The following is a 57,671-nucleotide window of genomic DNA, read 5'->3' on the forward strand; positions in this document are numbered from 1 at the left end:
GCGGGCGACGGCGCCCACGAGCACCCAACGCAGGCCCTCCTCGACGCGCTGACCATCCGCCGACACAAGGGCCGCATTTCCGGCCTCACCGTCGCCATCTGCGGCGACATCGCCAATTCGCGCGTCGCCCGCTCCAATCTCCTGCTGCTCGGCGCGCTTCACGTCCGCACCCGCGTCATCGCCCCGCGCAACCTTCTGCCGCCGGGCATCGAACACCTCGCGACGGAAGTCTTCACCGACATGGAAGAAGGCCTCAAAGGCGTCGACGTCGTCATGATGCTGCGCCTCCAGCACGAGCGCGCCAGCGGCAAGATGATCCCCTCGGTCCGCGAATATTACCGCTTCTACGGCCTCGATGCCGAAAAGCTCGCCTTCGCCAATCCCGACGCCATCGTCATGCATCCCGGCCCCATGAACCGCGGCGTCGAGATCGATCCCGCCATCGCCGACGGTTCTCGTTCGGTCATCACCGACCAGGTCGAAATGGGCGTCGCTGTCCGCATGGCCGTCCTCGACGCGCTGCTCTCGGGAGATCAGGCATGACAAAACCCCTGCTCATCGAAAACGCCCGCATCGTCGATCCTGCCTCGGGCACCGACCAGCGCGGCGCCGTGCTCATCGAAAATGGCCGCATCGCCGACCTCGCTCTCGGCGGCCCCGTCGGCGTGCCCGACGACGCTGAAGTCATCAACGCCAATGGGCTGGTCCTCGCACCCGGCCTCATCGACATGCGCGTCTTCACCGGCGAACCCGGCTGGGAATATCGCGAAACCCTCGCCTCGGCCGGCGAAGCCGCCGCCGCCGGTGGTGTCACGTCCTTCGTGATGATGCCCGACACCATGCCGGCAGTAGACGATGGTGCCGTGGTGGATTTCCTCGTCCGCCGCGCCAAGGCTACCTCGAAGGTCAACGTCCTCCCCGCCGCCGGCATAACCAAGGGTCTTGCAGGCAAGGACCTCACCGAATTCGGCCTCATGCGCGAGGCCGGCGCCGTCTGCCTTTCCGATGGCCGCAATTCCATTCAGTCGACCGCGCTCCTGCGCACGGCCATGTCCTATGCCGCCAATTTCGACATGACCATCTTCCACCATACGGTAGACAACAGCCTTGCCGGCGAAGGCGTGATGAACGACGGCCTCTTCGCCACCGTGCTAGGCCTCAAGGGCATTGCCCGCGAAGCGGAAACCATTCCGCTCTCTCGCGACCTGCAGCTCGCCGCCCTTACCGGCGTCCGCTACCACGCCGCGCAAATCTCCACCGAAGGCTCGGTGGACATCGTCAAGGCGGCCAAATCGCGTAACCCACGCATTACCGCTGGCGTCTCGATCAACAATCTCTGCCTCAACGAAAACGACATCGGCCGCTACCGGACCTATTTCAAGCTCGGCACCCCGCTGCGCTCGGAAGACGACCGCCGCGCCGTCATCGAAGGCCTGCGTTCGGGCGTCATCGACACGATCCATTCCGATCACGATCCGCAGGATAGCGAAGTCAAACGCCAGCCCTTCGCCGAAGCCTCCACGGGCGCCATCGGCCTCGAAACCCTGCTCGCCGCCGCGCTCCGTCTCGTCCATTCCGACGACGTGCCGCTGCTGACTGTCCTCAAGGCAATGACCAGCCGCCCCGCTGAAATCCTCGGCCTCGAAGCCGGCCGCATCGCCAAGGGCGCCCCGGCCGACCTGATCCTCGTCGATCTCGACTACCCCTGGCAGGTCAACGAAAACGAACTTCGTTCCCGCTCGCGCAATACCAGTTTCGAAGGCGCCCGCCTCGCCGGCAAGGTGATGCGCACCATCGTCGGCGGCGAGACGGTATTTTTGCATCGGGACTAGCATACAAGCCCTTCCGGGGCGCACGCCAAGCACCTATCTTGCCGCACGGGAAGCACCCAGCTTCCCGTGCCCTTCTTTTCATGGTGTTCCCAATGACGCTGTCCATGTACTCGGCCTCGGTGCCGGTCTTTTCGCGCATGCTCAAAAACCTGCTGGCCGTTTTCGATAAGGCCGAAGCATTCGCCGCCGAGCACAACATCGACCTGCAAACCCTGGTCGAAACCCGCCTCGCGCCCGACATGATCCCGCTCAGCGGCCAGGTGCAGATCGCCACCGACGGCGCCAAGGGCGTCTCCTCGCGCCTCGCCCAAAAAGCTGTTCCAAGCTGGGCCGACGATGAAGTCACCTTCGCCGACCTCAAGGCGCGCCTCCAGAAGGGCATCGACTATCTCGCGACCTTCTCGCCAGAAGAATTCGTCGGCTCCGACGACCGCACCGTCACCATCAAGATCGGCGGCAATGACACCGAGCTCAGCGGCGAGACCTATCTCCTCAACCGTGGCCTCCCGAACTTCTATTTCCACGTGACGACGGCCTACGACATCCTCCGCCACAAAGGCGTGCCGATCGGCAAGAAGGACTATCTGGGCTGATCTGCCCCACGCACCAAGCCCCCTCGCCCCTTGCGGGAGAGGGACAGATTTTTCGCGTTCAGCGAAAAATCAGGGTGAGGGGTATTCTCTCCTCCGCAGACGGGCAGAGTGATAACACCGTAAGAACACCCCTCATCCCAACCGAAATTCGCAAATGCGAATTCGGTGACCCTTCGGGCACCTTCTCCCTCAAGGGGAGAAGGAAGGCCCGGACCGTAAATTCCCCAGGCGGAATCAGTCGCCTCCCCTTGCCCCATCCCCGCCCCAGCGCTACTCCTTCCGGTAATAAGGGAGAAACCATGCCGACTGATATCCTGCCGCTCATTCTGGCGCTCGTCCTCGGCTATCTCGCCGGCTCCATCCCCTTCGGCCTGATCCTCACCCAGGCCGCCGGCCTCGGCGATATCCGCAAGATCGGCTCGGGCAATATCGGCGCCACCAATGTGCTCCGCACAGGCAATCGGCCCGTTGCCGCGGCCACCCTCGTCCTCGACGCCCTCAAGGCCGCCATCCCCGTCCTCGTCGCGCGCTATTTCTGGGGCGAAGAGGCCGCCATGCTGGCCGCCGTCGGCGCCTTCCTCGGCCACTGTTTCCCCGTCTGGCTCGGTTTCAAGGGCGGCAAGGGCGTCGCCGTCATGATCGGCTCGCTCCTCTCCCTCGCCTGGCCCGTCGGCCTCATCTTTTGCGCGGTCTGGCTGCTCATCGCCTACACCCGCAAAATCTCGTCGCTGGCCGCGCTCACCGCCGCCGCCACCGCGCCGATCTTTGCCTATGTCGTCGTTGGCAGCACCAACCTCACCCTGACCGTCCTTGGCCTGGCGCTCCTCCTCTTCTTCCAGCACCGCGAAAACATCGCGCGCCTCCTCAACGGCACAGAGTCGACGATCGGCGGCGACAAGAAGGCGAGCTGACCATGCGGGCCAGCGTGACGCCAAAACTCACGCCGGCCCAACGCATCGCCTGGCTGCGTCTCGTGCGCAGCGACAATGTCGGCCCCGTCACCTTCCGCCAGCTCGTCAATCGCTTCGGCTCCGTCGACGCCTCCCTGGATGCCCTGCCCGCCCTGATGCGTGGTGCCGGCCGTCCGTTTCGGCTGACCTCCACCACTGAAGCCGAAGACGAAATCGCCGCGCTCGACCGCCTCGGCGCCCGTATCGTCGCCATGGGCGAAGCCGATTATCCGCCGCACCTGATCCATATTCCCGCGGCGCCACCAATCGTCACCATTGCCGGCGGCCAAAATCTCGACTGGCACCGCACAGTCGCCATCGTCGGCGCCCGCAATGCCTCGGCTGCTGGCGCGAAGATGACGCGGATGCTCACGACCGATCTCGGCGAAGCCGGCTATGTCGTCGTCTCGGGCCTCGCCCGCGGCATCGACACCGCCGCCCACCGCGCCAGCCTTACCACCGGCACCATCGCCGTCCTCGCCGGCGGCCTCGATTGCATCTATCCCGACGAAAACATTCCCCTCGCCAATGAAATCCTCGGCTATGGCGGCGCCCTCGTCACCGAAATGCCACTCGGCTGGGAGCCCCGCGCCCGCGATTTTCCAAGGCGTAACCGCCTGGTTTCCGGTCTCTCGCTCGGCACCGTCGTTGTCGAAGCCGCCAAACGCTCCGGCTCCCTCATCACCGCCCGCCTGGCGCTCGAACAAAACCGCGATGTTTTCGCCGTCCCCGGCTCACCGCTCGATCCGCGCGCCGAAGGCGGCAACGCCCTCATCCAGCAGGGCGCCAAGCTCATCACGTCGGCGGCCGACATTATCGACAGCATCGGTTCAGCCGATCCCCAGCGAAACATGCTGTTCGAAACCGAATGGCAGCCCGACATCGACGCCCTGCCCGATCATCCACCCGGCGCCGACGAGCGTTCGCGCCTCCTCACGGCGCTGTCCACAACGCCCACCGACATCGAAGAACTGCTCGCCCTGACGACGATCACGCCCCAGGCCATGCAGATTCTCCTCCTTGAACTCGACCTCGCCGGGCAGATCGAATGGTCCTCCGGCCAGCTCGTCGCATTGCGTGGCGGGTGAACAAAAACAGTCCCCGTTGACACCGCCCCCTCGGTTCACCATGTTGCGCGCTCTCAGTTACAGCGTTGCGGAACGGGTACTCCATGAAGGTCGTCGTCGTTGAAAGTCCGGCTAAAGCCAAGACAATCAACAAGTATTTGGGCAAGGACTATGAAGTCCTGGCTTCGTTCGGCCATATCCGCGATTTGCCCGCCAAGGACGGTTCGGTCCGTCCCGATGAAGATTTCGCCATGTCCTGGGAGGTCGACACGGCCTCCAAGAAGCGCGTTTCCGACATTGCCAATGCGCTCAAGGGCGCCGACGGCCTGATCCTCGCAACCGACCCCGATCGCGAAGGCGAGGCCATTTCCTGGCACATTCTCGACGTGCTCCGCCAAAAGAAGGCGCTGAAAAAAGACACGCCCGTGCAGCGCGTCGTCTTCAACGCTATCACCAAGGATGCCGTCACCACGGCCATGGCGAATCCGCGCGATGTCGACATGCCGCTGGTCGACGCCTATCTGGCGCGTCGCGCCCTCGACTATCTCGTCGGCTTCACCCTGTCGCCGATCCTCTGGCGCAAGCTGCCGGGCTCCCGCTCGGCCGGCCGCGTGCAGTCCGTGGCCCTGCGTCTCGTTTCCGACCGCGAAGCCGAGATCGAAAAGTTCAAGGCAGAGGAATATTGGTCCGTCGAAGCCGCGCTCTCGCAGAACGGCAAGGGCTTTGTCGCCCGCCTGTTCTCGGTCGACGGCAAGAAGACCGACAAGCTGGACATCAAGACCGGTGAAGACGCCGTCGCGCTCAAAAAGCTCATCGAAGCCGGCCAGTTCAACGTCTCCAACGTCGAAAAGAAGCCGACCAAGCGCAATCCCTATGCGCCCTTCACCACCTCTTCGCTGCAGCAGGACGCCTCCTCGCGCCTCGGCCTGTCGCCCAGCCGCACCATGCAGATCGCCCAGCGCCTCTACGAAGACGGCCTCATCACCTATATGCGTACCGACGCCGTGCAGATGGCGCCGGAAGGCATTGCCATGGCCCGTTCGGTGATCGGCAAATATTACGGCGCCGAATTCCTGCCCGAGAAGGCCAGGGTCTATCAATCCAAGGCCAAGAACGCTCAGGAAGCGCACGAAGCGATCCGTCCCACGGACATGTTCAAGCGCCCCGAAGACCTGCACCTCGATGCCGACCAGCAGAAACTCTACGGCCTCATCTGGCGCCGCACCGTCGCCTCGCAGATGGCCTCCGCCGAGATCGACCGCACCACTGTCGACATCGCCGTAAACGTCCCCGGCCGCGCCGTAACCCTGCGCGCCGTCGGCTCCGTCGTCACCTTCCCGGGTTTTTTGAAACTCTACGGCGTCGAAGCCAAAAGCGACGAGGACACGGAAGACGAAGACAGCCGCGAACTGCCCCCGCTCAAGGTCGGCGATAAGCCGAGCCTCGAAAAGGTCGACATCGAGCAGCATTTCACCCAGCCGCCGAGCCGCTATACCGAAGCGAGCCTGATCAAGAAGATGGAAGAGCTCGGCATCGGCCGTCCTTCCACCTATGCCGCGACGCTCTCGACCCTCAAGGACCGCGACTATGTCCGCCTCGAGGGCAAGGCGCTGCACCCCGAAGATCGCGGCCGCATCGTCACCGCCTTCCTCGAAAGCTTCTTCACCCGCTATGTCGAATACGGTTTTACGGCCGGCCTCGAAGAAAAACTCGACGAGATTTCCGACGGCAAGCTCGACTACAAGGAAGTGCTACGCGAGTTCTGGACGGATTTTACGGGCAATGTCGAGGAGATTAAGGATCTCCGCGTCTCCGAAGTCCTCGACGCGCTCAACGACCTCCTCGCGAGCCGCATCTTCCCACCCAAGGAAGATGGGTCCGACCCGCGCCGCTGCCCCACCTGTGGCACCGGCACGCTATCGCTGAAACTCGGCAAATTCGGCGCCTTCATCGGCTGTTCGAACTATCCCGAGTGCAAGCACACCATGCAGCTCTCCGACGCGGCCTCCGGCCAGTCTTCGGAAGCCGCTGCCGGTGACGGCGTCCTCGGCACCGATCCGGAATCGGGCGAGGAAGTGCACCTCAAATCCGGCCGCTTCGGCCCCTATGTCCAGCTCGGCGAAGGCAAGGAACCCAAGCGCTCGTCGCTACCCAAGGGCTGGGAACCGGGCTCACTCACCCTCGAAAAGGCGCTGCAACTCCTTTCGCTGCCGCGCGAAGTCGGCCTCCACCCCGAATCTGGCCTCCCCGTCTCCGCCGGCCTCGGCCGCTATGGCCCCTTCATCCTGCACGACGGCAAATATGCCAACCTGCCGGACGTGGAAGAAGTCTTCACCGTCGGCCTAAACCGCGCCGTCGACCTCCTCGCCCAGAAAGCCGCGGGCGGCTTCAAGCGCGGCGGCGGCACCACGATCGCCGCCATCCAGACGTTCGAGCACGACAATGGCCCCATCACCGTCCGCGCCGGTCGCTATGGCCCATACGTCAATCAAGGCAAGGTCAATGCGACCATCCCCAAGGACGTAAAGCCGGAGGACGTCACGGTCGAACAGGCCGTGCAGTGGATCGCCGCCCGCGCCGAAGCCACCGGCACCAAGGTGAAAAAGGCTCCGGCGAAGAAGGCCGCTGCCAAGAAGCCGGCAGCCAAGGCGACTGCCGAAAAGAAGCCGGCTGCCAAGAAGGCACCGGCAAAGAAGGCGGCCAAGGCCACCGTAACAGAAGAAGACCCGCCGTTCTGACGCGAACACCAGCCTGCCATCCTCCCCCGCCTGCGGGGGAGGGGGACTACGCGCCGCGTGGTGGAGGGGGGTGCCACACGTGCCGACTCAGATTAGGTCCACCCGCCTCCACTCCCGCTTCACCCCTCTCCACCGCCTATCGGCGGTCCCCCTCTCCCGCAAGCGAGAGAGGCAAGAGCGCAGCTAGCCGCCCCTACCCCATCGTCCTCCCCACCAGCCCCAGCCAATTCTCCAGCGCAATCTTGCGCACCAGCGTTTCGCCATAGCCCTTGTCCAGCAGCGCCTGCAGGAGCTTCGGCACGCCGGTGACATCCTTGATCGGCGCCGGCATCACCGCCCCGTCAAAATCGCTCCCCAGCGCCACGCCGTCCTCACCCAGCGCCTCCACCAGCGCATCGACATGGCGAACCATCAGTTCAATTTCCATGTCCGGCTCCATCTTGCCATCGGGCCGCAAAAACCCCGTCGCATAGTTGAGCCCAACGACACCCCGGCTCTCGCGGATCGCCGCCAGTTGCCAATCCGTCAGGTTGCGCGTCGAAGGACAGATCGCAAAAACATTGGAATGCGTCGCCACCAGCGGCTTCGTCGAAATCGCAGCCACATCCCGGAAACCAGCAGCATTGAGGTGCGAGAGATCAATCATGATCCCCATTCGGTCGCACACGCGTACCAGTTCCTTGCCGGCATCGCTCAGCCCCGGCCCGATATCTGGATCGGCATTGTGCTTGAACGGCACGCCCGTCCCAAAGGCATTCGCCCGGCTCCAGGTGATCCCCAGCGAGCGGAACCCCGCCGCATAGAGGACCTCCAGCGCATAAAAATCGGTGTCGATCGCCTCGGCACCCTCATGGTGATAAATCGCCGCCAGCTTTCCCGCTGATATCGCCGCCCGCAGTTCCGCCTCGGTCCGACATACGGCCAGCGCCCCGGCATTTTCCAGCCGGAACATCAGCGCCGCCATGGCATTGGTCGAGCGCTGCGCCTCGGCGATATCCAGCTCCGGCGGCAATTGTCCGCCAGACGTCGTCGGACTCGCCGCCACGGCATTGAGATTCGTCTTCAGCGGCGGCGGGAACATCGCGAAGAACCCGCCCGCCATCCCGGCTTCCCTGGCCCGCGGCAGATCAATCTGCGCCTCGGCCATGCCGTTCGTGAACAAGTCCACCTTGTTCCGCCGCGGGTCATCCAGCAGCCGCAACAGCGTGTCATTGTGTCCGTCGAAGAATGGAATCGTCATGGAATCGCCTTGGGTTGAAGTGGTTATTCAAGGGGGTTTGGTCGTCTGAGGCAAGCACCGCACCTCCCCTCGCCCCTTGCGGGAGAGGGACAGATTTTCTGCGTTCAGCAGAAAATCAGGGTGAGGGGTATTCTGTCCTCCGCAGAGGAGCGACAGAGGGTAATGCAGGAATACCCCTCATCCCGACCGAATTCGCGAATTCGGTGACCCTTCGGGCACCTTCTCCCGCAAGGGGAGAAGGGAAGCCGGTGCTAGAGAACGGAATTTGGCAAACCGTCGCCAATCCCCTACATATCGGGCAACATGACCACCAAAAAACCAAAACCAAAAAATACCTCGGGCCCCAAGCGCAGCGTTCAACAGCGCGCCGGTGAATTGCCCACGCGCGAACAACTACTGGAGGCCCTCAAGCAAGACGCCGACATCAAGGGCAAACGCGACCTCGCAAAAGTCTTCGGCATTCGCGGCGATATGCGCCGCCCCTTCAAAGCCATGCTGGCCGAGCTTGAAGGCGAAGGCGTCATCACACGCACTCGCAAGGCGCTGCGCCGCACCGCCGCCCTGCCCCATGTGACCGTTCTCGATATTCCGTCCGACGCCGATCCCGACGCGCTCCATGCCTTCCCGGCCCAGTGGAACCCGGAAGAAGGCGAAAAACCCCGCGTCGAAGTGCTTGTCAGCAAGGATTCCCGCGTCGTCCCGGCTCCGGGCGATCGCATCCTCGCCCGCATCGATGCCGGCGACGGAGAAATTCCCTTCTACACCGCCAAGCCGATGAAGGTGCTGGACAAGCCCCGTCGCGGCCAGATCGGCATCGTCCGCATGGACGAGGAAGGCGCCCGCCTCATCCCGGTCGATCGCAAGCAGAAGGAAATGCGCATTCCGCTGGGCGATCTCGGCGAAGCCCAGGACGGCGATCTCGTCGAAGTGGAAGTAAAGCTTTCCGGCCGCCTGATGATTCCGCGCGCCCGCGTCACCTCCGTCATCGGCAACCCCGCCTCCGAAGGCGCGGTGTCGATGATCGCGATCCACAATCTCGAAATTCCCTACAAATTCCCGACCAGCGTCATCCGCGAAGCCGAAGAGGCCAAGGAAGCGACGTTGAAAGGCCGCGAAGACTGGCGCGACCTGCCGCTCGTCACCATCGACCCGCCCGACGCCAAGGACCATGACGACGCCGTCCACGCCGCGCCCGACGATGATCCGAAGAACGCCGGCGGCCATGTGGTCACTGTGGCCATCGCCGACGTCGCCGCCTATGTCCGCCCCGGCACATCGCTCGATCGCGAAGCCTATCTCCGCGGCAATTCGGTCTATTTCCCAGACCGCGTCGTGCCCATGCTCCCCGAGCGCATTTCCAACGAACTGTGCTCGCTCAAGGAAGGCGAGCCCCGAGCCGCCCTCGCCGTGCGCATGGTGCTCAATGCCGACGGCCACAAGATCAGCCACACCTTCCATCGCATCCTGATGCGCTCGGCAGCCAAGCTCAGCTACCAGCAGGCCCAGGCCGCCATCGACGGCAATGCCGACGACAAGACCGGTCCACTGCTCGAACCCATCCTGCGCCCCCTCTGGGCAGCCTATGACGCCATGGCAGGCGCCCGCGACAAGCGCGGCCCGCTCGATCTCGATCTGCCGGAGCGAAAAATCATCCTCGACGACAAGGGCATGGTCGCCGATATCCGCATTCCCGAGCGGCTCGAAGCCCATCGCCTCATCGAAGAGATGATGATCGCCGCCAACGTCGCCGCCGCCGAAACGCTCGAACAAAAGCGCAGTGAACTGCTCTATCGTGTCCACGACGAGCCAAGTTCGGAAAAGCTGCAAAGCCTGCGCGATTTCCTCGGCAGCCTCGATATCGCGGTCAAAAAGTCCGATTCCGTCCGTGCATCCGATTTCAACGGCATCCTCGGTCAGGCCCGCAAGGCCGGCAATGTGGAGCAGGTCAGCGAAATGGTGCTGCGCAGCCAGGCGCAGGCCGAATATTCCGCCGAGAATTATGGCCATTTCGGTCTGAACCTTGACCGCTACGCGCACTTCACCTCGCCCATCCGCCGCTATGCCGACCTCATCGTGCACCGCGCGCTGGTGCGAGCGCTCGGCCTTGGCGACGATGGTCTGACCGAACAGGAAGCGACGAAGCTTCAGGGCATCGCCCAGCACATCTCGGCCACCGAACGCCGTGCCATGGTGGCCGAGCGCGAGACCTCGGATCGCCTCTTGGCCCAGTTCCTGGCACAAAAAATCGGCGCGCGCTTCGAAGGCCGCATTTCCGGCGTCACCCGCTCCGGCCTCTTCATCCGCCTCCTCGAGACCGGCGCCGACGGCTTCATTCCGGCCTCCACCCTCGGCGAGGACTACTATCGCTATGTCGAAGAGCGCCAGGCGATGATCGGGGAGCGTGGCGGCGAAACTTTTACGCTCGGCGACCGCGTCACCGTGCGTCTCCTCGAAGCAGCTCCCGTAGCCGGTGCGCTACGTTTCGAGCTTCTTTCCGAAGGCACCCGCGGCAATCCGCCATCTGGCAGACGCCTCAGAAAGGGGCCATCTAGGAGCTTCGGTCCCAAGGGCCGGAGAAAGAGGTAGTTCCATGACCGAGAACGCCACAACTCTCGAAAATCGCAGCGTCGCCCAGGCGATGTGGCGCGGCACGCTCTGCAGGTGCCCCCATTGCGGCAAGGGCAAGATGTTCCGCGCCTATCTGAAAGTCGTCGACCAGTGCGACGTCTGCGGCGAGGAGCTAAAGCACCATCGTGCCGATGACTTCCCGCCCTATATCGCCATCACCATCGTCGGCCACATCATCATCTTCCTGATGCTGCACATGGATATGACCTATCACGTCCAGCCGATCACCTATGTGATCACCATGATTCCCCTGGCCATTGTCCTTCCGCTCGCGATTCTGCCCTCTACCAAGGGCGCGATCGTCGGCCTGCAGTGGGCTACCCGCATGTATGGCTTCGGCACGGGCCAGCGGGACTAAACGCGCGCCTTGCACCCCGGCAATCCACGTCATCCCCGCGAAAGCGGGGATTTCTGTTTCTGACACCTGCCCTATCCCCTCCATCGTCACTACCGGGCTTGTCCCGGCAATCCACCTCCCCTCCGCCGGGGACTACCGGGACAAGCCCGGTAGTGACGGCCAATGAGAGATCGCGCCACAATGGTGGCTCAAGCAAACTGCGATCCCTCTTTCGCCTTCACCTTATCCCTCGGCCTGAACCGCAGCGCCGACCACTCCGCATCGAGCGCCACAGCCCGCACCGGACGCAGCCCCTTGGCCTCCAGCGGCTCCCAACCCATGTCCCGGGTCAAACCCGCCTCCTTGCCCGCCTCGCCCTTCTTGTAGGCCACCCAAAGCAGCCCGTCCGGCGGCAGCTCAGCCAGGATTCGTGGCACCATGGCCTCCACCTCCGCCGGCCCGGTGAAACAGGCCAAAACCCCGTCATAGTAGGAATCGCCATGCACCGGCTCCACCTCGGCACCGGCGGTGACTTCCTCGGCGATTTCCTGTGGTACATTGATCAGCCAGAGCTTGGTTCCAGCCTTGATCTGCAGCCGATGCAGCAATTCGGTCGGTGCGGTCATCTCGGTGTCTCCTTTCCCCTCTATATGCTTGACAACTTCCCGCAAATCCGTAGGTTGCGCCCAAATTCCGGCGCTGCCTTGGCTCGCGGCGCCTTTTCGTTTTGACAAGGACTACGAAAATGGCAAAAGCCGCCACCATCAAGATCAAGCTCGTGTCGACTGCCGATACCGGCTACTTCTACGTGACCAAGAAGAACGCCCGTACCCAGACCGAAAAGCTGGCCTTCAAGAAGTACGACCCGGTCGTTCGCAAGCACGTCGAATTCAAGGAAGCCAAGATCAAGTAATCTGATCTGACATCCTAAGCGTTTGAAAGGCCCTGCACATCGTGCGGGGCCTTTTCGCATTTGGACTAACCAAATCGGCGAAACGCTGATCTCGACGCTAACAGTCTGTCAGCATCGAGGAACATGTTCATAGCGATTTCAGGGAGTGAGAGTGGCTGGTCCGGAGCGGTACGTCGAAGAGGCCACTCTCACCGCATCCGGACCAACCGCCCTACGGGACTCAGGAGTTGCGGCGGACCTGAGAAAAGCCGTAGGGAGCTCGGAGGCATCGGTCGTTTGCGACCGTCGCCGTCTGAAAACCACCCTACAATGGACCGGAGGAAACTCAAGGAAATCCAGTCAAAAGCGACCGATAACCGTTTGTTAATTATAACAGATAACCCTAACAGGCGGCATTTTATCAAGCCGCGTCGAGGATTACCCGGTTACGTCCCTCACGCTTGGCGCGATAGAGCGCCAAGTCGGCCCGCTTGATCAGGCTTTCCGCAGTATCGGACAAGCTCTCGTTGAACGAGACACCAACGGATACGGTCACCGTAAGCAGCTTCTGACCATTGATTTCAAAGGTCTTTTCGCCGACGGCCTGCCGCACGCGCTCAGCCACCAGCTCGGCATTGCTGACATCGGTATCGGGCATCAGCACCACGAATTCCTCGCCGCCAAACCGGCAAGCCAGATCAACCCCGCGGATATTGCGTTTCATCCGCGCGGAAAATTCCTTGAGCACCACGTCGCCGACGTCGTGGCCATAGGTATCGTTCACTGACTTGAAGTGGTCGATATCAAGGATCATCACCGCCAGGTTGCGTTCCTGCTCCTGGGCCTTGCTCAGCAAGACATTGAGATGTCTGTCGAAATAGCGACGATTGTAGAGGCCGGTAAGGTCGTCCGTCACCGCCATGGCGATGGAATTGTTGACGCTTTCGCGCAGTTCCATTGCATAGCGGTGCCGCCGGACCTGCGTACGCACCCGAGCCTTAAGCTCGTTCCGCTCGATCGGCCGGCTGATGAAATCGTTGACCCCGAGATCAAGCGCGCGCATCACCCGCGGCTTGTCGCCGTCGTCGGCCATCAGGATGATCGGCAGGTGGCGCGAATGGTCCACAGTACGGATTTGCGAAGCCACCCGCAGCGGGTCAAAATCGTTGAGCGACATGCTCACCAGCGCCAATTCATATTGTGCGCCAGACACTTGGAACACCGCATCAGCCGGCTCAAGCAGGATGTCGACCTTGTGTTCCTCGGAGAGGTAGCCCTGGACGCGCTCGGCGTGGCGCTTGTCGGTGTCGATGATCAACACCTTGCCGCCCTGTGCCGAGATCGTGTCCATGGCCCGCATGGCGTCTTCGATCGCCAGTTGCTGACCGGTCAAGGCGCGAGCCCGCAATTCGTCCGTCAGGGACTTCAGCCGCGCCAGACTTTTGACGCGCGCCATGAGCTGCATGTCGTCAACAGGCTTGGTCAGAAAATCGTCCGCACCGGCCTCAAGGCCCTTCACGCGGTCGGAAGGCTGGTCGAGCGCCGTGATCATCAGCACCGGCACGTGATGCGTGCGCGGGTTGGATTTCAGGTGGCGGCAAACCTCAAAACCGTCCATCACCGGCATCATCACATCCAGGAGGATGATGTCGACGTCGGTTCCTTCAAGGATTTCAAGTGCTTCCGGCCCGGAATTGGCGGTGAGAACTTCGAAATATTCGGCGGTGAGCCGCGCTTCGAGCAGCCGAACATTCGTCGGAATGTCGTCGACAATCAGAACGCGCGCCGTCACCGCATATCCCCCAAGCAAACCAATTTATCCCGATGCCGCACCGGCCACCGGGAACGCACCGCCGAACCGCCTGATGCCTCCAGCGACGTCAGGCAGGTCCAATATATTGGGCAATGGTTTCCAGAAAGTGAGACACGGAGATAGGTTTCGAAATGTAACCCTCGCACCCGCCTTGCAAAATCCGCTCCTCGTCGCCCTTCATGGCAAAGGCCGTGACGGCGATGACGGGAATATGGGCGAGCTGCTCGTCGTCCTTGAGCCATTTGGTGACAACAAGGCCCGACACTTCCGGCAATTGGATATCCATGAGGATCAGGTCGGGCATATGCGCCCGCGCCAGATCCAGCGCTTCAAGGCCATTGCGGGTCTGAATGACCCTGTAGCCGCGCGATTCGAGCAGATCGTTGAAGAGCTTCATGTTGAGCTCGTTGTCTTCCACGATCATGACTGTCTTGGACATTGGTCCTCACTTGCGTGCCTGTGGCACCGGCAGTTTCCCCGGTCCCAGCACCACGGCCCTTCGCTTCCCCGTCGCCATGGGGTATCATTCAATCCGTTACAAAACCTCAAATGAGGCCAAGACTTGCCGCTCGCGAAACCGTCATCGTTGGACCTCGAAGAGGTCGCCGGGGCCTGCCTCGGTTACCTTGCCGAAAATCCCGATGAACTGCTGGCTTTCATGCAGCATGCCGGGCTCGATCCGCAATCTCTTCGTTCCGCAATCGGCACGAAGCGGCTGCAAACCGGGCTCGTCGACTATTTTGCCGCAAACGAACCGATTCTGCTCGCCCTCTGCGCGAATACCGGCATGAACCCGGAATCGTTCATGCGCCTCTGGTACAAGCTCAACCCCAACGGATGATCCGACGCGATGGATTGGCTGTGCCGCGACTGCCTCAGTTCCGGAACGGCGGCGGCCGGACCCCGTCGCTGTCCGCAATGCGGCTCGCCCAGAATCCGCAGCCATTCCGAGCTTTTTGCCCTCTCCATAGCCCATGTCGATTGCGACGCCTTTTACGCCTCAGTCGAAAAGCGCGATGACCCGAGCATGCGTGACCGCCCGCTGATCATCGGCGGCGGCGTGCGCGGCGTCGTTTCGACCTGCTGCTATATCGCCCGCCAATCCGGCGTTCGCTCGGCCATGCCCATGTATAAGGCGCGCGAACTCTGCCCCGATGCTGTGATCATCAAGCCCAACATGGCCAAGTACGTGGAGGTCAGCCGCCAGATCCGCCGCCATATGGATACGCTGACGCCGCTCGTCGAACCCCTTTCGATCGACGAAGCCTTCCTCGACCTCACCGGCACCGAGAAAGTCCACAAGGCGCCCCCTGCCCTGACCCTGGCTCGCTTCGCCCGTACCGTCGAGCAAGAGGTGGGCGTCACCATTTCGGTCGGCCTCAGCCACAACAAGTTCCTCGCCAAGGTCGCATCCGACCTCGACAAGCCGCGCGGATTTGCCGTCATCGGCACCGCGGAAACCCTGTCTTTCCTGGCACCCAAGCCGATCAGCCTGATCTTCGGCGTCGGCAAGGTTTTTTCCGAGACGTTGAAGAAGGACGGCTATCACACCATCGGCCAGTTGCAGGACGCTGATCCCATCCAGCTCATGCGTCTCTATGGCGAATCGGGCGCGCGCCTGGCGCGCCTTTCCCGCGGACAGGATAGTCGCCGGGTTTCCATCGATGGCGAGATGAAGACGGTTTCCTCGGAAACCACATTCAACACCGATCTCGCGACACTCGAAGAGCTCTCCACCGAACTGCTCCACTGCTGCGAACGCCTTTCCGAGCGCCTCAAATCCAAGAACATCGTCGGCGACACGGTGACGCTCAAGCTCAAGACAGCAGGATTTAAGTTGCGCACGCGCGCCCGACACCTGATGATGCCGACACAGCTCGCCAATGTGCTCTACGAGGCAGGACTAAACCTCCTGCAGCGCGAGGCCGATGGCACGCCGTTCCGCTTGATCGGCATCGGCATTTCGGGCATCGAAGCGGCCGACGGGTCCGATCCGACGGACCTGCTCGAGCCGCAGGTTGCCCGCAAGGCGGCGGCGGAACGGGCTATGGACCGTGTGCGCACCCGCTTTGGCCGCACTGCCGTCGTCCGCGGCAAACTCTACACCAACCGGGCCGAAGCCAGTTCGGCTCCGGCATCCGAAGAAGAAGCAGAAGACCTGGAAGGCAAGACCAGATGACCGATCCGATCCAAAAGCTCCGCGAATATGGCTACGAACTGCCCGCCCCCAAGGCGCCGGTCGCGAGCTATGTGCCCGTTACCCGCAGCGGCAATCTCCTTTACGTCTCGGGCCAGATTTCGACCGGCGAGAACGGCGTAGTGGGCGGTCGTCTCGGCGACACGATGAATGTGCAGCAGGGTGGCAACGCCGCCGAGCTCGCCATCCTCAACGTGCTCTCGCACATCGTCTATTCCGCCGGTATTCCGCTGCAGGACATCAAGAAAATCCTGAAGCTGACGGTTCTCGTCTGCTCCGACAGCGAATTCACCGAGCAGCATCTCGTCGCCAATGGCGCATCGAACCTGCTGGTCGGCATTCTGGGCGACAAGGGCAAGCATGCCCGCGCCGCTTTCGGCGTCACCTCCCTGCCCTTCGGCGCAGCGGTGGAAATCGACGCTGTCGTCGAAGTCTGACGCCTATCTGTAATTGCACTGTCACGGAGGCGTGCGAACCGGACGCCTCCGATTTCACGGCAGATTGTCATGACCGCACCGCTCTTTCCCCGCCCAGTTGCCCATCGTGGCCTGCACGACCGCGCTAATGGCGTGATCGAAAACAGCGCCAGCGCCTTTGCGGCCGCTATCGCGAGCAATTTCGCTATCGAATGTGATCTGCAGCTCACCAGCGACGGCCATGCGGTCGTCTTCCACGATGAGAAGCTCGAACGCCTCACCGGCGAAACCGGTCTCGTTAGCGACCTTACCCTCGCCGAGATGACGAGCCTGAAACTGCTCGACAGCGCCGCAGGCGATCGCCCGCAGACCTTTGACGCTTTCCTCGAACAGATTTCCGGCCGTGCTCTGCTCCAGGTCGAGCTCAAGCACCAACCGAGCCTCGAGGCCACGCGCCGCCTGGCCACTATCGCCGCCGAAGCGCTTGCCAAATATTCCGGCCCTACCACCGTCGAATCCTTCGATCCGCGCCTCATCACCCTCATCCGCGAATACGGTTTTGCCGGTCCGCGCGGCATCATCACCTATGACTACGAGGGCGAAGACTACCCGCCGGGGATCACCGAGGATGAGCGCTATACGATGCGCCACCTGCTGCACTGGCACGAAACCCAGTTCGACTTCATTTCCTGCGACAAGAGCGCCCTGACCTTGCCCGCGATCACTTTCTGGCGCGCCCTCGGCAAGCCGGTGACCGCCTGGACGATCCGGTCTAAGGTTGAAGCGGAGGCTGCGGCCCCCTACATCGACCAGATCGTGTTCGAAGGGTTCAACCCGGACAGTGTCTCCTAAAGAGCTTTCAGCAACCATCCATCCCTCCACGGCGTCTATATCGGCCGAGCAGTGGAACTCCCTTGTGCCGGGCACCAATGGCGTGCCCGACAATCCCTTCCTCGATCATGCCTTTTTCCTGGCGCTCGAAGAATCGGGCTGCGCCACTGGCCGCACCGGCTGGCAGCCCCAGCACATCCTCATGAAGGACGAGACAGGCAACGCTGTCGGTCTTCTGCCGCTGTTCCTCAAAACCCATTCCATGGGTGAATATGTCTTCGACCACGGCTGGGCCCAGGCGCTGGAGCGCGCCGGCGGGCACTATTATCCCAAGCTTCAGGGTTCCGTGCCTTTCACCCCCGTGACCGCGTCCAAGCTGCTGGTTCCGTCCGACAGCCTGCAGATTCGCGCCGCGCTGCTCTCGACCGCCGAAGAGCTGGCGCGCCAGCGCAATGCCTCCTCGGTGCATCTCACCTTCCTCCCCGACGAAGATGCCGCCACGGCCAATGCGGCGGACTGGCTGAGCCGGGTGGACACCCAGTTTCACTGGCACAACGAGGACTTTCCCAGCTTCGACGCCTTTCTCGAAACCCTCTCGTCGCGAAAGCGCAAGGTCATCCGCCGCGAGCGCCGCGATGCACTGGCCGATGGCATCACCATTCGCTGGCTCCGCGGCGGCGACATCAAAGAGCATCATTGGGATGCCTTCTTCGATTTCTACGAGGACACCGGCTCGCGGAAATGGGGCCAGCCCTATCTCAACCGGAAGTTCTTCTCGCTGCTCGGCCAATACATGGCCGACCGCGTGCTTCTGGTCTTCGCTTATGAGGGCGATGAGCCCATTGCTGGCGCCATCAATTTCATCGGCAAGGACCGACTCTATGGCCGCAATTGGGGCGCTACACGCGAAGTGCCGTTCCTCCATTTCGAGGTCTGCTACTACCAGGCCATCGACTATGCCATCGCCCACGGGCTCAGGGTTGTCGAAGCCGGCGCGCAGGGCGAACATAAGCTGGCGCGCGGCTATACGCCGGTAACGACGCATTCGGCTCACTGGATCGCTCATCCCGGCCTCCGGGATGCCGTAGCCGACTATCTCGAAGCCGAACGCCCCACGGTGGAACGAGAGCAGTCAGTCCTCGAAACCTTCTCGCCCTATCGGCGTGGCGAACGCACCGATCGCTGATCGCGACTAGCGATCGCTTGTCGCGACGCGGCGATCGCTGCATGCGGCGGCAAAGTATCTTTCCCTCCCCGGCGATCGAATCTAAAACCGTTTTATGTTTTGGGACGCTTTCATTTTTTTACTTCAAGCCGGACTGGCCTTCATCGTTTCGACGGCGCTTTTTGACGCGCTTCACTGGCTGCTGCACCGCTGGGAAAATTCGTCCAGTCCCCTGCTCCGGAAATTCTCTTCGTGGCACTGGGTCCACCACAAGTTCCTGGGCCTCGATATGCAGGTCAACCCGGCCTATGTCCGGGCCAATATCTGGTTCCACGTCCTGCCCGAATACATCACCGCAATGGTCGGCACGCTGTTGTTCCTGCTCATCTTTCCCTGGCCGCCGATTGCCCTCGTGGCCGTGGTGCGGACGATCATGCTGGGCCTGACGCTGCGGGAAGAAGGGCTGGATTTCAACCACATGTCGATGAACCGCGTGGGAGGCCAGCAAGGCCTTCTCTGGGTAAACAACAATTACCACGCGATGCATCACGTTTATCCGCACAACTTCTTCTCCTCCTTCACCAATGTCTTCGACCTCGTCGCGGGCACGACCTGTCAGATCGAAGGCCGGCGCTTTCTCGTCACCGGTTCCGGCGGCGCGTTTGGCTCCGCCATGGTCAAGGCTCTCCAAAAGCGCGGCGCCATTGTCGAAGTCGCCAAGTCAGGCGTCGATTTTTCTGCCGGCAACTATGCGGGGATGGAAGAAAAGCTCGCGCGCGCCGATGTCCTCGTGCTCTCCCACGGCGCCAGGACGGAAGATTGCTGGAACGCCAATTACGTCACTTTTCGCAATCTCATCGAGCGGTTCACCGCCATCGGTCAGGGTCGACTGACACCACCCGAGGTCTGGGCACTTGGCTCGGAAGTCGAGTTTCACGGCGATATGGGCCTAGATGAGCTCAAGGATTATTCCAGCTCCAAGCGCGCCTTCGCCGCGCGCGCCCGCCACTATTATCGCTCCGACGATCTCATCTACCGCCACATCGTGCCCTCATCCTTTACCTCCGCCATGGGCAAGGGCGCGATGTCGGCGGAAACGGCAGTCAACATCGCGCTGTTCCTCATCACGCGCGGCATAAAATATGTTCCGGTGACATTGACGGGCCTTGCCGTTCTCAACTTCTTCCGCTTCCGCTATGCCAACAATGCTGGCGACGAAGCGCTTTCGCCGGCCGAATGACTGCAAGGAGCCGAGGGGCCAGATGAGCTACGATCCAACCAATATCTTCGCCAAAATTCTCAGAGGCGAACTGCCTTGCCACAAGGTCTACGAAGACGATACAGCCCTGGTAATGATGGACATTTTCCCTCAGTCGAAGGGACACACGCTGGTCATCCCCAAGGCCGCATCGCGTAACCTTCTCGATGCCGATCCCGCGGCCCTGGCGGCGGTAATCCCCCTCGTGCAGCGCGTCGCGCGGGCCGTCCAGGCTGTGACCAAAGCCGACGGCCTGCGCCTCGCCCAGTTCAACGAAGCCCCGGCCGGCCAGACCGTCTTTCACCTGCACTTTCACATCATTCCCGCCTATGAAGGCGTCGCACTTGGCGCCCACGCGACCGGTCGCGCAGACGATAGTGAACTGGCCCAACTGGCCAAGGACATCGCCGCAGCCCTCTAGCAGCCCGAAAACACCAAAATCCCAAGACTCTTGCGGAACATAGGTGGAACACATATAGTCGTTCCGTCTATGTTCCGATTCTGGGGTAGCCGGGCAATGCTGACGCGCAAACAACACGAACTTCTCATGTTCATTCATGAACGCATGAAGGAAAGCGGCATTCCGCCGTCCTTCGACGAAATGAAGGACGCGCTCGATCTCGCCTCCAAGTCCGGCATTCACCGGCTGATCACCGCGCTCGAGGAGCGTGGCTTCATCCGCCGCCTGCCCAACCGAGCCCGCGCGCTGGAAGTGGTAAAGCTCCCCGACTCGATGAACCCATCGCTTGGCGGCCGCAAGGCACGCTTCGAACCCGCCGTCATCGAAGGCAATCTGGGCAAGGTCGCCTCGCCCCCCGCGCGCAGCACCGACGACTATGCCCGCCCGATTTCGATTCCGGTCATGGGCCGCATCGCCGCTGGTACGCCGATCGAGGCGATCCAGAGCCATTCCCATACCATCGCCGTTCCCCCGGAAATGCTCGGCGCTGGTGAACACTATGCGCTCGAAGTGCGCGGCGATTCGATGATCGAGGCCGGCATTTTTGACGGCGATACCGTGCTCATCAAGAAGCAGGACACGGCGTCCACGGGCGAGATCATCGTCGCGTTGGTTGATGATGAAGAAGCGACCCTCAAGCGCTTGCGCCGCAAGGGCAATACGGTCGCCCTCGAAGCCGCCAATCCCGCCTATGAAACCCGTATCTTCCCGCCGGACCGCGTAAAAGTTCAGGGTCGGCTCGTCGGTCTCCTGCGGAAATATTGATGAGCGAGGCCGCCACGCCTGAAGCGGTGATGGCGGCTTATGCCGAGCTGATCAATCGACACGATTTTGCGCTGCTGATCCCGCTGATCGATCCCAAAGCCAGTTTCTGGTTCAGCTCCGGCACTTACGAGGGCCATGAAGCGACGCGCGACGCCTTCGAGCGCACCTGGCAGCGTCTTGCCAACGAGACCTATTGGCTCGAAGACCTTCGCTGGATTGCCAGGAGTGCTGAAGCTGCCAGTTGCATTTACCGCTTCCACTGGCGTGCGACCATCGAGGGCCAAGTTGTAGAAGGCAAAGGCCGCGGAACGACGGTTCTCGCCAGGGGAGAGAGCGGCTGGCATATTGTGCATGAGCACCTGAGCGCTTTCCCGGAATGAACGAAAGCGCTCTATGCGGCTACGTTGCGCAATTGGGAGTAGTGCCGCGGCGGGCGTCGCATCCACCGCCGCGACGAGCATGCACGCGTCTGCCAGTGAGCCTATTGCTTCTAAATGTCGCGAGGCGAACTAAATAGCAAAATTTAAGCCGATTTTTAGCGCCGTCGCGCATCCTTTGGCCTGACTCTTGGCTGTCTAGTTGGACCGAGGACCGCGATGCGCATCAGCACGATCACCAATTGGGCCTATGCCTTGACTGTGGGACTGACCTTGTTGTCAGGCGGCTCCTTCATCATTGCAACGCATTACGCGGATCGCGAGCGCGATGCCCTTGATATCGCATGGAAGATCGATGAAGGCGTCGAAGTGCTGGCCCGGGCAGCCGAGCTAACCACTGAAGACGCTCGGCTTTTCGTTTTCACGGGCGAGCAGCGCTATCTGGAGGCGTTTCAGACGGCTCTTGCGGAAGAGCGGGAACGGGAACGCGCCATCCGCGTGCTGAGGGAAAAGGGGCTGCCCGAAGAGGAGGTGGCGGCGCTTCGAGCGGTCGAAGCGAATGCCGAAATTCTGGATGCGATCGAGGAACAGGCAGTCGCAGACTTCGCCAATGGCGCCGAGAATCAGGCCAAAGCGGCTCTTTTTTCTCCCGAGCACGAGGAGGCCCAGCTCGGCCTCCTGAACAGCGTTAGCCATTTTGTCGATCTCGTCGCGCTGCGAACCCGCGGGGAAGTGGAACAGGCAAGCGCACAGGCAGAGCTTTGGGGCACGATCGCCAAGTCGATGCTCGCGCTGACGGCCCTGGTGTTCCTCTGCGTGCTCTATTTCGTCCTGACACGACGCGTGACCCGGCCTTTGCTGCGCATGAGCGATGTCGTGCAGCGCCTCGCCCGGCAAGACTATGATGTTCAGCTTCTCTCGGATGGGCGTCGCGACGAAATTGGCGACATGAATGAGGCCATCCAGATATTTCGCGACAACGGCCTCGAGCGAGAGCGCCTCGATGCCGAGCGCCGCAAGGATCAGCAGACCAAGGATCAAATCCTTCAATTGATGCATCGGCTCCAGGCCTGCCGCCAGGAAGGAGAGCTGGCGCCCGTGGTGGCCTTGTTTGCTTCGCAGCTCTTTCCAGATCTGTCGGGCCATCTCTTCATCATGAACACCGGTCGGACGGCGCTGGTCGCCAAAAGCAGTTGGGGCACTCCTACCCTGTCGGGCGAGGAGTTTCCCGCCCTCGAATGCTGGGGCATTCGAAGAGGCCGTGCGCATCTCAGCGACGCGACAAATAGCGACGTCCGGTGCCTTCACCTTAGGGAACAAGAGTCGAGTTCCGCTCTTTGCGTCCCGCTCTCCGCTCGCGGAGACACTGTCGGAGCCCTCTATTTCGAAGAGGCCGAAGGTGGCGCCGCCCTGGACAATGCCCGAACATATGTCGAGCTGATCGCGGAGAATTTAGCTTTGGCGATTGCCAATCTGCAACTGCGGGATCGACTTGCCAATCTCGCTGTGAGGGACCCGCTGACAGGCCTGCTCAATCGGCGCTCGCTCGACGAAAATCTGGCGGATCTGATGCAGGAAGACAGGGACGATCCCACAGCCCTGATGATGATCGACATCGACCATTTCAAGCGCTTCAACGATCAATTTGGGCATGACGCCGGCGACTTCGTCATGAGCCAGGTTGCCACCATCATCACCAATGTCGCCGGGCATGGTGGAATAGCGCATCGCTATGGCGGCGAAGAGTTCGCCGTCATATTTCGCGAACACGACGGCGCCGCGGCGCTGCAGAAGGCGGAAGCCATCAGGCACGCCATCGAAACTGCGCCGATCGACTACCAAGGGCAGCCACTGGGAACCGTGACAGTTTCGGTCGGCGTGGCCACGACGGAAGACAACCGGCCCAAAGCGACACTGATGCAGCGGGCCGATGCGGCGCTTCTGCAGGCCAAGTCCAGCGGCCGAAATGTGGTCGTCTGCGATTGGTCTGGTCGCGCAAACAGGCGTCTTGCATAGCGAAGCTTTGCCCCCCGGCCGGGCCGGAGGGCATGCTTCGCGCTGCGTGCTCCGGGGACTAAGAGGCGTTCTGCCGCCCCAACCAGCCGAGAATGGCCTTATTTGTCTCTTCCGGCTTTTCCTGCTGGATCCAGTGGCCGCAATCGAGCGTGATCACGTCCACATTCGGAACGAAGGTGGCAAGCCTGGCGGAAGGTGGAATCAGGTCGCGCGCGCCATAGATCATGAGTGCCGGCTGCCGGATGATGGGGTCAGCATCCGCCAGCAAGTGCCAGTTCCGGTCGAGGTTCCGGTACCAATTGATACTGGCCGTGAACCCGGTCTTTTCGAAGGAGGAGACAAAAATGGCCAACTCGCTGTCGCTCATCACCGGCCCGCCGAGCGGCGCTTCTGCCTTGGCGAGATTGATCATGACCATCCCCGGTTCGGGCTCCTTGAGGGGCTCGTTTTTCCGGTAGAGGTTGCGAAGGAAGCGGGACGTATTCTCGTCCAGAATGGCATCCGCCACGCCCGGCTGCCGATTGAAATGCACGAAATAATGGTCGCCGCCAAATATCTGCTCCAGGAACTCGATCCAGGGTTGTTCCCCGCGCTCCTGATACGGCAGGCTCAGATTGATGATTTTGTTGACGCGGTTGGGGTGAAGCAAGGCCAGGCCCCAGACAACCATCGCGCCCCAGTCGTGGCCGACAAAGGTGGCGTCGTCGTAGCCAAAGTGATCCAGAAGCGCGACGAGATCACCCGACAGATGTTCAATGTCATAGGCAGTGACGTCGTCTGGGCGAGACGAGTTGCCATAGCCGCGCTGGTTCGGAACGATGACGTGGTAGCCCGCGGCGGCAAGGACCGGCATCTGACTGTGCCAGGCAAAGGCATGCTCCGGCCATCCATGACAGAGCACGATGGGGTTTCCCTTGTTTTCCCGCCCTGCCTCAAAGACTTCGAGGTCCACGCCATTGACTGAAATATGGGTGGGTTCGGGAAAATCGATCATATTGAGCATTGGTCATTCACCGTGCTGGTTGTTTACGACCGCTGCCTAAAAGTGAATGGTGCCAAAATTTGACGCCATTGAATGACACCGTCTCCCCATGAAAGCCCGTCTCCGACAAGACGCCATCGTGCGCAGCCTTCGCCGAAACGGCACTTCGACAATCGCGGACCTGGCAGAAAAGGTCGGTGCCTCGAGGCGCACCGTATTGCGTGATATCGGCGCGCTGCGCGACGAGGGATTCGTGATCCATTCAGAGCCCGGGCGCGGCGGCGGTCTGCAGCTTGACCCGCAGTCGGTTCAGACCACAGCGCGGCTATCGGTCGCCGAGGTCTTTGCTCTCCTCATCAGCGTCGCGTCCATGCGCGCGGCGGGAAACCTGCCATTTTCTGATCTCGCCGATGCCGGGCTTGCCAAGATCGAAGCGGCCCTGCCGTCCGACAAATTGCGCGACTTGCGCCGATTTCTCGACTGCTTGCATGTCGGGCAACTTGCGCCGCAAGTGGACATCTCGGACCTGCGGGCAATGGACCCTACGCTGCTGCCGGCGTTCGAAGCGGCTTTTCTCCAGCGGCGCCGCCTGCGCTTCCAATATCGCGACTCGAAAGGGGCGATCACCCACCGCAATGTTGAGCCGCAGGCCATGCTGATCCTGCCACCCCTTTGGTATTTGGTGGCATGGGACCCGGCGCGCGAGGCCTTCCGCCATTTTCGCATGGACCGGATCAGCGCGCCTGAAATAGACGACAGCGCAACGTTTCAAAGGCGTCATGTTCCCTTCGAGGATCACGTCCGGCCGGTTCGTGATCTGTCTCGTTGAACTCGGCACGTAGGCATATTCCCAAGTCCAAAACTCTCCCCGCGATCCGCTACCGCCAACGTCCCGCCGGCCAATGCCTTTCGCGGTCACCGCCAAACTTATCCCCGGGCCCTGCCCGCCGTGCCACTATCGCCCCGTTCCCACCGCAACACGCGGTACCGACGAAGTGCCGGGCGGGAAGACGGGCTGCTTGAGGTCGCTCAGGCGGATGCGTGGATGCCGACCACCGGTCAAGCGGCAGTGAGCCCCCGTTGCATCTTTGGATGCTTCCGACGGCAAGCTGGACCGTAAAACTCCAAAAGAGGGCCGCTCGAGGCGTGCGCAAAAAATCCCGATCGTGGGAAGCGGCTTTCGCCTCTTCTGTTTTACCAATTCTCTGGGCGAAAGCCGCTTTTCACCGTGTGCCCGAAGGGCGCCGGGACCGCACCGCCAACAAAAAGGCCGGGCGGCACTTGGTGCTGCCCGGCCTTTGGTCAAAGCGTGGTTACACCTCAAGCTTAGTGGTTATCGCGTGGCAGCCCTTCGGTCTGGGCGATGCGCTGATACTTTTCGGCAGGCTTGAGGATGGCGCCGTCGCCGAGCTGGCCGACGATGCCGCGCTGGATTTCCTGCCACGGCGTCTGGTGCTTGGGGAACTTGTAGCCGCCAGCGGCCTCAAGGGCAGCGCGACGGGTCGCGATTTCCTCGGCCGAGATCAGGATGTTGGCCTCGCCCTTGTTGAGATCGATGCGCACGCGGTCACCGGTCTTGAGGATGGCAAGATTGCCGCCGGCAGCGGCTTCCGGCGACGCATTGAGGATCGATGGGGACCCCGAAGTGCCCGACTGGCGGCCGTCACCGATACAGGCGAGCGAAGAGATGCCCTTCTTGATGAGATAGGCCGGCGGACGCATGTTGACCACTTCGGCAGCGCCCGGATAGCCGATCGGGCCGGCGCCGCGCATGAAGAGCAGCGTGTGTTCGTCGATGTCGAGCGAGGGATCGTCGATGCGGTGGTGGTAGTCTTCCGGACCATCGAAAACCACCGCCTTGCCTTCGAACATGCCGGGATGTTCCGGGTTGTTCAGGTAGCGTTCGCGGAACTCGGTCGAGATCACGCTGGTCTTCATGATGGCGGTATCGAAGAGATTGCCACGCAGCACGAGGAAGCCGGCATCGACCTTGAGCGGGTTGTCGAAGTGGCGGATGACCTTGTCGTCCTGGATCGTCGTATTACGGCAGTTCTCGCCAATGGTCTTGCCGTTGACGGTCGGTGCATTCTCGCGAATGAGGCCCTGGCTCATCAACTCGTTGACCACCGCCGGCACGCCGCCCGCGTGATAGTAGTCCTCGCCAAGATATTCACCGGCCGGCTGCAGGTTGACCAAGAGCGGCACCTTGTGGCCGTAGGTCTGGAAATCCTGCAGTTCCAGTTCCACGCCGATGTGCTTCGCAATGGCCTGGATATGGATCGGCGCATTGGTCGAGCCACCGATCGCCGAATTGACGACGATGGTGTTGATAAAGTTGTCCTTGGTGAGAATGTCCGAGGGCTTGAGGTCTTCGTGCACCATGTCGACGATGCGCTTGCCAGTGCGATAGGCCATTTCCTGGCGATCGCGATAGGGCGCCGGAATGGCGGCGGAACCCGGAAGCTGCATACCAAGCGACTCGGCCAGCGAATTCATCGTCGTCGCTGTGCCCATGGTGTTGCAGAAACCCGTCGACGGAGCAGACGAAGCGACGAGCTCGATAAACTGCGCATAGTCGATTTCGCCGGCCGCCATCATCTGGCGGGCCTTCCAGACGATCGTGCCCGAGCCGGTACGTTCGCCCTTGTGCCAGCCATTGAGCATCGGGCCGACCGAGAGAGCAATCGCCGGAATGTTCACGGTTGCCGCGCCCATCAGCATGGCCGGAGTGGTCTTGTCGCAGCCGATGGTCAGCACCACGCCATCAAGCGGGTAGCCATAGAGCACTTCGACGAGGCCGAGATAGGCAAGGTTGCGGTCAAGGCCGGCGGTCGGGCGCTTGCCGGTCTCCTGGATCGGATGGACCGGGAATTCGATGGCAATGCCGCCGGCTTCACGAATGCCCTCACGCACGCGTTCGGCCAGGACGATATGGTGACGATTGCAGGGACTGAGGTCGGAGCCGGTCTGCGCAATGCCGATGATCGGCTTGTTGGATTGCAGCTCTTCACGCGACACGCCGAAATTCATGTAGCGCTCGAGATAGAGCGCGGTCATGTCCGGGTTTTCGGGATTATCGAACCATGCACGCGAGCGCAGCTTCTTTTCGGCACCGGCGCCATTGTCAGTCGTCATCGTCAAATTCCTTTTCCGTCCGCCGCAGCGAACCGTGGGGCCTTGGTTGACCCCGTTCTATCACGGCGAACGCCGGTGTGAACGGCTTCAAACGAAAAAATCATACAATTGATTGCATGGATGCAACAGACCCCAGATGTGCCGAAACGCTCAGAAAATCTTACCGATGGAGGGGATCATCACCCGACGCTCGGGTAGCGCGTGCAGCGGAACGCCCTATTCAGAGCACGCGAAGCCCATTAGGGTCGCGCCGCATTCTGAAAGCGTTCGTCGAGGAGACTTTGGGTTGAGCGAATCTGTTGCGTGGATTGCTGTCGATTGGGGCACATCCAATCTCAGGGGCTGGACAATTGATGGGCAAGGAAACGTCCTCGCTTCCCGCAGTTCGCCCAAGGGGATGGGCAAGCTCGCCCGCGAAGAATTTCCTGCGGCACTGGCCGAACTCCTCTCCGGTGTCGACCTCACCGGCCCCACCGACGTTCTCGTCTGCGGCATGGCCGGCGCCCGTCAGGGCTGGCTCGAAGCGCCCTATCTCGAAGCGCCGACCGACCTGCGCGGCCTCCTCAAGGGCGCCGTTCACCCCGATAGCGGTTCGGACAAGCTGAAAGTGTCGATCCTGCCCGGCGTCTGCCAGAAGCAGGGTGCCGACAATGTCATGCGCGGCGAGGAAACCCAGCTTCTCGGCCTCGCCAGCACCCTGCCCGGTTATTCCGGTCTCGTCTGCATGCCCGGCACGCATTCGAAATGGGCACTGCTCGACGGCACCAAGATCGAGCATTTTACGACGGCCATGACCGGCGAGATGTTCGAGATTCTTTCCACGCATTCGGTGCTGCGCCATTCGCTCGGGGGCGACCTCGATACGCCTGAGCGCGCCGAAGGATTCGGCGCAGGCGCCAGGGATGGGCTTGAGCATCCCGCCGACCTTCTCGGCCAATTGTTCCGCGTCCGTGCCAGTGCCCTTGTCTCGGGCCGCCAGCCAGCCTGGTGCGCCGGCTATCTCTCGGGCCTGCTCATCGGCACCGAAATATCAGCCAATCGCCACCAGATAGGTAACGAACCCGTTCCACTGATCGGATCGCATGTGCTCTGCGCCCTCTATGGCCAGGTGCTGGAAATGGCCGGCGCTGCCGGCCGCCCCGTCGATGCTACTGCTGTCGTATTGGCCGGCCTCAAGGCCGCCCGCGACGCCGCCTAAGGAAACACGCCATGTCCCATCGCCACATCATCGCCATCCTGCGTGGCATCACCAATGACGAGGCCGTTCCGGTCTGCACGGCTCTCGTCGAAGCCGGCATCACGCTCATCGAAGTGCCGCTGAATTCGCCTAATGCGCTCGAAAGCATTTCGCGCGCTGTCAAGGCGCTGTCCGACCGTGCCGAGATCGGCGCCGGCACCGTTCTGACCGAGGAAAACGTGCGCGCCGTCGCTGCCGCCGGCGGCACTTTCATTGTCTCGCCCGATACCAATGCAGCCGTTATCGCCGAGACGGTGAAGCTCGGCCTCAAATCCTATCCGGGCGTGTTCTCGCCCAGCGATGCCTTCACGGCGATCCGCACTGGCGCGACCGGGCTGAAATTCTTCCCGGCAGAAGTGCTGGGTTCCAAGGGCATCAAGGCTATGAAAGCGGTGCTCCCGCCTGACCTCCCGCTCTATGCCGTCGGCGGGGCCAATCCCGACAATTTCGACGAGTTCTTCGCCGTCGGCTGCGCCGGCTTCGGCCTTGGCACCTACATTTACAAGCCGGGCATGAGCGTCACCGAAGTCGCCGAGCGCGCGGCCACCGCTGTTGCTGCCTATGACAAGGGAGCAAAGGCATGACCGATACGGCGCGTCTTCTGATCGACAGCAAATGCGAATTGGGCGAAGGCCCGATCTGGCATGCCGAGCGCCAGCAGCTCTTCTGGTTCGACATCAACGAGCAATCGCTGTTTGCCGCCAATGCGGATGGCGAAATCGAGGAAAGCTGGCTCTTCAACGAGACGGTTGCGGCCGCAGCGATCATTGACCGGGACCGGCTGGCCATCGCCAGCGAAAACGGCCTGATCGAGTTTGACCTGCGCGTCGGCGGCATGAACCGGCTGCTCGATATCGAGCGTGAAATTCCGACCAACCGCACCAATGACAGCCGCGTTCATCCGTCAGGCGCGTTCTGGATCGGTACGATGGTCAAGGAAGAAGGCCCGAAGGACGGCTCGGTCTACCACTATCGTGCTGGCGAGCTGACAAAGATCATCGAGAACGTCGCCATTCCCAATGCGACCTGTTTCTCGCCGGACGGCCGGATCGCCTATTTCACCGATACGCCGACCAAGAAAATCCTGAAATGCGCGACCGATCCCGAGACCGGGCTGCCGGTCGGCGAGTGGGAACTGTTTGCCGACGTATCGGACCACCGCGGCTGGCCCGACGGCGCCGTGGTCGATAGCGAAGGCTATCTCTGGAACGCTCGATGGGGCGGTAGCTGCGTCGTCCGCCATGCGCCCGACGGCTCGATCGATCGTGTCGTGGAAGTTCCCGTCAGCCAGGTTACCTGCCCCGCCTTTGGCGGCAAGGACCTCAAGACGCTGTTCATCACCACCGCCGCCAAGACGCTGACGGCCGGACAGCTCGCCGCAGAAAAAGTGGCCGGTGGCGTCTTTGCCATTGAGGTCGACGTTCCCGGCCTTCCTGAAACTCCCATAAAGCTCTGAGACTACAACATGTCCATCAGTCCCACCCTCGGCGTTTGCTACTATCCCGAACACTGGCCTGAAGAGTGGTGGGACAAGGACGCGGCCCGCATGGCCGAGGTCGGCATCAAGTATGTCCGCATCGGCGAATTCGCCTGGTCGCGGCTGGAGCCGACTCCGGGCGATCTGCAGCTCGACTGGATGATCCGGGCCATGGACGTGCTGGGCAGTCACGGCCTCAAGGTCATCGTCGGCACGCCGACCGCGACGCCGCCGCGCTGGATGGTCGACAAGCATCCCGACATGCTGGCCGTCGATGCCCGCGGTCAGCGCAAAGGCTTTGGCTCGCGCCGCCATTACGACTTCTCGCATCTGCCCTATCGCGAGGAATCCGCGCGCATTACGCAGATTCTCGCCGATGCGCTCAGCGATCATCCCGCGCTCGGCGGCTGGCAGACCGACAATGAATATGGCTGCCACGGCACGACCTATTCCTATTCGCCAGCCGCGCTCGAAGGCTTCCGCAAGTGGCTAGCTGCCCGTTACGGGTCGATCGAGGCACTGAACCAGGCCTGGGGCAATGTCTTCTGGTCGATGGAATACAATAGCTTCGAGCAGATCGAGCTGCCGAACCTCCTGGTTTGCGAGCCCAACCCGATCCACGACCTCGACTTCCGCCGCTATTCGTCCGATCAAGTCAGCGCCTTCAACAAGGTTCAGTACGATATCCTGAAGGCCAAGCGGCCGGACCTGCCGGTCATCCATAACTTCATGAGCCGCTATACCGAGTTCGACCATTACGACCTGGCCGAAACGCTCGATGTCGCGAGCTGGGATTCCTACCCCATTGGCCATCTCGCCGTGAGCGACGAGACCGAGGACATGAAGCGCCAATACATGCGCCAGGGCGATCCGGACAATGCGGCCTTCCACCACGATCTCTATCGCACCGTCGGCCACGGCCGCTGGTGGGTCATGGAACAGCAGCCCGGTCCAGTGAATTGGGCAAAGTTCAATCCCGATCCGCTACCGGGCATGGCCCGCCTCTGGGCCTGGGAAGCCTTCGCGCATGGCGCCGAAGTCGTCTCCTACTTCCGCTGGCGGCAGGCGCCGTTCGCGCAGGAGCAGATGCATGCCGGACTGCTGCGACCAGACAGCGAGCCGGCGCCGGCCTATGGCGAAGCAAGCCAGGTGGCGGAGGAACTCAAGCTCACCAGCCTCGATGGTCCCGTAGGCAAGGCACGCGTCGCTGTCGTTTTCGATTATGACAGCGAGTGGGCTTGGGAGGTGCAGCCACAAGCCCAAGGCTTCAAGCACGGCGCGCATGTGCGTGACATCTACGCTGCCTTCCGCAAGCACGGCGTCGATATCGATATCCTGTCGCCCAAGACCAAGAGCTTTGCCGGATACGACATCGTCGCTATCCCGGCTCTCTTTGCCTGGACCGACGAGCTGCGCGAGGCAGTAGCCAGCTTTGAAGGTCATCTGCTGATCGGACCGCGCTCGGGATCGAAGACGAAGAATTTCTCCATTCCCGCTCGCCTCGGCCCGGATCTGTCCCCCAACCTGCTCGATGCTCGCGTCACACGGGTGGACAGCATTCCCGCCCATGTTTCGGTCACCGTGAAGGGCGGCGGCTCGACGCGGCTGTGGCGTGAAAAGGTCGAGACGCGCGGCGAAGTGGTGATGGAAGACAATGAAGGCGTGCCGGTGCTGATCTCGCAGGGCAAGCTGTTCTATCTCACCGCGAGCGGTGACCGGGCGCTGATGCAGCGCATTGCGGACTATCTCATTGCCGAGGCAGACCTGCCGATCCTCAACCTGCCGGCCGGCGTCCGCGCCCGGAGCCGCGGCGGTTACCGCATCTATGTGAACTACTCAGCGAGCGCCGCCACACTGAGCCCGGCCGCAGACGAAAGCGGCTACGTTATCGGCGAAATGGAAGTGCCGGCCGCCGGCGTTACCGTGGCAAAACTCGCCACGGCCGGCTGAGCGTTTCAATGGCCGGGCGGATTTCGAACCGCCCGGCTGTTTTGTCCCAGCGGAGCCAATGGACACCGCCGCGCGCCAAGTCCTGCGCGGTGATGATCTGACCAGAAGCACCGCAGCCCTTGGGCGCCGAAATGCGCGTAATGATAAGGTTCTGACCGAAACAGTCCTCAGGAAATGCAGCAGCGTTGCGGATCACCGCGATGCTGAATTTTTCGGTGCTCACGATGCACCCGAGGCTGTCGCAATGGGCGCCCGAATGCGTCTGGGCGATCTCAGTTTGAAAATGCTGGCTCCAGACGTCGACGGCAAAGCTGCCCGTGCGGCCAGTGACGAGGCCCATGCCCGCGCCGTCACGGACGGCAACGGCCTGGGTCGTATCGGCAATGAGCACGTCCGGCCGAGGGGCAAAGCCGAAGAGCAGAATGGCTGGAAGCACTATGGCCGGAGCCAGGAGACGCCAGCGGCCTTCGATGAAGGCGAACCACGCTAGAGCGGCCAGGCCGGCTAGCAGCGTCCAACCGGCGAGAATTGGATTGCCGGTGAGGTTGGTGCTCCAGGCTGCGACCAATTCGGCGACATCCACCATACGATCGATGTTCCAACCCATCAGCTTGAGGAATGGGCCGTCGAGGCCGAATGGCGTGGCCAGAATGGCAAGCACGCCGAACCACATGATGAGGCTGACAAAAGGTAGCGCCAGCACATTGCCGAGGACGCCGAGGGGCGCTGTTTGCTGGAAGTGGTAAGCGGAGAAGAGCAGTGTCGCGGCGCCGGCGACGAAGCTGGTCCAGGCCGTTGCCGAAACGAAGCGTAACGCACGCTCGACGCTTCCGCCGGTTGCCGGGGGAGAGAGGCGCGGCAGCTCGTAAATGCCGATGAGCGCCACCACTGCGGCGAAGGAGAGCTGGAAACTGGCACGGAAGACGCTGGCCGGGTCGATGATGATGATCACCAGCGCAGCAATGGCGACATTGCGCATGGTCAGGGCGCGCCGCCCGGCGAGGACGGCGCCGAAGATCAGGGCCAGCATCAGGGTCGAGCGGAAGGCGGGCACATTGTCCATGCCGCCGGCGAGGAGCAGATAGCCGAAGGCGGCGGAGAGGCCGGCTATTGCAGCGATCTGCTTGTTGGGCCAGGTCAGCGCCATGGGCAAGCACGCGAGCGCCAGCCGCAACAGCCAGAAAATGCCACCGGCAACGATGGAGAGGTGAAGCCCCGAGATCGAGTAGACATGGGCAAGGCCGGAGGCGGCCATGACATCTCGGGTTTCGTCGCTGATGGCGCTCTGATCGCCCATCATCATGGCCCGACCAATCGCAGCGCTGGCGCCCTCAAGCGCGAGGTCGATCCGCTCACCAATATGATTGCGGAGCGCCTGTACACGTCGAGCGATGTCGCCATCATCGCCTTGATCCACGATTTCGACCGGACCGACGGCGTTGCCATAGGCACCGATGCCGGCGAAGTAGGCATGGAATTGTCCATCGAAGGCGCCGGGCAGAATTGGGCCGGGCACAGAGGCTAACCTTACCTGCGCCTCGATCCTGTCGCCGACTTCGACCTTTAGCTCGGATGGCAGGAGTACGCGCGCTCGCCGGATCGGCAGTTCGCGCGCCTCGTCGAGTGGGCGGATGGAGGAGACGATGGCGCGGATACCGTTTGCGTCAGCAGACAGAACCTCATCCACGCGGGCCGAATAGGTGCCGTAAGCGGGAACCGACAGCATGGGTGTGCCGAAGGCCAGGCCGTGCAGCGCGAGGAGACAAAAGCCGAGCCACGCCGCGGACAACTGGATTGCCACGCGAAGACCGGCAAGCGAGTGCGACAGCATCGCCAGCACCAGACATAGAGTAACGCCGAGCGAACCGATCACGAAGTGGAAGGCCGCAGGTTCGGCGGGCAGCAGCGCGTAGACGACAAGCCCAAAGATGAGGCTGAAGGGCAGAAGCACGAAGAGACGTCGTTGCTCGGCGGCACCTACGACGGCTGACCAGATGGACTGCCACGCAAGCGATGGAAATGCCTTAGTCTGCCAGCGGCGCGGGCGTGCGAGGGCCGGCACGCCCAGCACAATTTCCCCTCCACTGGCCCCCTGCCCCTGCACTGCGCACCCCTGCCCTTGCGCTCAAGCCCGCCTATGCTACACACGGCCCGAAATTCCCTCAATTCGTTCCGGTTATCATGTCCCAGGTTGTTACTCGTTTTGCTCCTTCCCCTACCGGGTACCTGCATATCGGCGGCGCCCGTACGGCCCTGTTCAGCTGGGCCTATGCTCAGAACAAGGGCGGCAAGATGCTGCTGCGCATTGAGGATACTGACCGCGAACGTTCGACCGAAGCTGCCGTCGTGGCCCTGATCGATGGTCTCAAGTGGCTTGGCCTCGACTGGGAAGGCGAGCCGATCAGCCAGTTTGCCCGCGCTTCGCGTCACGCCGAGGTTGCCCATGAGCTGGTGAAGATGGGCCATGCCTATTATTGCTACTGCTCGCCGGAAGAGCTGGACCAGATGCGCGAAGAAGCCCGCGCCGCCGGCAAGCCGCCGCGCTATAACGGCTATTGGCGCGATCGCGACCCGAAGGAAGCGCCGGCTGGCATTTCGCCTGTTATCCGCATCAAGGCGCCGCTGACGGGCGAGATCGTGGTCAATGATCACGTGCAGGGCAAGGTCGTGTTCAAGACCGAGAACCTCGACGACTTCATCATCCTGCGCTCGGACGGCACGCCGACCTATATGCATGCGGTGGTGGTCGACGATCATGATATGGGCGTCACCCACATCATCCGCGGCGACGACCACCTGACCAATGCCGCCCGCCAGATCATCATCTACAATGCCATGGGCTGGACCGTGCCGGAGATGGCGCATATCCCGCTGATCCATGGCCCGGATGGCGCCAAGCTTTCCAAGCGCCACGGTGCGCTGGGCGTCGAAGCCTATCGCCAGATGGGCTATCTGCCGGCAGCGCTGCGCAACTATCTCGCCCGCCTCGGCTGGAGCCATGGCGACGAGGAAATCTTCTCGACCGAGCAGATGGTGGAGTGGTTCAGCCTCGAAGCGCTCAACAAGGGCGCGGCGCGCTTCGACTTCGTCAAGCTCGAAAACATCAACGGCCACTATATCCGCGAGGCCGATCCGACCTATCTCTACAACGTCATGATCGACACGGCCAAGGAAGTCGGCCGCGAAGAGGATGCAAAGGGCCTGATGGCGAACCACAACACCGTGCTGGCCGCCCTGCCCGAGTTGCAGCCGCGCGCCAAGACCGTGCTGGAACTCATCGACCTCGCGCAGTTCATCTACGCCCTGCGCCCGATCACGCCAGACGCTGCCGCAGCAGCCCTGCTGACGCCGGAGGCCAAGGTGGTTCTCGCCGGTATTGCCGAAACGTTAGGGGGCCTTGCCGATTGGTCAGTGCCGGCCATTGATGCGGCCATGCGCGAACTGGCCGAAGCCAAGGGTCTCAAGCTCGGAAAGCTCGCCCAGCCGTTGCGCGCAGCCCTTACGGGGCGCACGGTTTCGCCGGGAATCTTCGAGGTCATGGTGCTTATCGGCCGCGAAGAATCGATGGCACGTTTGCATGACCAAATCGCTTAAGAAACGGGCTCGCAGAGGGTAACCTCTGCTTACCTATCGGTTGCCTCGGCGGGGCAAAAACTGATACCTCTGCGGGCAGCAATCGGCACCGCTGGAGGTGCTGCCCCGCTTCACCTTCCTTCCCTCGGAGCGTGGGCAAAACGAGGAGAGCTCAATGACCGAAAAAGTCGCCAAACTCGTCGTCGGAGACCAGACCGTCGAATTTCCAATCCTGAGCGGAACGGTAGGTCCGGATGTCGTCGACATCCGCACGCTCTACGCCAAGACTGGACTGTTCACCTACGATCCGGGCTTTACCTCGACGGCAGCCTGCGACAGCGCCATCACCTATATCGATGGTGACAAGGGCGAACTCCTCTATCGGGGCTACCCGATCGAACAGCTCGCCGAAAAATCGAACTATCTCGAAGTCTGCTACCTGCTGCTCTACGGCAACCTGCCGACCAAGGCGCAGTTCAAGGAATTCGAAGAGCTGGTGACCAAGCACACCATGGTGCACGAGCAGATGCACTATTTCTATCGCGGCTTCCGTCGCGATGCGCATCCGATGGCTGTGATGACTGGCGTCGTTGGCGCAATGGCCGCGTTCTACCACGACTCGACCGACATCAACGATCCGCAGCAGCGCGAGATCGCCTCGATCCGCATGATCGCGAAGATCCCGACGCTTGCGGCAATGGCCTACAAGTACTCGGTGGGCCAGCCCTTTGTGTACCCGCGTAACGATCTCGACTACGCCTCGAACTTCCTCCACATGTGCTTCTCGGTGCCGGCGGAAGAATACAAGGTGAACCCGGAAATCGCTCGCGCGATGGACCTGATCTTCACGCTCCATGCCGATCACGAGCAGAACGCGTCCACCTCGACCGTTCGTCTCTCGGGTTCATCCGATGCCAATCCGTTCGCCTGTATCGCTGCCGGCGTGGCCTGCCTCTGGGGCCCTGCCCATGGCGGCGCCAACGAAGCGGCACTCAATATGCTGCGCGAAATCGGCACCGTGGATCGCATTCCCGAATATATCGCGCGCGCCAAGGACAAGAACGACCCGTTCCGCCTGATGGGCTTTGGTCACCGCGTCTACAAGAACTACGATCCGCGCGCCAAGGTCATGCAGGAAACTGCAAACCGCGTGCTCGATCTGCTCGGCGTCGAAAACAACCCGACGCTGCAGGTTGCCAAGGAACTTGAGCGCATCGCGCTGTCGGACCCGTATTTCGTCGACCGCAAGCTCTATCCGAACGTCGACTTCTATTCGGGCGTGATCCTGGATGCGATCGGCTTCCCGACCTCGATGTTCACCGTTCTCTTCGCCGTGGCCCGCACCGTTGGCTGGATCAGCCAGTGGAAGGAAATGATCGGCGACCCGCAAAAGAAGATCGGGCGTCCGCGCCAGCTCTATAATGGCTCGGTAGCCCGCGACTATTCCGAGATCGGCGCCCGCTAATCTCAGTATCGAAATGAAAATGACCCCGCCTTGGCGGGGTCATTGCTATTTGGCTGTCTTGTATCGCAAAATTCGCTCGGCGGGGTCGATCCGCGGATCTTCGGCGGTGCCCGCTTCCATGAGCCCACGTATCTTTGCGAAGCCCTCAACCTGCGCCCGCAGCGCGTCGTCGCTGTCCAAAAGTGAGCGAGCCGCGGAGACGAGCTGTTCAACGTCCGGCTCAAGCTGAAGGATCTCGGGCACCACGGCCTGATCCAGCAAAATATTGGGCAGCGAAGCGAACTTGACCTTGTATTTGACCCACAGCTTCGCCTGCCGCCTTTCGGCAACATAGGTCGTCACCATCGGCACGCCGGCAAGGGCCAGCTCCAGCGTCACTGTGCCGGTAACCGCGACTGCGGCGACCGCGCCGGCCATGGCAGACGCCTTGCGCTCTTCGCCGGAGATGACGTCTACCTTGACCGGCCAATCCGCCACCCTCTGCTTGAGGCTGGCCTCCAGACGGCGTGGCGTTGGCAGAATGAAACCCGTGACCTTGGGATGGGCAGCCAGCCGCTCGGCAACGACCCGCATGAAAGGCAAATGACGCCGCAACTCCCCGTCGCGACTACCGGGAAGCAGGAGAAGCGGGCCATGCTCCGGGATGGACTTGCGGAACGCCATGCTGTTGACGGCGGGATGTCCAATATAGTGGGTTTCCGGGCCGGAGACGCTGCGCATGAAGGCCGGCTCGAAGGGCAGGACCGCCATGACTTCGCGGAAATGCGGCTTGAGATGCGTTGCACGCTCCGGCTTCCAGGCCCAAGCGGCCGGCGCCACGCAGAGAAGCACCGGAATGTCGGGAGCGGCCTTGTAGACCTGCTTGGCAACGATTTCGGAGAAGACCTGCGAATCCACCATTACCGCCACATCGGGGCGCGTCTTGATGATTTTTTGCGCCACCTGGCGTGCGCGCCAGAGGAGCTTGGGCAGTCGAGGCAGCACATCGGCCCATCCCATGACCGACAGCTCGTTCATATCGAAGAGCGACCTGACCCCGACGGCAGACAATGCCTCGCCACCGACGCCGCTGGCTTCGACAGGAACGCGCTCACTCAGACGGCGAACCAGTTCAGCAGCGATACGATCGCCCGAGGGCTCGCCGGCCAGAATGAAAAGCCGCAGCGGGGTCGCCACCTACTCCTCGTCCGCCTCTGGACGCGGCAGACACAGCGGCCGATCCTTGGCACCGCCGATGAAGGAGACGACATCCTGAACGAGGGTCGCGTCCTTGAACATGACGGCAGCGTCGTCGACCCGCTCCCGCAAGGTGCCTTCACTCGAAAAGATCATGCGATAGGCCGCGCGGAGCGAATGAATGGCATCGCGATCGAAACCGGAACGCTTCAGACCCACGAGGTTAAGGCCGGCCAGGCGCGCACGATTGCCAAGCGCCATGCCGTAGGGAATGACGTCGGCATCGATCATGCTCTGGGCGCCGATGAAGGCGTGATTGCCGATGCGGACGAACTGGTGCACACCGCAAAGGCCGCCGAAACGAACATAATCCCCGATGACGGCGTGGCCGGCGATACCAACGTAATTGGCCAGAACGACATTGTTGCCAATCGTGGCGTCGTGCGCGACATGGCTGCAGGCCATCAGCAGGCAGTCATTGCCGATCTTGGTCAGCATGCCGCCGCCCTCGGTGCCCGGATTGATAGTCACCGATTCGCGAATGGTGCAGCGTTCGCCGATTTCAACGCGCGATGCTTCGCCGTGGAATTTCAGGTCCTGGGGCTGATGACCGACGGAGGCAAAGGGGAAAATCCTCGTGCCAGCGCCGATGGTCGTGTGGCCTTCGACAACCGCGTGGGAGATCAGCTCCACGTTATCATGCAGGACCACATGTTCGCCCACGATGCAGTAAGGGCCAATCTTGACACCGGCCCCGAGCTGCGCGCCGGCTGCGACAATCGCTGTCGGATGAACAACGATTTCGTTCACTCGGTGGCCTCGACAATCATGGCAGTAAGCTCGGCTTCGGCAATGATGTTGCCGTTCACCCTGGCCTCGGCCTTGTAGCGGCCCACGGTACGGCGGCGGTGCAGCTTGGAGATATGGTATTCAATGGTGTCGCCAGGCCCGGCCGGCTTGCGGAACCGCGCATTGTCGATGCCGAGCAGCATGACGATGCTTTTGTTGCTGTTCTCGGTCGCGTCATACTTGATGACGATGGCGCCAGCAGTCTGTGCCATGCCCTCAAGGATCAGCACGCCGGGGAAGATCGGGTTGTTGGGAAAGTGACCCTGGAAGATCGGCTCGTTAAAGGTAACGTTCTTGATGCCGACGGCGGAGTCATCGCCCTTGATGTCGACGATGCGGTCAATCATCAGCATGGGATAGCGATGCGGCAGGGCCGCAAGGATATCCATGATGCTCATGGCATCGAGTTCAGTCGTCGAGCTTACCGTGTCCGTCATCCCCGCTTGTCCCCTTTGGCCAATTTCCGCAATGTGGCGAGTTCCCGCCAAAAATCCTTCAGTTCCTGCGCTGGCGCGCCACCAAGCTTGGAGCCTGCCGGCCAGTCCTTGGTCACTGCTGCCCGGCCGAAAATAGTCGTACCTGCGCCGATACGCAAATGGCCCGAAGTGCCCACGCCGCCGCCCATCAGCACGCCGTCTTCCACGATGGTCGAACCGGAAAGGCCGCTTTGGGCCGCGATCAGGCAGTTGCGACCGATGCGGCAGTTATGTCCGATCTGCACCTGATTATCGATCTTCGTGCCGTCGCCAATGACCGTGTCGCCAAGGGCGCCGCGATCAACCGTGCTGTTGGCGCCGATCTCGACGCGATCCTGAATAATGACGCGGCCAAGTTGCGGAATCTTGCGATTGGTCTGGCCATGATCAAGCCAGCCAAAGCCTTCGGTACCAATCCGAACGCCCGAGTGCAGGACCACCTCATTGCCCAGATGCGCGCAGTCTATGGTGCAATTGGGGGCAATGATGCTGTTGCGACCGATGGTAACGCCAGGGCCGATGACAGTATTAGCCCCAATGATCGTGCCGCGCCCGATTTCGACGCCATTGCCGATAACCACATTGGAACCAATGGTAACATCACGCTCGAAGATCGGCGCATCGAGATCCTCACGACCGCCGACAATGGCTGCCCTGGTGCTACCCGGATAGAGGCGATCCAGAATTTCGGTGAAGAGATTGTGGGCGCGCGGAGCCACGATGGCGATAGCGCCTGCCGGCACGCTGTCCTTCAAGGACGGGTGCACGATGATGAAGCCGGCGGCCGTACGGCGCAGCTCCTCGACATATGACATGTGCGCTGCAAGCGAGAGATCGCTGGGGCCAGCCAGTTCAAGTTCTGAGACGCCGCCAATCACACGGTCGTTGTCGGCAAGTCCTGCGGCCAGATCGGCATGTCCGAGCTCCGCCAGCAGAGCGCCGACAGCAATCGGTCCGGAAAATCGGTGAAATCGAGTATCGACCATGAGATCACTTCAAAAGAAAAGCCGCGGAGCTACCGCCCCGCGGCTTGATGACTTCTTTCACGTTGCTCGTATTAGAGCAAGGTCTGAAGCGTGATCTGGAAGACCTGAGTACGGTCTGCCGTCGACTTGTTGAGGACGTGCGAAACGTCGCCGCGCAGCGGGCCGAACGGCGAGTCCCAGATAAGCGAGGCACCGATGGAGGTACGCAGCGGGACGTCTTGGCTCAACGGATCGACAGTACCCGTTCCCGTTCCCGGCAACCCGTCGATCCAAGCAGCATCCGCCCAAAGCGCGCCGCTCAAACCATAGCTTTCCGGGAGTGCCGGAATGGGGAATTCGATTTCCGCAGAAATAGCCGCATACATGGTAGCGCCCAGATATTCGCTGTTACCATATGCGTTTGCTGCCAAACGAGGTCCAACTCCACGACCTTCGAAACCACGTATGATCGTGGCGCCTGGCATAAAGGCTTCCACCGCGTGAACCGAGCCACCATCGAGACTGTTCACAATGCCGGCCTGACCGCGAACGCTGGCAACGATACCACTATCGTCAAGAAGCGGCATGAAGTAACGGCCACGGGCTTCGGTCTTCAGCAGGTTATGATCCCAGCCGATATACTGCTGGGTGAAAGTTGCGTAGAGGCCCTCGGTCGGATTCTTGACGTCATCAAGGCCGTTCCAGGTCAACGTGTAGCCAATAAAGGCCTTGTTGAATTCCTGGCCGTCATTGACCAGAGCAGACTTGTACTGCGGGTTATCCTTGACGTCGGAAATGGTCTTGCGCTCGTAGCCACCAAACAGCGTAGCGTTGAGCGCACTGGTGATCGGCACGCCGAAGCGAAGCTGACCGCCCGTCGACTGAGAACCGTAGAAGCTCGAGGTCGTTTCGTCCGAAATGCGATGATAGGCGTCGAAACCAGCCGACACCTTCAGGCCCATGAAACGCGGCTCGGTGAAGGAGAAGTCGAAGGTACGGCCCGACTGCGATGCACCGATGGCGGCGCGCAGGTACTGGCCACGACCAAGGAAGTTGCGCTCTGTCAGCGAGACTTCGCCGAGGACACCGTCGCTGGTCGAGTAGCCGGCGCTCGCGCCGTATTCACCGGTCGAGGTTTCGGTGACGTTGATGTTCAGAACCACCTTGTCCGGCGAGGAGCCGGGTGCGGTCGTGACTTCAACCTTCGAGAAGAAACCCAGGTTCTGGATCGCATCGCGACCACGGACGACCATGGAGCGGTTGAACGGATCGCCTTCACCAAAGGCCAGCTCGCGGCGAACGACGAAGTCGCGCGTCTTGGTATTGCCGGTGATGTTGATGCGCTCGACATAGATACGTGCGCCTTCGTCGACCAGATAGGTCACGTTGAAGGTGCCGGTCGCTACGTCACGATCGAGGCGAGCGCGAACGTCCGCGAAGGAATAACCCTGGGCCGTGGCTTCGTAGGCCATGTCCTCGATGGTTTCCTGCAGGTTTGACACGGAATACTGCGCGCCCTTGCCGGTCTGGACGGTCGAGCGCAGCACGTCGGTGTTGAGACCGTTGATGCTGGTTTCGATACCGATATTGCCGAACTGGTAGCGCTGGCCTTCATTGACCGTGAAATTGATGAAGTACGCATTGCGCGCAGCATCATACTCGGCAACCGAAGTCACCTGAGCATCGGGGTAGCCACGATTTGCGTAGTAGAGACGGAGACGCTCGCGATCGACCGCCAGCTTCTGCTCGTCATAGGTGTCGTCACGGAGAAGCCAGCTCAGGATGCCGGTCTCCTTGGTCAGCATGGCACCCTTGAGGTTGCCACCGCTGATTGCATTGTTGCCGGTGAAGTTGATCGCAGCGATGCCCGCGCGCTCACCTTCATTGACCTGGAAGACCACGCGAACACGACCATCAGCGGTCGGCTCCGTACGCGACGTCACCGTCACGCCAAGGAAGCCATCGCGATCATAGGCCTGACGGATGCTTTCGACGTCGGCAGCAACACGCTGCGAGGTGTAGATGCCGGAGGCAGAGACATCGACCATCGCCAGGAGCTGTGCGTCGGAGAAGCGCCGGTTGCCTTCGAAAAGGACCGAACCGACCAACTGTTCCTGCGCCTGCGCGGCAACTACGCCCAGCACCGGGATCCCGGCGCCGACCATTGGGCTCGCACCCATAATCGCGATCACCGAGACAGCGCCACGCAACAGCTTGGGGTTAATCATATTGTTATTGCCTTCTGCGACCTGCCTGGAGAATCGTCATACGCCGCTCCCCCAAGCTAACTCCATTGGAGTGTTTTACTGTTTTTTTAACCACGGACAAGCGGTAAGCCCGGACGCAGTTAGCAATTCATTGGCGCGCTTGTATTCGTGCAACACCTTGCGAACCAAGGTTAACCAAGGGTTAGCGCAAGATGCCAAAATGGTCGAAAACCGTGTCGTTGAACAGGGTAAAAACCATCAAGGCCAGCACAAGGGCGAAGCCGAAGCGAAATCCCATCTCCTGCACGCGCATGCTGAGCGGTCGTCCGCGAACGGCCTCGATCAGATAGTACAAGAGATGGCCGCCGTCGAGCATGGGAACGGGTAAAAGATTGAATATCCCAATGTTGAGAGACAGAAGCGCCATCAGGTTGATGAGGGCAATGACGCCGAGTGTCGCCACTTCGCCCGAAACCTTGGCCACTTTCACGGGCCCGCTAAGCTGCTGAACATCGCCGCGGCCAACGAAAAAATCGCCCAGGAAAGCGGCCGTGCGCTGCACGATGAAGCGAATTTCTTCAACCGTCATGCCGATCGCCTCGATGGGTCCGGGGCGATAGAGCTGAATGTCTGCCTCTTCGATATTTCGGCTGACGCCGATCCGGCCGATGCGCTGGTCATTGCCGAACCGGTCCTGAATCACAACCGGCTCGGGCACGAGGTGAAGCGTGTCCTTGGCTGCGCCGCGCTCGATTTCGACGACCACCTCACGGGCGGGACTCGTGGCGACATAGCGCTGGAAATCCTCGAAACCGCGAACGACATAGCCGTCCACCGAGAGAACCTTGTCGCCGGGCTCAAAGCCGGCGGCTTCGGCTACCGATCCAGCGATGACTTCGCCGATGACGGCGGGCACGGTTTCGCGGCCATAACCAAGCAGGAGCGCATAAAGGATGAGGAAGGTCAGGAGCACGTTGGCGAGGGGGCCGGCAGCTACGATGGCGATGCGTTGCCAGACCGACTTGTTCACGAAAAGCCGCGGCCCCAGCGCAGGATCGCGCAGCTCCGGCGCATCGGGGTCCGGCATGCTGGAGGCATTCGTGTCGCCGGCAAAGCGGACATAGCCGCCCAAGGGAATCGCCGAAATCTTCCAGCGTGTGCCGTGACGATCGTTCCAGCCGATCAGCTCTCGCCCAAAACCGATCGAGAAGGCTTGAATAGCAACGCCATTCCAGCGCGCCACAAGGTAATGGCCCATTTCATGGACGAAGACGATGACCGTCAGAACCGCGAGAAACGGGACGACGTAGGACAGGAGCCAGTACACAAAATCAAACATCGTCATTCCGGGAGTGAGGCAGACGCACTGCCTGGGCGGTGATCACCAATAGAGTAGTCCTTCGGCCACCGAACCGAAGCCACCGTGCAGTGCGCCGACGATCAAGACCAGAATGATGCCGAATGTGAGGCTATCAAGCCGATCCATCAAACCACCATGACCGGGGATAATGTCGCCACTGTCCTTGATCCGGAAATGCCGCTTTACGGCGCTTTCGGAGAGATCACCCAGTTGGCCAAGGATGCTGATCGAGAGGGAAATCAACAGACCTATCCACCAAGGCGAATCGGTCAGGACGATCCAGACGAGCAGGCCGGCTCCGGACCCGAGGGCAAGACCGCCCAGAGCGCCTGACCAGGTCTTCGAGGGCGAAATGCTCGGAACCAGCTTCTCGCCGCCGATCTGTCGGCCGGTGAAGAAAGCCGCAGAATCAGTCATCCAGACGACCGTGCCAAGGAAAATGCCCGCCCAAATGCCCGCGACGCCCTCGCCTCGCATCAGCACCGCCGAGAGAATCAAAACTCCGAACAGCACGAGGCCGACCGCCCGCCATAAGAATAGCTCGCGTCCCATGAATGCGGCGACAGCGCAAGCAAGCGCTATGGCGCCAACAAGGCCCCAAATACCGAGCAACGGAAAGATGAGGCCGGAAAGGCCAACCAGCCCGATCAGCGCCATGCCGGGCACCGTCAGAGGCGCGCGGGAAACCATGGTTTCCCATTCGCGATAGGCGCCGGCATAGACGGCCCCTACGACGCCAGAGAAAAAGTAGCTGCCTAGATAGAGCGCCGTTGCCGTAACGGCGATCAGCACCATGGCCGATGCAAAACGTGGGCCGACGTCGGCCCAATTGCGACGTTGGGATGCGGGAGGTTTGGGAGAAGGTGCGCCTGGCTCCATCAACTCCCGGTCGCCCCCAGACCGCCATAACGCCGATCGCGCAGCGAATAGGCTTCGAGGACACGGATAAAACTTGCCTCATCGAAATCCGGCCAGTTTTCCGGGACGAAGACCAGTTCGGCATAAGCCGACTGCCAAAGCAGGAAATTGGAGAGACGCTGCTCGCCACTCGTGCGGATGATGATGTCCGGATCGGGCACATCCACCGTATAGAGGGCGCGCGAGATTGCAGCCTCGTCGATATCGGCGGGATCGATGCGGCCTTCTGCGGCGTCCTTTGCCAGGCGCCGGACGGCATCGGTGATTTCCGCTCGCCCGCCATAGTTGAAGGCGACAATGAGAACGAGACCGGTATTGGCCGCGGTCTTGGCTTCCACATCTTCAATAAGGCGCACGAGCGAAGGTTCGAGCCCTGCCCTGCCGCCAATGATGCGGATGCGAACATTGTTGCGCATGAGCCGCTGCAGGTCGGAAGCTACGAAGCGGCGCAGAAGACCAAAAATAAAGGAGACTTCTTCGGGCGGACGCGCCCAATTCTCGGATGAAAAGCTGAAGACCGTGAGGTAGCCGACGCCGTGCTTGATGCAGGACTGCACAAGGTTGCGCAAGGCGTGCACGCCCTCGACGTGCCCCTCTGTACGACGCTTGCCCCTGGCCTTGGCCCAACGGCCATTGCCATCCATGATCACGCCCAGGTGAACCGGAATACGGAGGCCCGAACCGAGGTCCGGGCTCATTTTTGCGGCGGTCTCGCTTGCCATCAACGCCCCTCCCGGCGGCGTTCCATACCGGTCCTTAGACCTGCATGATTTCCTGTTCCTTGGCCGCCACGATGACGTCGATCTCCTTGACGGCATCATCGGTCGCCTTCTGCACGAGATCGGACTGCTTCTTGGCGTCGTCCTGGCTCATGTCGCCGTCCTTCTCCGCCTTTTTCAAGGCGTCCATGCCATCGCGACGAATGTGGCGCACAGCAACGCGGGCCTGCTCGGCATAGGTGTGGGCGACCTTGGCGAGCTCCTTGCGGCGCTGCTCGTTGAGTTCGGGAAGCGGAACGCGAATGACCTGGCCTTCGCCCATCGGATTGAGGCCGAGGCCGCTATCGCGGATCGCCTTTTCCACGGCATTGGCCAGACCCCGGTCCCATACCTGAACCGAGAGCATGCGCGGCTCGGGAACAGTCACGGTGGCGAGCTGGCTGAGCGGCGTGCGCGAACCATAGGCTTCGACCGTCACAGGCTCCAACAGGCTGGCGCTGGCGCGGCCGGTGCGCAGGCCCACCAGTTCGTCCTTGAGCGAAGCAATCGACTTCTGCATGCGGTTCTTGATGTCGGTGAGATCATAGGCCATGGCCGAGGTCCTTCCAGTCATTTGGCGCTGCCGGCTTTGGGCGCGCTTCTCTATTAAACTCGCACCGGAAAGGTGCAATGGGCGAAACGCCCCTGCCCTAGATCGGGTCGCCAACGCGGGTCGACAGGCCCTTGCCTTCCAGGATGCCGGAAAGGCCAGCGGGCTCGTCGAGCGCATATACAATAATGGGCATGTGGCTGTCGCGGGCAAGCGCGAATGCAGCCGTATCCATCACCTTCAAATTACGGGTAATGACTTCATCGTAGCCAATCTGGGAGTAGCGGACGGCTTCGGGGTTCTTCTTCGGGTCGTCGGAATAGACGCCGTCGACCTTGGTGCCCTTGAGCACGACATCGCATTCAAGCTCGATGGCGCGCAGCGTGGCAGCCGTATCGGTGGTGAAGAACGGGTTGCCGGTACCGCCGCCGAGGACGACGACAAAGCCCTCTTCAAGCGCCTGCTTGGCGTCGCGCGCCGTGAACGTGTCGGCGACAGACGGCATGGTCGCGGCGCTGAAAGGCTTCGACTTAACGCCCTGGCGGGTAATCGCGTTGGAAAGGGCAAGGGCGTTGATCATGGTGCCCAACATGCCCATCAGGTCGGCCGTGACACGATCGGTGCCATCGGCGGCGCCGGCCATGCCGCGGAAGATATTACCGCCACCAACGACGATGGCGACCTGGATACCGGAGCGCGCCGTGTCCGCGATCTGCTTGGCGACAGCCTGGAGAAAGGGCGGCTCGATGCCGAAGGAATTATCTCCCGCCAGCGCCTCGCCCGAAACCTTGAGCAGAATGCGCTTGTAGCTCGACGCCATCGGAAGACCTCATGTGAGACTGCGGGCTCGCGACTCTGCAAGACCTTCGGGACACTAGGGCAAAACTGCCGCAAGCTGAAGGCTAAGCCACGCAGGAAGTAAATGTAAAATTTTTGGAAGCTCGATCCAGCCGCACTGGAGAGCGATGGACGGGCCGTTAAGGCCCGTCCAAAAGTCATCAGGCCTTGACGCCTGCGGTCGCGGCGACTTCGGCTGCGAAGTCGGTTTCGACCTTTTCAATGCCTTCGCCGAGCGCATATCGCACGAACTTGGTCAGCTTGATCGGGGCGCCAACGTCCTTTTCGGACTTCTTGATGGCGTCGGCGACCTTGGTTTCGCCGTCGATCACGAAGGTCTGCGCGAGGAGAGTGACTTCCTCATAGTACTTGCGCAGACGGCCTTCGACCATCTTCTCGGCGATGTCGGCGGGCTTGCCCGATTCCTTCACCTGCTCGAGGATGATGGCGCGCTCGCGGGCCACGACGTCCTGATCCAGCTCGCTGGAGTCGATCGCCAGCGGGTTGGTGGCGGCGATGTGCATGGCAAGCTGCTTGCCGAGAGCCGACAGGGCGGCCTTGTCGCCGGTGGATTCGAGCGCGACCAGAATGCCGATCTTGCCCAGGCCCGCCTTGACGGCGTTGTGCACGTAGCTTTCCACCACGCCATCGGAGACCGAGACGGTCAGCGTGCGGCGCAGATTCATGTTTTCGCCGATCTTGGCGATGGCTTCGGTCAGTTCGGCCTGAACCGAGTGACCAGCGCCGGGGAACGGCATTTCGCCGAGCTTGGCAACATCGCCATCAGCGTCGAGAGCAAGCTTTGCGATCGAGCCAACGATGTTCTGGAACTGCTCGTTGCGGGCAACGAAGTCGGTTTCCGAATTGACTTCAACCACGGCAGCCTTGGTGCCGGAGGTTGCAACGCCAACCAGACCTTCAGCAGCGACGCGATCGGCCTTCTTGGCGGCCTTGGCGAGGCCACGGGTGCGCAGCCAATCGACGGCAGCTTCCATGTCGCCATTGGTTTCGGCCAGGGCCTTCTTGCAGTCCATCATCCCGACGCCGGTCGAGTCGCGGAGCTGCTTAACCAGTGCAGCAGTGATTTCCATGGGTTCACCTTTCGGCGGCCCCGGTCTGGGGCCGCATAGTTTCGTTCAAACGATTCCGGACATACCGGACTTAGTTGACAGTGGCGCCTTCGCCCGGAAGATCTTCGCTAGGGGCTTCCGAAGAAGCGCCGAGATCCTGGCCGAGAGCGCTCGAAGAGCGGCCGATACCGTCGAGGGCAGCGCGCGAGACCAGCGAGACATAGAGCTCGAGAGCGCGGCTGGCGTCGTCATTGCCCGGGATGGCGTAGTCGACCATGTCGGGATCGCAATTGGTGTCGACGATGGCGACGACCGGGATACCCAGGCGACGGGCTTCCTTGATCGCGTTGGCTTCCTTGTTGGTGTCGATCACGAAGAGGAGCGAGGGAACGTTGCCCATGTCCTTGATGCCGCCGAGGTCGCGCTCAAGACGCTCCTGCTCGCGGGACATCATCAGGCGCTCTTTCTTGGTGCGCAGGTTCAGGTCTTCTTCGCTCATCGATTCCAGTTCGCGCAGACGCGAGATGGAGTTCGAGATCGTCTGCCAGTTGGTCAGCGTGCCGCCGAGCCAGCGGGAGTTGACGTAGTACTGAGCGGACTGCTTGGCAGCTTCAGCAACGAGCGGGGCAGCCTGGCGCTTGGTGCCGACGAAGAGCACGCGGCCGCCATCGGCAACGGTGTCGGACACAAGCTGCAGGGCGCGGCTCAGGGCCGGCACGGTCTGCGACAGGTCGAGAATGTGGATGTCGTTGCGAACGCCGAAAATGAAGCGTTCCATCTTCGGGTTCCAGCGGTGCTTCTGGTGGCCGAAGTGCACGCCTGCTTCGAGGAGCTGGCGCATGGAGAATTCTGGCAGAGCCATTTGGTATTCCTTTACCGGTTGATGCCTCCACGAAGCCTTGCGACGGTTGCCCGCCACCGGATGGCATTCCATCGGGAATGCCTGCTTCGTGTGTGAGATCGCGCCGGCCAAACCGCCGGACGCGTGGGCGATATAAGCGAAGTCTTGCGCCAGCGCAACCCGCCAAAGTCACTCACGGGATCGTTAGAGAACCGATCCGTGGATTACTCGTTGGGTCTTCATGGACCCGCGCCCAGACGTGGGGCTACAGGGTGAGAGCCCCTGAGCGGAGGAGGAAGAGCTTTGCGCTCACCTCCTCTGCGTTTATCCGGCCCCTGCCCTAATTGAAACGCACATCGGTAATGCCGTCGAGCGCCTTGATGCCGCCGGCGACTTCGGCACTGACGGAATATTTGCCCGGCAGTTCGATTTCGTATTCTCGGGCGCCGGCGTCGCGGATCACCACGAAACTCACCGTGCCATTCCCACCACGCTTCAATTGCGCACTGACAGGGCCCAGAGCCTTTTCGCTCGCGGTAAAGATGGTAAGGCGGCGGTCTATGCTTTCCGCCAACCCTTCGATGGGTTTGGCGCCGTTGAGCATGAGGCTGATGCCTTCCGCGCGCTCTTGGGCGCCGACTTCGAGGATCACCGAATTGCCCGGCTGCAGAATGGCGCCGAACTGGGTGATCTGTTCGGAAAAGGCGATGACTTCAAAAGTGCCGCTCTGATCCGAGAGGCTCAGGATCATCATCGGCGTGCCTTTACGCGTTCGCCTGTCGTTACGCGATGAAATGGTGCCGGCCATGCGACCGGCCGAAGCGCCATCTTTCACGGCACGCTCGAAATCGCTCCAGCGCTGGACGCGGAGGCGCTCGAAGAGGTCGGAATAGGCATCGAGGGGGTGGGCGGAGAGATGGAAGCCAATGGCCGAAAGTTCGCGGTCGGCGCGCTCGGTCGAATTCCAGACGGGCACACCCGATGGCAGGCGGAACGGCTCGGGTTCGCTCGAAGCGAACATATTCCACTGGCCTTCGTTGCGCTCAGTGGTCAGGGCCTGGGCAGTGCCGACGACCTGGTCCATGGCGGCGAAGGCAATCTCGCGACGTTCGACCAGCGCGTCGAAGGCGCCGGCATTGACCAGGGTTTCAAGCGTGCGCTTGTTGATCGCCTTGGGATCGACACGCCTAGCGAAGTCACCGAGGTCCTTGAACGGCTTGTCGCCGCGGACTTCCACAATATGCTCTGCAACAGCCCGGCCGACGCCCTTGACGGCGGAGAGTCCGTAATGGATGCGGTCGTTCTTCACCGAGAAGACCACTTCGGAAGCATTGACGCAGGGCGGGACGACTTCGATCTTCTTCTTACCGGCCTCGCGGCGGAAGTCGGAGAGCTTGTCGGTCTGCGCCATATCGAGCGTCATCGAGGCCGCATAGAATTCGTGCGGGAAGTGCTGCTTGAGATAGGCGGTCTGGTAGGACACCCAGGCATAGGCGGCCGCGTGGCTCTTGTTGAAGCCGTAGTTCGCGAACTTTGCCAGAAGATCGAAAATCTGGTCGGCCAGCGCTTCGCTGACGCCTTGCGGGCCGGACCCCTCGCGGAAACGGATCCGCTGATTATCCATCTCCGCCTTGATCTTCTTGCCCATGGCGCGGCGCAGCATGTCGGCCTCGCCGAGCGAATAGCCCGACAGGAGCTGGGCGATCTGCATCACCTGCTCCTGATAGACGATGATGCCATAGGTCTCGTCGAGCACTTCGCTGAGCTTGGGGTGGGGATATTCCACCTCTTCGCGGCCATGCTTACGGTCAATGAAGCTCGGGATATTGTCCATCGGACCGGGCCGATAGAGCGCGTTCATAGCGATGAGGTCTTCGATACGGTCGGGCTTGAGGTCCATCAGGGCCCGGCGCATGCCGCCACTTTCGAACTGGAAGATGCCGTAGGTATCGCCACGGGCATAGAGATTGTATGTGGCCGCATCGTCGATGGGGATGGCGTCGATATCGAGCGCGATGCCACGCTGGCGCACCATCTCCACGGCGTATTGAATGGTGGTCAGGGTTTTGAGGCCGAGGAAGTCGAATTTGACGAGACCGGCGGGCTCGACCCATTTGAGATTATACTGCGTGACCGGCATTTCGGAGCGCGGATCGCGGTAGAGCGGCAGCAGCTCTTGCAACGGGCGGTCACCGATCACGATGCCGGCGGCGTGGGTGGAGGCGTGGCGGAAGAGGCCTTCGAGCGATTTGGCGATTTCGACAAGCTGGCCGACGGTTTCGTCTTCCTCGGCCATCTGCTTGAACTGCGGCACCTCGTTCATGGTGCGCTCGATGGTCCAGGGGTCGGCCGGATTGGCCGGCACCAGCTTACAGATACGGTCGACCTGACCGTAGGGCATCTGCAAGACGCGGCCGACGTCGCGCAGCACGGCGCGGGCCTGGAGCGAACCGAAGGTGATGATCTGGGCGACCTGTTCGGCGCCGTACTTCTTCTGCACGTATTCGATGACTTCTTCGCGCCGGTCCTGGCAGAAGTCGATATCGAAGTCGGGCATCGAGACGCGCTCGGGATTGAGGAAGCGTTCGAACAGGAGATTATAGCGCAGCGGATCGAGGTCGGTGATGGTGGTGGCATAAGCCACGAGCGAGCCGGCACCGGAGCCACGCCCCGGCCCCACCGGAATGCCCTGCGCCTTGGCCCATTGGATAAAGTCGGCCACGATGAGGAAGTAGCCGGGGAATTTCATCTTCTCGATGACGTTCAGCTCGAAATCGAGCCGCTCGCGATATTCCTGTTCGGTCTTGCCGGGGCCAGGGCCGTGGGCGGCGAGGCGCGCGTCCAGACCCGTAACCGAAATTTCGCGCAAGGCGGCAGCTTCGGCGGCCACGACAGCCTCTTCGGTGTCGTGCGAGCCGGCGGCGAATTTGGGCAGGATGGGGCCGCGGGTGCGCGGGCGATAGGCGACGCGGCGAGCGATCTCGATGGTGGAATCGAGCGCTTCGGGGAGATCGGCAAACAGCTCGATCATCTCCGCGCGGGTCTTGAAATAGTATTGGTCGTTGAGCTTTCGGCGTTCGGTCTGAGCCAGAACCGTGCCGCCAGCAATCGCAAGCAGCGCGTCGTGCGCTTCGTATTCCTTGGCGGACTTGAAGAAGGGCTCGTTGGTGGCGACCAGCGGGATGCCCTTGCGGTAGGCATAGTCGATCAGGCGCGGTTCGACGTTGATTTCCTGCGGACGTCCATGGCGCTGCAATTCGATATAGAGGCGATCGCCGAAGAGGTCGGCGAGGCGGTCGAGGCGGCGGATGGCGTTGGCGTCCTGCCCATGGGCGAAGGGCATGTCGATGGCGCCTTCCGGGCCACCGGAGAGACAAATCATGCCAGAGAGGGATTCGGGCGTCAGCCAATCGAGCTTGGCGCGCGCCAGACCGTTTTCGCCCTGCATATAGGCGCGCGAAACGAGCCGCGACATGTTGGCAAAGCCCTCTTCGGACTGGGCCATCATGACGACGCTGGACTTGCCGTTCCAGGCCACATGCCCACGTTCGCTGACACGCTCCTCGGCAGCGGCGAAGTCAATGGCGAGTTCGACGCCGATCAGCGGCTGTATGCCCTTCTTCGTCGCCTTTTCGGAAAATTCGAGGGCGCCGAAGAGATTGGCCGTGTCGGCCAGACCAAGCGCCGGCTGAGCGTCGGCGGCGGCGAGTTTGAGAATCGACTCGAGCTGAACAGCTCCTTCAAGGAGCGAGAAAGCCGAGTGAACGTGCAGGTGGATGAAGCCGGGGCCGCGCATATTAGTCTCCTGCAAGGAGTCTTAGCCTGTCGGGGCCAGAGGTCAAATCACCCCGCCCCCAATCCACAGCGATCAGGCCAAATTCGTCAGCAGATCCATCCAGGTCAGCGAACCGATGGTGAAGGCACCGAGGGTCACGAAGGCGGCGAAGTCCTTGAGGAAATCAATCATCTCTAGCTCCCGTGTTGCTATAATGTTCTTATATGTTTTCTCTTTGTTCCGGTCTAGTGGGCTGATCGGGGAAAGCGGGGACAGGGTTAACGCGTTAGGGATTCGTTAGAAGAGGGGGGGCGCGACGTGAGACGCACACGCGGGATTCGGGACGTGCGGAAGCGCCGGACAGCGTGGGGCTTCCGGGGATGACGGTGGACGGACCCCGGAGCGGCATTCGCCTCGAAGTGTTTTGATAGATGAAGCGGATACCGCTCCGGAGTGCCCTTTTTTCGGGCGGGAACTATCGGCGACCTTTGATCGCTCGTCGCAGGCGGCCAGCCCCGAACGTACGCTGGAGACGATCCAGCGCCGGGCCCCCTCGCTACTGTCGTCTGCAGACCGTCCGTGCGAGGTTGGATGGGAGGGAGAATAGCGCGGGTTTTGGGGGCGGGGATAAGAGGGATAGATTCCCATGGCCACTTCCTGATCTCACCCCTCGTCACCATTGGGCTTTTCCCGGTGGTCCCATGCGGAGGTGAGATGGATTGCCGGGACAAGCCCGGCAATGACGATGGAATGGGGGTGGTCGCGCTTAGAAAGGCCCCCCTCACCCGCCGCTTCGCGGCGACCTCTCCCCCCAGGGAAGAGGTGTCAGAGGCTGTGCGGAACGACCTTGCCGTCCTTGATGGTGACGATGCGGTCGGCGCGCTTGGCGAGGTCGTGATTGTGGGTCGCGATGAGCGCAGCGGCGCCTTCGGTACGGATCAGGCCTTGGAGGGCTGCGAACACGAGATCGCTGGTGCCGGGATCGAGATTGCCGGTGGGCTCGTCGGCCAGGATTACGCGCGGATGGTTGGCGGCGGCGCGGGCGATGGCGACGCGCTGCTGTTCGCCGCCTGAAAGTTCGGCCGGACGGTGGGTGGCGCGAGGGGCGACGCCGAGTATGTCGAGGAGTTCCATGGCGCGCACATTGGCCTCGGCGGGCGATTTGCCCGCGATCAGTTGCGGCATGGTTACGTTTTCGAGCGCGGTGAATTCGGGCAGCAGATGGTGGAACTGATAGACGTAGCCCACCGTGTTGCGGCGCAATTGGGTGCGGCCGCGATCGCTCAATTTGCTGGTCTTGTTGCCGACGATTTCGACCTCGCCTTCCTGCGGGCTTTCGAGGAGGCCGCAGAGATGCAGCAGAGTCGACTTGCCGGCGCCCGAGGGGGCAACGAGGGCGACGAGCTCGCCGCTTTCGACAACGAGATCGGCCTGGTCGAGCACGCGGACCTTGGTTGCGCCTTCGCCATAGTGACGATGGACGCCGGAGAGACGCAGATAGGAATTACTCATAGCGCAGCGCCTCGACGGGATCGTATTGGGCGGCGCGCCAGGCCGGGTAAAGCGTGGCGAGGAAGCTCAGGCCCAGGGCCATGACGACAACCACGGTCACTTCGGTGGGGTCGGTCTTGCTCGGCAGGGCCGAGAGGAAGAAAACTTCCGGCGGGAAGAGCGCGACGCCCAGGGTATTGGAGATGGCCGAGCGGATGGCTTCGGCATTGGCGGCGACGATGAGACCGAGGACTAGGCCGCTCAACGTGCCGACGACGCCGATGGTCGTGCCGGTGATAGAGAAGATGCGCATGATGGCACCGCGCGTGGCGCCCATGGTGCGCAGCACTGCGATGTCCTTGCTCTTGTCCTTCACCAGCATAACGAGGCTCGAAATGATGTTGAAGGCGGCGACGAGGACGATCATCGAGAGGATGGTGAACATCACCACGCGCTCGACCTGGAGCGCGGAGAAGAAGGTCTCGTTACGCTGTTGCCAATCGGTGAGGATGAAGGGGCGGAGGCCGGGCTGATCGGCAATGCGCTGGCGCATCAGGGGAATCGCGTCGGGGTTATCGATGAAGATTTCCGCGGCAGACGCCTGATAGATGCGCTCATAGGCGGCGTCGATTTCTTCGTCCGATGCCATGGGGTCGAGCGGAGGCTGGCCGGGCTTGAGCTGGTCTTCGTAGAGCTTGAAATAGTCCTGGGCCGTCTTCAGCGGCATATACATGAAGAGGCTATCGAACTCGACCATGCCCAGATTGAAGATGGTGCGGACCGGATAAGACTTGATCTGCGGGGTCGAGCCGAAGGGCGTCATGGCGCCGCTATCGGGATTGATGATCTGGACCTGATCGCCGAGGCCAACGCCGAGGGTCTGGGCCAATCGGTAACCGATGGCGACCCCGTCGTTCTCGTCCCAGCTATCAAAACCGCCCTGCTCTGCCGAATTGAACAGCAGGTCGAGCTTTTCAAGATTTTCGGCATCCATGCCGCGTACGGAGACGCCAGTGGAACCGCCGCGGCCGGAGGCGAGCACCTGGCCTTCGACGTAATAGACGGCGAATTTTACGCCTTCCACCTCTTCGAGAGTGGCGACTGCGTCCTTGTAGTCCGTAAATTTGCTCTCGATGGGAAAGGCCGTGAAGTGGCCGTTGAGCCCGAGGATCTTGGTGAGCAGTTCGGCCCTGAAACCGTTCATGACGGACATGACGACGATCAGCGTCGCGACGCCGATCGCCACGCCGACCATGGTGAGGCTGGCGATCACCGAAATGAACGCCTCCTTCCGCCTTGCGCGCAAATAGCGCCCAGCAATCATCCACTCAAACCGGGAGAACGGCCGAGTGGATCGGCCGGCCGGGGCTTGCTGCGCGCTAATAGTCAAATGTCGTTCATCCGCTGCGGTTCGATGAGGCCCTTGAGACGCTCGACCGCATTGGCGAGCGGCAGCGTCTCGCGCTCGCCAGTCTTGCGATGTTTGATCTCAACTTCGCCCGATTTAAGGCCGCGTGGCCCAAGGATAATCTGGTACGGGATGCCGACGAGATCGGCCGTGGCAAACTTGGAGCCGGCGGGCTGGTCGCGATCGTCATAGAGCATGTCGAGACCGGCTGCGGTCAGTTCGCCATAGAGCTTGTCGCAAGCAGCGTCGGTATCGGCATCACCGGCCTTGAGATTGATCAGCACCGCTTCGAAGGGCGCGACGGAGACGGGCCAGATGATGCCGTTTTCGTCGTGCATGGCTTCGATGATGGCGGGCACCACGCGGGTAGGGCCGATGCCATAGGAGCCCATATGCACGGTGATGTCCCTGCCATCGGGGCCGGTGACATTAGCCTTCATGGGCGCGGAATATTTGGTGCCGAAATAGAAGATGTGGCCCACTTCGATGCCGCGCGCCATCAACTGCTTGTCCGCGGGAACAGCAGCGCGGAAGGCTGCTTCGTCGGTCATTTCGTCGGTGGCGGCGAACAACGAGGTCCAATCCTTGAAGATCGGATCGAGATCGCCGCGGAAATCGGTGTCAGCCGGGGGAACGGGCTTGTCGAGCAGATCCTTGTCGAGGAACACGCCGCTCTCGCCGGTGTCGGCCAGGACGTGGAACTCGTAGGAGAGATCGCCGCCAATGGGGCCGGTATCGGCGCGCATGGGAATGCCGACGAGGCCCATGCGGCGGAAGGTGCGGAGATAAGCCACGAACATGCGCTGGAACGCCTTGACCGCCGAGGCTTCATCGAGATCGAAGGAATAGGCGTCCTTCATCAGGAATTCGCGGCTGCGCATGGTGCCGAAGCGGGGGCGCACCTCGTCGCGGAACTTCCACTGGATGTGGTAGAGGTTCAGCGGCAGGTCCTTGTAGGATTTTACATAGGTGCGGAAAATGTCGGTGATCATTTCCTCATTGGTCGGGCCATAGAGGAATTCGCGCTCGTGGCGATCTTCGATGCGCAGCATTTCCTTGCCATAGGCATCGTAGCGGCCCGATTCGCGCCAGAGATCGGCGGACTGAATGGTGGGCATGAGAAGCTGCACCGCGCCGGAGCGGTTCTGCTCCTCTTCGATGATCTTCTGGACCTTCATCAGCACCTTGTAGCCCAGCGGCAGCCAGGAATAGAGGCCGGAGGCTTGCTGGCGGATCATGCCGGCGCGCAGCATCAGCCGATGCGAGGCAATCTCGGCTTCCTTGGGAACGTCGCGCAGAACCGGCAGAAAATAGCGGGAAAGGCGCATGGGAACTCCGAAATTCGTGCTTCGACTCAAGACTTTTGTTGATGCCCACTCAGAGCCCAACCGTCCATACGATTCAAGCATGCAAGCTATGCAGAATCTGCGTGACAGGAAGAAAATGTGTTGTTAGGTTCCTGTCACAATAAAACGAAGGCGGTGCAACCGCCAACGGTCGACAACGTCAAGGGAGGAGCGTTGGCCGCACGCTGTAGAGCGAGCCTAAGACCAACGTATTGTCGATTCAACTTATAAAGCAGGGCCTTTGTGCCCT

The 57,671-nt window shown here is 61.6% G+C and carries 49 protein-coding genes (1 of these 49 running past the window's edge); 26 read left to right on the forward strand and 23 right to left on the reverse strand.

Going from position 1 to position 57,671, the window contains the following annotated elements; all coding sequences use genetic code 11:
- The 6 genes from JP75_RS02665 to topA form a co-directional block, all read left to right on the forward strand.
- Positions 1-543, forward strand: partial view of an aspartate carbamoyltransferase catalytic subunit gene (locus JP75_RS02665; RefSeq protein WP_035078838.1) — the 3' portion only. The gene continues 420 nt to the left of window position 1, outside the view; only the last 543 of its 963 coding nucleotides appear in the window; its start codon lies beyond the left edge, outside the window; the stop codon is at positions 541-543.
- Positions 540-1,832, forward strand: coding sequence for a dihydroorotase (gene pyrC / locus JP75_RS02670; protein WP_035078841.1), 1,293 nt, complete (start codon positions 540-542; stop codon positions 1,830-1,832). Before JP75_RS02665 ends, pyrC begins: the two co-directional genes overlap by 4 nt.
- A 92-nt stretch (positions 1,833-1,924) precedes the next feature.
- Complete coding sequence (locus JP75_RS02675) at positions 1,925-2,425, forward strand: DUF1993 domain-containing protein (protein ID WP_035079195.1); 501 nt, start codon at positions 1,925-1,927, stop codon at positions 2,423-2,425.
- A 299-nt stretch (positions 2,426-2,724) separates the two neighbouring features.
- Positions 2,725-3,336 carry a glycerol-3-phosphate 1-O-acyltransferase PlsY gene (gene plsY / locus JP75_RS02680; protein ID WP_035078844.1) on the forward strand — a complete coding sequence of 204 codons (612 nt, stop codon included), beginning with the start codon at positions 2,725-2,727 and terminating at the stop codon, positions 3,334-3,336.
- Positions 3,337-3,338: 2 nt separating this feature from the next.
- Positions 3,339-4,463 (forward strand): DNA-processing protein DprA, encoded by a 1,125-nt coding sequence (gene dprA / locus JP75_RS02685; RefSeq protein WP_035078847.1) that lies wholly within the window; start codon positions 3,339-3,341, stop codon positions 4,461-4,463.
- Positions 4,464-4,546: 83 nt separating this feature from the next.
- Positions 4,547-7,180: a type I DNA topoisomerase gene (gene topA / locus JP75_RS02690; RefSeq protein WP_035078850.1), complete on the forward strand. Its 2,634-nt coding sequence runs from the start codon at positions 4,547-4,549 to the stop codon at positions 7,178-7,180.
- 193 nt (positions 7,181-7,373) lie between these two features.
- Here topA and JP75_RS02695 read toward each other — a convergent pair whose 3' ends face one another.
- Entirely contained in the window at positions 7,374-8,420 is a 1,047-nt protein-coding gene (locus JP75_RS02695; protein WP_035078853.1) for a dipeptidase, read from the reverse strand.
- Positions 8,421-8,723: 303 nt separating this feature from the next.
- On the opposite strand from JP75_RS02695, the gene rnr reads away from it, so the two are divergent.
- On the forward strand, positions 8,724-11,006 hold the full coding sequence (gene rnr / locus JP75_RS02700; protein WP_084587435.1) for a ribonuclease R: 2,283 nt from the start codon (positions 8,724-8,726) through the stop codon (positions 11,004-11,006).
- A 4-nt stretch (positions 11,007-11,010) separates the two neighbouring features.
- Entirely contained in the window at positions 11,011-11,406 is a 396-nt protein-coding gene (locus JP75_RS02705) for a DUF983 domain-containing protein (protein WP_035078859.1), read from the forward strand.
- 188 nt (positions 11,407-11,594) lie between these two features.
- On the opposite strand, the gene JP75_RS25030 is transcribed toward JP75_RS02705, so the two are convergent.
- On the reverse strand, positions 11,595-12,011 hold the full coding sequence (locus JP75_RS25030) for a hypothetical protein (RefSeq protein WP_051960218.1): 417 nt from the start codon (positions 12,009-12,011) through the stop codon (positions 11,595-11,597).
- Between the two features lie 119 nt (positions 12,012-12,130).
- Here JP75_RS25030 and rpmG point away from each other — a divergent pair, with 119 nt between their 5' ends.
- Complete coding sequence (gene rpmG, locus JP75_RS02715) at positions 12,131-12,298, forward strand: 50S ribosomal protein L33 (RefSeq protein WP_035078862.1); 168 nt, start codon at positions 12,131-12,133, stop codon at positions 12,296-12,298.
- A gap of 400 nt (positions 12,299-12,698) precedes the next feature.
- Here the strand turns inward: rpmG and JP75_RS02720 are convergent, their stop codons facing one another.
- Positions 12,699-14,069 (reverse strand): PleD family two-component system response regulator, encoded by a 1,371-nt coding sequence (locus JP75_RS02720; RefSeq protein WP_035078865.1) that lies wholly within the window; start codon positions 14,067-14,069, stop codon positions 12,699-12,701.
- A gap of 88 nt (positions 14,070-14,157) precedes the next feature.
- Entirely contained in the window at positions 14,158-14,529 is a 372-nt protein-coding gene (locus tag JP75_RS02725; RefSeq protein WP_035078868.1) for a response regulator, read from the reverse strand.
- A 123-nt stretch (positions 14,530-14,652) separates the two neighbouring features.
- Between JP75_RS02725 and JP75_RS02730 the strand changes: the two genes are divergently transcribed.
- From JP75_RS02730 to JP75_RS02775, 10 genes are all read left to right on the forward strand, one after another.
- Positions 14,653-14,931: a DUF3572 family protein gene (locus JP75_RS02730; RefSeq protein WP_084587436.1), complete on the forward strand. Its 279-nt coding sequence runs from the start codon at positions 14,653-14,655 to the stop codon at positions 14,929-14,931.
- A gap of 9 nt (positions 14,932-14,940) precedes the next feature.
- Complete coding sequence (locus tag JP75_RS02735) at positions 14,941-16,269, forward strand: DNA polymerase IV (protein ID WP_084587437.1); 1,329 nt, start codon at positions 14,941-14,943, stop codon at positions 16,267-16,269.
- Positions 16,266-16,724 (forward strand): RidA family protein, encoded by a 459-nt coding sequence (locus JP75_RS02740; protein WP_035078874.1) that lies wholly within the window; start codon positions 16,266-16,268, stop codon positions 16,722-16,724. Before JP75_RS02735 ends, JP75_RS02740 begins: the two co-directional genes overlap by 4 nt.
- 69 nt (positions 16,725-16,793) lie before the next feature.
- Positions 16,794-17,555, forward strand: a complete 762-nt coding sequence (locus JP75_RS02745) for a glycerophosphodiester phosphodiesterase family protein (protein ID WP_035078877.1) — start codon at positions 16,794-16,796, stop codon at positions 17,553-17,555.
- Positions 17,545-18,720, forward strand: a complete 1,176-nt coding sequence (locus JP75_RS02750; RefSeq protein ID WP_051960220.1) for a GNAT family N-acetyltransferase — start codon at positions 17,545-17,547, stop codon at positions 18,718-18,720. The genes JP75_RS02745 and JP75_RS02750 overlap by 11 nt, the downstream gene beginning before the upstream one ends.
- Positions 18,721-18,814: 94 nt before the next feature.
- Complete coding sequence (locus JP75_RS02755) at positions 18,815-19,939, forward strand: hypothetical protein (RefSeq protein WP_035078880.1); 1,125 nt, start codon at positions 18,815-18,817, stop codon at positions 19,937-19,939.
- 22 nt (positions 19,940-19,961) lie between these two features.
- On the forward strand, positions 19,962-20,378 hold the full coding sequence (locus JP75_RS02760; RefSeq protein WP_035078883.1) for an HIT family protein: 417 nt from the start codon (positions 19,962-19,964) through the stop codon (positions 20,376-20,378).
- Positions 20,379-20,474: 96 nt separating this feature from the next.
- Positions 20,475-21,182, forward strand: a complete 708-nt coding sequence (gene lexA, locus JP75_RS02765; RefSeq protein ID WP_035078886.1) for a transcriptional repressor LexA — start codon at positions 20,475-20,477, stop codon at positions 21,180-21,182.
- Positions 21,182-21,562, forward strand: a complete 381-nt coding sequence (locus JP75_RS02770) for a YybH family protein (protein WP_244446239.1) — start codon at positions 21,182-21,184, stop codon at positions 21,560-21,562. The genes lexA and JP75_RS02770 overlap by 1 nt, the downstream gene beginning before the upstream one ends.
- A gap of 216 nt (positions 21,563-21,778) precedes the next feature.
- The gene (locus JP75_RS02775) at positions 21,779-23,575 is read left to right on the forward strand and encodes a sensor domain-containing diguanylate cyclase (RefSeq protein WP_035078889.1); all 1,797 of its coding nucleotides are present in this window, start codon (positions 21,779-21,781) and stop codon (positions 23,573-23,575) included.
- A gap of 58 nt (positions 23,576-23,633) precedes the next feature.
- On the opposite strand, the gene JP75_RS02780 is transcribed toward JP75_RS02775, so the two are convergent.
- Entirely contained in the window at positions 23,634-24,578 is a 945-nt protein-coding gene (locus JP75_RS02780) for an alpha/beta fold hydrolase (RefSeq protein ID WP_035078893.1), read from the reverse strand.
- A gap of 88 nt (positions 24,579-24,666) precedes the next feature.
- On the opposite strand from JP75_RS02780, the gene JP75_RS02785 reads away from it, so the two are divergent.
- A complete protein-coding gene (locus JP75_RS02785; RefSeq protein ID WP_035078896.1) occupies positions 24,667-25,386 on the forward strand; it encodes a helix-turn-helix transcriptional regulator in 720 nt (239 codons plus the stop codon).
- 497 nt (positions 25,387-25,883) lie between these two features.
- Here the strand turns inward: JP75_RS02785 and JP75_RS02790 are convergent, their stop codons facing one another.
- The gene (locus JP75_RS02790; protein ID WP_035078898.1) at positions 25,884-27,692 is read right to left on the reverse strand and encodes an IlvD/Edd family dehydratase; all 1,809 of its coding nucleotides are present in this window, start codon (positions 27,690-27,692) and stop codon (positions 25,884-25,886) included.
- A 286-nt stretch (positions 27,693-27,978) separates the two neighbouring features.
- Here JP75_RS02790 and JP75_RS02795 point away from each other — a divergent pair, with 286 nt between their 5' ends.
- Genes JP75_RS02795 through JP75_RS02810 form a run of 4 tightly spaced genes read left to right on the forward strand, consistent with a single transcriptional unit; the run spans position 27,979 to position 32,356 of the window.
- The gene (locus JP75_RS02795; protein WP_035078901.1) at positions 27,979-28,890 is read left to right on the forward strand and encodes a 2-dehydro-3-deoxygalactonokinase; all 912 of its coding nucleotides are present in this window, start codon (positions 27,979-27,981) and stop codon (positions 28,888-28,890) included.
- An 11-nt stretch (positions 28,891-28,901) separates the two neighbouring features.
- A complete protein-coding gene (locus tag JP75_RS02800) occupies positions 28,902-29,513 on the forward strand; it encodes a 2-dehydro-3-deoxy-6-phosphogalactonate aldolase (RefSeq protein ID WP_035078904.1) in 612 nt (203 codons plus the stop codon).
- Positions 29,510-30,385 (forward strand): SMP-30/gluconolactonase/LRE family protein, encoded by an 876-nt coding sequence (locus JP75_RS02805; RefSeq protein WP_035078907.1) that lies wholly within the window; start codon positions 29,510-29,512, stop codon positions 30,383-30,385. The genes JP75_RS02800 and JP75_RS02805 overlap by 4 nt, the downstream gene beginning before the upstream one ends.
- A gap of 9 nt (positions 30,386-30,394) precedes the next feature.
- On the forward strand, positions 30,395-32,356 hold the full coding sequence (locus JP75_RS02810; RefSeq protein ID WP_035078909.1) for a beta-galactosidase: 1,962 nt from the start codon (positions 30,395-30,397) through the stop codon (positions 32,354-32,356).
- Here the strand turns inward: JP75_RS02810 and JP75_RS02815 are convergent.
- A complete protein-coding gene (locus JP75_RS02815) occupies positions 32,325-34,307 on the reverse strand; it encodes a ComEC/Rec2 family competence protein (RefSeq protein ID WP_152565714.1) in 1,983 nt (660 codons plus the stop codon). The two genes, JP75_RS02810 and JP75_RS02815, sit on opposite strands and share 32 nt — an antisense overlap.
- A gap of 227 nt (positions 34,308-34,534) precedes the next feature.
- Here JP75_RS02815 and gltX point away from each other — a divergent pair, with 227 nt between their 5' ends.
- Together gltX and gltA are read left to right on the forward strand one after the other, a co-directional pair.
- Positions 34,535-35,950, forward strand: coding sequence for a glutamate--tRNA ligase (gene gltX / locus JP75_RS02820; RefSeq protein WP_152565717.1), 1,416 nt, complete (start codon positions 34,535-34,537; stop codon positions 35,948-35,950).
- Positions 35,951-36,104: 154 nt separating this feature from the next.
- Positions 36,105-37,394, forward strand: a complete 1,290-nt coding sequence (gene gltA, locus JP75_RS02825; RefSeq protein WP_035078916.1) for a citrate synthase — start codon at positions 36,105-36,107, stop codon at positions 37,392-37,394.
- A 45-nt stretch (positions 37,395-37,439) separates the two neighbouring features.
- Here gltA and JP75_RS02830 read toward each other — a convergent pair whose 3' ends face one another.
- From JP75_RS02830 to proS, 16 genes are all read right to left on the reverse strand, one after another.
- Entirely contained in the window at positions 37,440-38,570 is a 1,131-nt protein-coding gene (locus JP75_RS02830; RefSeq protein WP_035078919.1) for a lipid-A-disaccharide synthase, read from the reverse strand.
- Positions 38,571-39,380: an acyl-ACP--UDP-N-acetylglucosamine O-acyltransferase gene (gene lpxA / locus JP75_RS02835; RefSeq protein WP_084587439.1), complete on the reverse strand. Its 810-nt coding sequence runs from the start codon at positions 39,378-39,380 to the stop codon at positions 38,571-38,573. It lies immediately after the preceding gene.
- A complete protein-coding gene (gene fabZ / locus JP75_RS02840; RefSeq protein ID WP_035078921.1) occupies positions 39,377-39,856 on the reverse strand; it encodes a 3-hydroxyacyl-ACP dehydratase FabZ in 480 nt (159 codons plus the stop codon). Before fabZ ends, lpxA begins: the two co-directional genes overlap by 4 nt.
- Positions 39,853-40,881 carry a UDP-3-O-(3-hydroxymyristoyl)glucosamine N-acyltransferase gene (gene lpxD, locus JP75_RS02845; RefSeq protein WP_035078924.1) on the reverse strand — a complete coding sequence of 343 codons (1,029 nt, stop codon included), beginning with the start codon at positions 40,879-40,881 and terminating at the stop codon, positions 39,853-39,855. Before lpxD ends, fabZ begins: the two co-directional genes overlap by 4 nt.
- A gap of 71 nt (positions 40,882-40,952) precedes the next feature.
- A complete protein-coding gene (gene bamA / locus JP75_RS02850; RefSeq protein WP_051960225.1) occupies positions 40,953-43,088 on the reverse strand; it encodes an outer membrane protein assembly factor BamA in 2,136 nt (711 codons plus the stop codon).
- Between the two features lie 181 nt (positions 43,089-43,269).
- Positions 43,270-44,406, reverse strand: a complete 1,137-nt coding sequence (rseP, locus tag JP75_RS02855) for an RIP metalloprotease RseP (protein WP_244446240.1) — start codon at positions 44,404-44,406, stop codon at positions 43,270-43,272.
- A 42-nt stretch (positions 44,407-44,448) separates the two neighbouring features.
- Positions 44,449-45,306, reverse strand: a complete 858-nt coding sequence (locus JP75_RS02860; protein WP_084587440.1) for a phosphatidate cytidylyltransferase — start codon at positions 45,304-45,306, stop codon at positions 44,449-44,451.
- Positions 45,306-46,067 (reverse strand): isoprenyl transferase, encoded by a 762-nt coding sequence (locus JP75_RS02865; protein WP_035078930.1) that lies wholly within the window; start codon positions 46,065-46,067, stop codon positions 45,306-45,308. The genes JP75_RS02860 and JP75_RS02865 overlap by 1 nt, the downstream gene beginning before the upstream one ends.
- A gap of 34 nt (positions 46,068-46,101) precedes the next feature.
- Positions 46,102-46,656 carry a ribosome recycling factor gene (gene frr / locus JP75_RS02870; protein WP_035078934.1) on the reverse strand — a complete coding sequence of 185 codons (555 nt, stop codon included), beginning with the start codon at positions 46,654-46,656 and terminating at the stop codon, positions 46,102-46,104.
- 97 nt (positions 46,657-46,753) lie between these two features.
- A complete protein-coding gene (gene pyrH, locus JP75_RS02875) occupies positions 46,754-47,473 on the reverse strand; it encodes a UMP kinase (protein ID WP_035078937.1) in 720 nt (239 codons plus the stop codon).
- Positions 47,474-47,651: 178 nt separating this feature from the next.
- The gene (gene tsf / locus JP75_RS02880; protein ID WP_035078940.1) at positions 47,652-48,581 is read right to left on the reverse strand and encodes a translation elongation factor Ts; all 930 of its coding nucleotides are present in this window, start codon (positions 48,579-48,581) and stop codon (positions 47,652-47,654) included.
- Between the two features lie 70 nt (positions 48,582-48,651).
- Positions 48,652-49,422 (reverse strand): 30S ribosomal protein S2, encoded by a 771-nt coding sequence (gene rpsB / locus JP75_RS02885; protein ID WP_035078943.1) that lies wholly within the window; start codon positions 49,420-49,422, stop codon positions 48,652-48,654.
- A gap of 319 nt (positions 49,423-49,741) precedes the next feature.
- On the reverse strand, positions 49,742-53,197 hold the full coding sequence (dnaE, locus tag JP75_RS02890; RefSeq protein WP_035078946.1) for a DNA polymerase III subunit alpha: 3,456 nt from the start codon (positions 53,195-53,197) through the stop codon (positions 49,742-49,744).
- A gap of 804 nt (positions 53,198-54,001) precedes the next feature.
- Entirely contained in the window at positions 54,002-54,688 is a 687-nt protein-coding gene (locus JP75_RS02895) for an ABC transporter ATP-binding protein (protein ID WP_035078949.1), read from the reverse strand.
- Positions 54,681-55,991, reverse strand: a complete 1,311-nt coding sequence (locus tag JP75_RS02900) for an ABC transporter permease (protein ID WP_051960229.1) — start codon at positions 55,989-55,991, stop codon at positions 54,681-54,683. The genes JP75_RS02895 and JP75_RS02900 overlap by 8 nt, the downstream gene beginning before the upstream one ends.
- Before the next feature lie 62 nt (positions 55,992-56,053).
- Entirely contained in the window at positions 56,054-57,403 is a 1,350-nt protein-coding gene (gene proS, locus JP75_RS02905) for a proline--tRNA ligase (RefSeq protein ID WP_035078952.1), read from the reverse strand.
- Positions 57,404-57,671 lie beyond the last annotated feature (268 nt).

Source organism: Devosia riboflavina (genome assembly GCF_000743575.1).
In the GTDB taxonomy this organism is placed as follows: Bacteria; Pseudomonadota; Alphaproteobacteria; order Rhizobiales; family Devosiaceae; genus Devosia; species Devosia riboflavina.

Bases quoted from the DNA above. Each gene is read 5' to 3' on its own strand.
- JP75_RS02865 (WP_035078930.1), bottom strand. From the start codon at position 46,067: ATGGCAAGCGAGACCGCCGCAAAAATGAGCCCGGACCTCGGTTCGGGC.
- rnr (WP_084587435.1), top strand. From the start codon at position 8,724: ATGACCACCAAAAAACCAAAACCAAAAAATACCTCGGGCCCCAAGCGC.
- JP75_RS02895 (WP_035078949.1), bottom strand. From the start codon at position 54,688: ATGAGTAATTCCTATCTGCGTCTCTCCGGCGTCCATCGTCACTATGGC.
- tsf (WP_035078940.1), bottom strand. From the start codon at position 48,581: ATGGAAATCACTGCTGCACTGGTTAAGCAGCTCCGCGACTCGACCGGC.
- JP75_RS02760 (WP_035078883.1), top strand. From the start codon at position 19,962: ATGAGCTACGATCCAACCAATATCTTCGCCAAAATTCTCAGAGGCGAA.
- lexA (WP_035078886.1), top strand. From the start codon at position 20,475: ATGCTGACGCGCAAACAACACGAACTTCTCATGTTCATTCATGAACGC.
- gltA (WP_035078916.1), top strand. From the start codon at position 36,105: ATGACCGAAAAAGTCGCCAAACTCGTCGTCGGAGACCAGACCGTCGAA.
- JP75_RS02745 (WP_035078877.1), top strand. From the start codon at position 16,794: ATGACCGCACCGCTCTTTCCCCGCCCAGTTGCCCATCGTGGCCTGCAC.
- pyrC (WP_035078841.1), top strand. From the start codon at position 540: ATGACAAAACCCCTGCTCATCGAAAACGCCCGCATCGTCGATCCTGCC.
- dnaE (WP_035078946.1), bottom strand. From the start codon at position 53,197: ATGCGCGGCCCCGGCTTCATCCACCTGCACGTTCACTCGGCTTTCTCG.
- JP75_RS02770 (WP_244446239.1), top strand. From the start codon at position 21,182: ATGAGCGAGGCCGCCACGCCTGAAGCGGTGATGGCGGCTTATGCCGAG.
- JP75_RS02755 (WP_035078880.1), top strand. From the start codon at position 18,815: ATGTTTTGGGACGCTTTCATTTTTTTACTTCAAGCCGGACTGGCCTTC.
- rpmG (WP_035078862.1), top strand. From the start codon at position 12,131: ATGGCAAAAGCCGCCACCATCAAGATCAAGCTCGTGTCGACTGCCGAT.
- JP75_RS02790 (WP_035078898.1), bottom strand. From the start codon at position 27,692: ATGACGACTGACAATGGCGCCGGTGCCGAAAAGAAGCTGCGCTCGCGT.
- lpxD (WP_035078924.1), bottom strand. From the start codon at position 40,881: ATGGTCGATACTCGATTTCACCGATTTTCCGGACCGATTGCTGTCGGC.
- JP75_RS02860 (WP_084587440.1), bottom strand. From the start codon at position 45,306: ATGGAGCCAGGCGCACCTTCTCCCAAACCTCCCGCATCCCAACGTCGC.
- JP75_RS02675 (WP_035079195.1), top strand. From the start codon at position 1,925: ATGACGCTGTCCATGTACTCGGCCTCGGTGCCGGTCTTTTCGCGCATG.
- JP75_RS25030 (WP_051960218.1), bottom strand. From the start codon at position 12,011: ATGACCGCACCGACCGAATTGCTGCATCGGCTGCAGATCAAGGCTGGA.
- JP75_RS02780 (WP_035078893.1), bottom strand. From the start codon at position 24,578: ATGCTCAATATGATCGATTTTCCCGAACCCACCCATATTTCAGTCAAT.
- proS (WP_035078952.1), bottom strand. From the start codon at position 57,403: ATGCGCCTTTCCCGCTATTTTCTGCCGGTTCTGCGCGACGTTCCCAAG.
- JP75_RS02775 (WP_035078889.1), top strand. From the start codon at position 21,779: ATGCGCATCAGCACGATCACCAATTGGGCCTATGCCTTGACTGTGGGA.
- JP75_RS02800 (WP_035078904.1), top strand. From the start codon at position 28,902: ATGTCCCATCGCCACATCATCGCCATCCTGCGTGGCATCACCAATGAC.
- rseP (WP_244446240.1), bottom strand. From the start codon at position 44,406: ATGTTTGATTTTGTGTACTGGCTCCTGTCCTACGTCGTCCCGTTTCTC.
- JP75_RS02810 (WP_035078909.1), top strand. From the start codon at position 30,395: ATGTCCATCAGTCCCACCCTCGGCGTTTGCTACTATCCCGAACACTGG.
- rpsB (WP_035078943.1), bottom strand. From the start codon at position 49,422: ATGGCTCTGCCAGAATTCTCCATGCGCCAGCTCCTCGAAGCAGGCGTG.
- JP75_RS02785 (WP_035078896.1), top strand. From the start codon at position 24,667: ATGAAAGCCCGTCTCCGACAAGACGCCATCGTGCGCAGCCTTCGCCGA.
- JP75_RS02695 (WP_035078853.1), bottom strand. From the start codon at position 8,420: ATGACGATTCCATTCTTCGACGGACACAATGACACGCTGTTGCGGCTG.
- pyrH (WP_035078937.1), bottom strand. From the start codon at position 47,473: ATGGCGTCGAGCTACAAGCGCATTCTGCTCAAGGTTTCGGGCGAGGCG.
- fabZ (WP_035078921.1), bottom strand. From the start codon at position 39,856: ATGACGGACACGGTAAGCTCGACGACTGAACTCGATGCCATGAGCATC.
- JP75_RS02725 (WP_035078868.1), bottom strand. From the start codon at position 14,529: ATGTCCAAGACAGTCATGATCGTGGAAGACAACGAGCTCAACATGAAG.
- topA (WP_035078850.1), top strand. From the start codon at position 4,547: ATGAAGGTCGTCGTCGTTGAAAGTCCGGCTAAAGCCAAGACAATCAAC.
- JP75_RS02805 (WP_035078907.1), top strand. From the start codon at position 29,510: ATGACCGATACGGCGCGTCTTCTGATCGACAGCAAATGCGAATTGGGC.
- JP75_RS02705 (WP_035078859.1), top strand. From the start codon at position 11,011: ATGACCGAGAACGCCACAACTCTCGAAAATCGCAGCGTCGCCCAGGCG.
- JP75_RS02735 (WP_084587437.1), top strand. From the start codon at position 14,941: ATGGATTGGCTGTGCCGCGACTGCCTCAGTTCCGGAACGGCGGCGGCC.
- frr (WP_035078934.1), bottom strand. From the start codon at position 46,656: ATGGCCTATGATCTCACCGACATCAAGAACCGCATGCAGAAGTCGATT.
- plsY (WP_035078844.1), top strand. From the start codon at position 2,725: ATGCCGACTGATATCCTGCCGCTCATTCTGGCGCTCGTCCTCGGCTAT.
- JP75_RS02740 (WP_035078874.1), top strand. From the start codon at position 16,266: ATGACCGATCCGATCCAAAAGCTCCGCGAATATGGCTACGAACTGCCC.
- bamA (WP_051960225.1), bottom strand. From the start codon at position 43,088: ATGATTAACCCCAAGCTGTTGCGTGGCGCTGTCTCGGTGATCGCGATT.
- JP75_RS02900 (WP_051960229.1), bottom strand. From the start codon at position 55,991: ATGATTGCTGGGCGCTATTTGCGCGCAAGGCGGAAGGAGGCGTTCATT.
- dprA (WP_035078847.1), top strand. From the start codon at position 3,339: ATGCGGGCCAGCGTGACGCCAAAACTCACGCCGGCCCAACGCATCGCC.